This window comes from Pseudomonas sp. FDAARGOS_380 (assembly GCF_002591235.1).
GTDB lineage: Bacteria > Pseudomonadota > Gammaproteobacteria > Pseudomonadales > Pseudomonadaceae > Aquipseudomonas > Aquipseudomonas salmasensis.
The window spans coordinates 338,987-396,657 of sequence record NZ_CP023969.1 but is presented as its reverse complement, the minus strand read 5'-3'; the positions used below and the strand labels follow the sequence as shown (position 1 = coordinate 396,657).

The following is a 57,671-nucleotide window of genomic DNA, read 5'->3' as shown; positions in this document are numbered from 1 at the left end:
CGCCGGCGTTCATGCGCAGGGCGTCGTCCATCAAGGCGCTGATATTGACCGGCTCCAACAACGTAGACGCACCCGCATAGGATTGCTGGGTCGAGACGATGTCCTTGATGTGGTCCACGCTTTTGCTCAACTGCGCCAGCTCATCGCTCATGCCTTGCTGTTCGATGGCAATCGCTTCGACCAACTGGTTCAGATAGCCCGGCAGCAATTTGCCCTTTTCATCCTCGGTGAGGAAGGTACCCAGGTCGCCTGGGTGGGCGTTGATCAACTGCATGGCCTTGCCCAGGCCGAGCGCTTTGCTGGCGCGCAGTTTGCGGCTGACCAGGTCGGCAGAGATATTCACACTGTTGAGCACGTTACCGACGTTGTGCAGCACGTTGGTGGCGATCTCTGCCATGCCGGCCTGGCGGGCGCTGTCCATCAGCTCGCTCTGGGCATCCTTGAGCTGTTGCGTGCGCCGCTCCACCCGTTGCTCCAGGGTTTCGTTGGCGGCCTGCAACGCGCGGTTGACGCGGTTGATCTCGGCGAAACTGCGTAGCAGACGCACCGCCAGGTAAAGCAGTAGCACCACCAGCAAGGTCGAGAAGATCAGCAGGTAGCGATGGTATTGGTGGTCGATGAGGTCAGCGGCTTGCTGGTCTTGATTAAGGTGGGTGGTCAGGTCATCCAGGTGTTCGGCTACCGGCACGGCGGCAATTCGCTCGAGCAGGCTGTTGACCAGTGGCTGTTCGCGCAGGATCAGCGAAATATGATTGCTGAGAATCTCTACCGGTGCCTGGAACTCACTGGGCAGGCTCTGTTGGTTGATGGCCAGTTTGCCCAGGCCCACCAGGATATCAGCGGCACGTTCGTCGCTGGTGACCTGGGCGAACTCCAGGCTGCTGAGCAGCAGGTCGTAGGTGTCGGTGGCCACGCTTTGCAGTTGCAGCCGGCCTTCATCGGTCATGCTGTTGAATTGGGCCTGTATGTCGTCTTCGGCCGTCGGCAAAAATGCCAATGAGTTACGCAGCACTGCGTTGTGGGATTTGAACTGGTCGACCAACCGGGCTTTTTCTTCGATGGCCTTTAGATACGCGGCATAGCTGGCCTGCCAACCGGGCAGGTCGGCAGCGCTGTGATAGGTGTTGCGGCTCTGCAGTTCAGCCCCGATGCGGGTCATTTCGGTCAGCGGTGTGACCAGTGGGTCGTAGTTGTGGGTGATCGCGATGCGGGCCTTGAGCACTTCGCTGTCCCATTGGGCATTGAGCTGCTGGAGCTGGCGGATCAAGTCGCGCGATTGGGTATACGTGGCCGTCTGGTCGCGCGAAGACTTGAGGTACAAAAACACCAGTGTGGAGGCCAGGAACAGGGTGATAAGGCCTAGCAGGATTTGGCTGGTACGTCGGCGTGACAAGGGTCTCATAGTGGCTTGCCCGCCCATTCGCCAGTCAGGGTCTTGAGAAACTGGATAATCAGGTCCTTGTCTTCCTGGGACGGGTTGCGCCCCAACTGGTACTTGAACATCACGTCAACCGCCTCTTCAAGTGTCTTGGCCGAGGCGTCGTGAAAGTACGGCGCAGTGACGGACACATTACGCAGGCTGGGCACCTTGAACACATGGCGGTCCTCTTCATCCTGGGTCAGCAGGTAGCGCCCCAGGTCCGATTCCAGCGGGTTGCCGCGGGCCTTGAAGTAGTCGCCCATCACGCCGAACTTCTGGAACATATTGCCGCCAATGTTCACCCCCTGGTGGCAGGCGATGCAGCCGTAGTCCTTGAAGCGTTGGTAGCCGTATTTTTCCTGGGTGGTCAGGATATCGGTGTCGCCCAGCAAGTATTGGTCAAACCGCGAGTTGGGTGTCAGCAGCGTGCGCTCGTAGGTGGCCAGGGCGTTTTGCACATTGGAGGCGGTGACGCCATCGGGGTAGGCCTGCTTGAACGCGTTCTGGTAAGCGGGTAGGGCGGAGAGGTTGTGCACCACGGTATTCCAGTCGCTGCCCATTTCCACCGGGCTGATCACTACCTGCTCGACCTGGGCCTCCAGCGTGTCCACCCGACCGTTCCAGAATTGTTTGAAGTTCAGGCTGGCGTTGAACACGGAAGGGGTATTGATCTGCACCGGTTTGCCGTCAAAACCAATGGAGAACGGCTTGTTGTCGGCGCCGCCGCTGGTCAGTAGGTGACAGCTGGCGCAGGACAAGGTGTTGTTGACCGACAAGCGCGGCTCATTGAACAGCTGGCGACCCAACTCAACCTTGGCCGGGTCCAGTACGGGAACCGCCGGCAAGGGCTTGAGCGCTTCGTTCAGCGGCGCGGCTGCGAGCGGTGCGGTGCCCAGGCATAACGCCAACATCAGGCCAGAACGGTAGTTTACGACGTTGCTCAAGCGAGCACTCCTTGCAGGCCTAGGGCTATTTATTTTCTTGATCGGGCATCAGTGTCGCGCTATCCGTTTGCAGCAACTGCACAAAATCTTTCGAAGGCAGCGCCTTGCTGAATAGAAAGCCCTGGCCCTCTTCACACCGCTGGGCTTTGAGGAAATTCAGTTGGTCGATGGTTTCCACGCCTTCGGCAATGATGTTCAGCTCCAGGCTCTTGCCCATGCCGATGATAGCGCTGATCAGCTGTTCGTCCTGGCTATTGATGCGCAGGCCGCGCACGAAGGATTGGTCGATCTTCAGCACGTCGATGGGAAAGCGCCGCAGGTAGCTGAGGCTGGAGTAGCCGGTGCCGAAATCGTCCAGGGCCAGGCGGACGCCCATGGCCTTGATCTTTTGCAGGGTCTCCACGGTTTCATCGACGTTCTGCATCAGCACGCTTTCGGTGATTTCCAGTTCCAGTTGGGTGGGCGGCAGGCCTGTTTCTTTAAGGATGGCGGCCAGGTTGTCGACGAAGTCCCGTTGACGAAAGTCGATCGCCGAGATGTTCACCGACATGCGCAGGGGCGCCAGGCCCATCTCGCGCCAGGCTTGGGCTTGTGCGCAGGCTTGGCGCAGTACCCACTGAGTCAGGCGTACGATCAGGCCGCTGTCTTCGGCCACAGGAATAAAATCCGCCGGGCTGACCCAGCCCGACTGCGGTCGAAACCAGCGTGTCAGCGCTTCCGCGCCGACGATGCGCCCGGACTCCAGCGCCAGCTTGGGCTGGTAATGCAGCACAAACTCATCGCGGTCCAGCGCCTGGCGGATCGCGCTTTCCAGGTTTTGCTGGTGCTGGGCGCGCAGGTTCATGTCTTCGGTGTAAAAGCTGAAATCCCCCGGGCCGCGTTCTTTGCTGGTGCGCATCGCGGTTTCAGCGTGCTTGAGCAAGCCCACGGCGTTGTCGCTGTCATTGGGGTAAATACTGATGCCCAGGCTGGCGCTCACACTCAGGTCATGCCCCGCCACATGGCGAGTCGCGCTGACAGCATTGAGCACCTTTTGCGCAATGTGCTGGGTTTGCTGGGGATGCTGGATGTCGTTGAGCAGCACCACGAACTCGTCGGAGCCATAACGAAACACCGAGTCCGAGGCCCGTATCGCCGCCACCAGGCTCAGGCTCACCTGCGCAAGCACCTCATCGCCTGCCGGATAGCCCAGGGCGTTGTTGATGCGCTTGAAGCGGTCAAGCCCCAGAAACATCACCGCCAGTTGCGTGTCGTGCCGCCGGCTCAAGGCGATCGCCTGGGTCAGGCGGTCGCCGAGCAAGGTGCTGTTGGGCAACTCGGTCAGTGCGTCGTATTGCAATAAATGCGAGACCTTGAGCAGCTCCTGCACGCGTTCCTCGATGGTGCGCTCCAGGCTGATCACCTTGAGGGCCGCGTCCTGGGCCAGTTGCCATTTCCAGGTCAGGGCGCTGGCCATCTGGCGGATTTCCAGGTGGTCGAAGGGCTTTTTCAGGATCAGCAGTTGATCGTTGTATTTCAGGCGCGCTTCGATGGCCTCGAAGGAATAGTCGGAATAGGCCGTGCAGAGGGCGATTTGCAGGTTGGGGTCCACCTCCCACAGCTGTTCGATGGTGTGCAGGCCGTCCCAGCCAGGAGGCATGCGCATGTCGATAAACACCATGGCGTAGGGTGAGTGGGCGTCCAGGGCTTTCTTGACCAGTGCCAAGGCTTCCTGGCCCTGGTAGGCGGAATCCAGGTCAAACGCCTGGCGCACCGGCGCCGTGGTGCCGAACAGGGCGGACTCCAGAGTATCGAGGGAGGGCTCGCCGTGCTCGTCGGCACAGAGGATCTTGCGAAAATCCTGGTGGATCGAAGCGGTGTCGTCGACGATCAGGATGCGCCGGTTGGCCCGGCCCGATTCCGTCTTCATGGCGCACTCGGCACATGCAAAAGGCTTGATGGCATGACAATTCCTTCCCTGGTTCTACAACTGAACGGGGCGCGAGTATGCAATGCAGCATAGTTGAGTTCCCTTGATATCGACGGCCAGTTGGCGTCAAATCAATCGCGCTTTGTATTGCGCGGATTCAATTTAGCTTAACTTCGTTTAATTTGAAGGCAGAGTCGCCATGGATGAACAACTCGCTACGAAGTCCGCTGTTTTGCTGGTCGACGATGAAGAGTCGATCCTAAACAGCCTGCGCCGCCTGTTGCGCGGCCAGCCCTATGACGTAGTATTGGCCACCAGCGGCGCCCAGGCGCTGGAGATCATGGCGACCCGGCCCATCGATCTGGTGATGAGCGATGCGCGCATGCCCGGCATGGACGGCGCCACGCTGCTGGCCGAGGTTCACCGCTTGTATCCCGCCACCAGCCGCATCCTGCTCACCGGCTACGCCGACCTCACCACCATCATCAAGGCGATCAACGACGGGCAGATCCACCGCTACATCAGCAAACCCTGGAATGACGAGGAGTTGCAGCTGGTGTTGCAGCAAACCCTTGAGCACCAACGCCTTGAACGCCTGGCCCGAGACCAGACCGAACAGCTCAAGCTGCTCAACGCCACCCTGGAAAAACGCGTGGCGGCGCGTACCGCCGAATTACAACAAACCGCCGACATGCTCGACCTGGCCTACGACGAGCTCAAGCGCAGCTACGTGACCGGCACCGAAGTGTTTTCGCTGCTGGCCAACCTGCGCTTGCCCAAAGACAAACAGACCAACCGCGCGTTGATCGAGTTGATCCGCGTGTACTGCGCCGCCCAGTCCATGGACGAAGCCAGCACCCGCGACCTGACCATGGCCGCCGCGTTGTACAACATCGGCAAGTTGAGTTGGACCGACAGCATGATGGTTGCACCGTCGGACAAACTGCATAGCACCGACCGTGGCTTGTACCGTGAGTATCCGGGGCAGAGCGAGTCGCTGCTGATGACCCTGGAGCCGATGAAAGACGCGGCGCGGATCATTCGTCATCACCAGGAACGCTGGGACGGCACGGGATTTCCCGACCACCTCAAGGGCGATACCATCCCGCCCGGTTCACGGCTGCTGAAGCTGGCGGTGGACTTTATCGAATTGCAAAAAGGCCTGATCCTGGAGCGCCACCTCAACAGCGACGAAGCGCTGTTGTATATCCGCAAGTACGCCGGGCGCCTGTATGACCCGGCGTTGGTGGAAGATTTTGTGCAAGCCTGCGCCACCTTCCTCACCGACGTGACCCTGGGCGATCCTACGGTCAAAGTCCTCACCACTCGTGAGCTTGAGGCCGGTATGGTGCTGGCCCGCAACCTCAACGCCGATAACGGCATGCTACTGCTCAATGCCGGCAAGGTGCTGAACTTGCCGCTGGTGGACAAATTAATCGCGTTCGAAGCGATGGAAGGCGCCAAGTACAGTGTGTTTATCAAGACGCCCGACGAGGTGTCGCCACTCCTGTAGCTATACGCCCCAGGCTACGTGCTTGCTGCCGTGGTAATCAAAGATGCCCCTGATGATGTAGACATCTTTGCCACCTTCTTTGCCGTTCTGTTCAATTGCCACGCGCCAAAGACCGCGGCCCGAGCCGGCCTGTACTTGGGGTAAATCGACATAGGTGTAGTTGCCTATTCGCTTGCGGCTGAGGCGTCCGGCTTGGATATCCTGGGTGATTTGCTCAAGTTTGGCCGTGGCCGGGGCGGGCATGAGTTTTTTCTGGGTGTGCGCCAGATCATCGAGCTTCACGATGTTGATGTGCGGATCGCGAGTGGGTAAGGGCAGGACATCCGGGGCTGGGGGCACGGACGGCTCTGGCCTTTGGCCTCGGGTTGGAGGGCGGGGTTGCTCAAACTCCAAGGGTGTAGAGAATTTGGGCAGGGCTTTTTCAAATGCTGTGACGTCTTTGCTGTCCACCATGGCTATGCCAGCGTCTGCCCCGTGCTGGCCTCGGGATAGGGCGATATAGGGAACGCCGGATTTTTTGAAATCCTCTGAAAAGGAGGTGACTTGAAGCCTGGTCATTTTCGCCTTGAAGGTATCCTTCATGAAGGCATCCAGGGTGCTTTTTGTCTCAGGCAGCAACGAGAATCGGCGTATCGCCTGCTGGTGTGTAATACCTTGATCGGAGGCGAGTTGATTAATACGTCGTAGGTGTTCGGGCTTGTTTGCAAACACTGTCAGTGCAGCCTCTCGCCAAGTAGAAAGTTCATATTTTGCCGCGAATTTATCCATCGCGGTCTGATGTTTATTCGTGATGGCATACCCGACAAATTGTGCCTCTGTATCGGGGTCGAGAACGGCAATCGATGTTCTGATTTGTTTGTCTAAGTTGTCGTTTTTGCCAATGAGCCTTTTGACTTTCTTAAACAGTTCCTCCTTGTCCAGCGCAGACAGATGTTGCGCAAAATGATGGGTCGACAGGTGTATATGTTCAAGCGTGGCCAGTTCGGACCGCAGGTTTAACACGCTATTGCGCAATCTCTCTTGGTGGGTCCGGCTCAGGCTTTTCGGGTTCGATACCCAGCGGCGAAATTCAGCTTCATCCAGGGGGCCGAGCTGTTGTCGGGCGTGAGTGATCAAGTTGAGTTTCAGGGCCGCGTCGGTTTGTTCTATGACGCGCTCGAAATCGCGCATTTCCCCTTCTGTTGCGAAAAGCCGCATGGCCGCGATCATGTCCGCGTCCACTTGCTGTTCAGGGGTCAGAGAACGCAGGGCGCCCAGAACGGAACCTCCACCTACAGCATTTCGTTCGTAACGGGGCTTCCAGCTCTTTGCGTCTCCTGGCACGACCATAAAATCCACCTGGTTACCTGCCGGGTCTTTTACATAGCGTGCGCCGTCCTCTAAATAGGACTGATACAAATGATAGCGGCCTGTAGCGTCGCGCATCGCGATGAACTGGTTATTGTGTTTATCAAAAAAACACGGTGCGCTGCCCGACCGGCGCAACAGACGGTATCGGTGGGTGCGGGCAAACTCAGCGACGTCAAAGTGCGGTGTTATCTGCTCAGGCAGCCGATACGGGGCCGCATTGACCCAGGCGGGTTCCAGCGGGCGGACTGAAGCACTGGTCTGTACGATGCCGATGTTCCTGCCCGTACCGACTTTACTGGCCAGTCCCGGAATGCGCCGCCCAAGCTGTTTGGCCACGTCTAATCCACGGTTGATACCTCGACGCAAAAACGACAGGGCGGTTTTGCCGGGTATCAGCCCGAGCAGAAAGTCAGCTGCGTCCACTCCAAACATAAAGGCGTTCACCGCCGACTCGCGGAAAATTTGCGCATTGCTCCGTGAACGGTAATCGGCGTGCGCGAGCTGAAAACCCAGTTGCGCCGAATACAGGTAGGCGTGGAAATTACCGGTTATCGGGGTCAAGGTGTAGCGGTACACACTGCGCGTATCGTTGAGGATCCGCGTTATCTCGGTCGTATCCTTTGTGGCCATTTGGGAACTGAAGTAGGTCTGCCATTCGGGTTTTGCTTTCAGCGTGTCCAGCTCTGCCAACCCGTTGACCAGTTCCCTGAAGGGCCCGCCATCTGGCGCATCCGGGGTATACAGCACACTGACCCCATCAGGCTTGGTGCCTTTTCGATGAATGACCAGGACGCGATGCATGACCTGTCCCCCTTGACCCCTTTCCTGCGCGGCACCCAATACCAGTAGGTTGACCTCTATCTCGAACTCGCTGACCCGGGGCCGGGTAGCTGAATCGGGGTGCTCGGTAACTGCCTTTATCCAGTCAAGCCCACTGCCTGGCGTCTTGAATGTAAACAGCTTGGCGGCGTCAGGGTTGAGACGGCTCTCAAGGGCGTCCTTGTTCATTCTTGCCGCGTTGGCGCGCTGCCAGGCTGCCGCAAAGGTGCTTGTCCCGCTGCTCTGCGAGAAGGCTGAGCGCAGGTACGTATCGTATTTTTGCCCAATGTCAGCCTCTGTGGCGAGGGCACGCAAATCGTCGTTCCCGAGTTTTCCGTGATGGTTGCCGGCCGTGTCGACGATGTTGACGGTAGCGCTGATTATTCTGTGTATGCCATGTACCGACCAAGGGTCGACATTACGTTGGGTGTAGTTTCCCAGTGTGCGCAAATCCACCACGGCTTGGGTACGCCAGGTGCCCCACATAAGTTTTTGGCCCGGCAGGCACTGCGGGATATGGATCTTGCGGTCTTCGCTGATGTAGACAAGGGTGGCCGCCTCGTTACGATACCCCGTCACCTCGGCGGACCGGGAGGACGTTGTCACGCGCAGATGAACCAGGCTTCTATAAGGGTCAATGTCCACATTGGCATACGCAGGTTTCTGTTTTTTCAGCACTCGCTCGGTCTCCTGCTGGGAGAACGCTTCCAGTGTCAAGATCCTCTCAAGATGAGGCGCAAGCTCTTCATTGCTGTCAATCAGTTCCTGCTCCAGTTGCCTGTACCGGGCCTGGTCTTGCTCGTTGGAGGCTTTCAACCATGCGGGTTCGGTCGCCAACAAGCGTAGGGTGCGTGCCATAAAGGCATTCGCGACATCCAACTGTGGCGTCAGGTCTGCGGCCAGGTCGAGTTCGCCTGTGGTGGGTAAGGGCTCCCTGTGCAAGCTATTGCGGACAGAGAAATGTTGCCTGACTCGCAATGCGCGAACACTGTCAGCAATCACGTCAGCGTCTATCGGTGACGGGTCTGTCGTCAGTACGGGCAAGCCGTTCAGCGCGGCGCGGGCGGCCGTCGGCAGGCTTGCGATCAATAGCTTGCCTGCCGCTGAGCCGTCTTGTATGCGGGTTGCGACGGTGTGATTCAACCGCGCCAGGTTTTCAAACTCCTCAAACTCCTCGCTTGGGCTATAGAGCATCACGTTGCCCGTCAGAGGGGTCGTGCCCGTGGGGGCCAGAATGAATGCGCCGGCGAATTCACTACCATCCTCCAGTGCCAGCCGATACACCGTGGGCCTGTTGTCGAGGGTAAACACCTGATTACGTGCCGCAGCACTTGGGTACTTGAGCACGTTCTGCGCCAGCGTTTGTGCATGCGCCGACAACGTGCCGTCCACCGAGCGCAATGCCAGTTGATGGGCCAGCACTTGTCGTCGCAGTGCGACCAATTGCCCCTCCGTGTCGGCTTGGGAGGGCTCGCCAGTCCCCCAGAATGTATTCAGGCTCAAGGTGATGGCAATTTCCAGCCTGGCGGCCAGGGTTGTCATCGAGGCAGTGGGAGAGAGGCGTTTATCGGTGTCCAGGGTGTTGCATTCGCGGTAGAAAGCGCCGCTCTCTTCGGTCAGATAAGACGCTGCGCCAGGCGCGCGTAAGGTGGCCAGCAGCGAGCCCAGGGGTTCGCAGGACAGCAGGTGCTTTTGCCCTTTCTGGTCTTCGCGATAGCGAGTGAAAAAAATCTGGTTGGGATTGATGGGCAGATGTACATCGGGAAAGATGTCGGCCAATTGCTGCTGGTACACACGGCCGACACTCGGCTGTCGCCCTATCAGCTCAGAGGTCTGTGCATTGAGTTTGTCGAGTTCACGGGTGAGGTGAGCCAGCTGTTCTTCGGCAGAAAGTGAAGCCGGCGGCACGACCGCAAGCGTCATCGGTTGCACGGTAGTGGTTGACGTGCTGTCGGCCGGCAGCGGTTGCGGTTCGTCAGTGGATGATTCTTTGAGGGCAGGCAATGAATTGTGCATGGGTAAACTCTTATAAAAGGGCACGGCGCACCGAGGTGCAGCGAGCCCTGCTGAATATGAGTTTGCGAGTGTAGGGTGGCCGAAACTGGACCCTGCGGTGTATGTATGTCGGAAAAAATCGCCCTGCGCGCGCGAGTTGCGTGTGCAGAATACGCGTGGGATCCTTGGCCGCTTTTCAATCCCAGAGAGGGCGTTCCATGTCCAAGACTATCCGCATTGCAGCCGCGCTGTTGATCCGTGGCGACGGTCAAACCTTGCTGGTGCGCAAGCGCGATACCCTGGCATTCATGCAACCGGGTGGCAAGATCGACGCCGGCGAGCAACCTGCCGAGGCGCTCGTCCGTGAGCTGCGCGAGGAGCTGAACCTGCGCATTGACCCGAGCGAAGCCGTCTATCTTGGCCAGTTCTCGGCGCCCGCGGCCAACGAGCCGGGCTTTACCGTACAGGCCGAGCTGTTCAAGGTGCAGATCGACGTTGCCGTCACCCCTGCTGCCGAGATTGAAGAGGTGCGCTGGATCGATCCCATGGCCGAAGGTGACTTGCATCTGGCGCCGTTGACACACGATTTGATCCTGCCGTTCTATCGCGATGGGCTGGCTACCGCATGATGATTCGCCCGCTGGGCACCGACGATGCGCAAGCCTATCGCGCGCTGATGCTCGAGGCTTACGGCGCTTATCCCCAGACGTTCACCTCCAGCGTGGCCGAACGTGCCTTGATGCCCTTGAGCTGGTGGGAAAAACGCCTTGGCAGCCCACTGGACCGGCTGTTTGGCGCCTTCGACGGCGATCAGTTGGCAGGTATTGTCGGCCTTGCATTCGAACCACGGGAAAAGGCCCGGCACAAGGTGACCTTGTTCGGCATGTACGTGACCGAGGCTTATCAACAGCAGGGGCTTGGACGGCAACTGGTGCAAGCCGCACTGGAAGAAGCCCGCCGCCACCCGCGCCTCAAACTGATCCAACTGACCGTCACCGCCGGCAATGACGCCGCCTTTGCGCTCTACCAGCGCTGTGGTTTCATTCAATACGGCCTCGAGCCGTTGGCCGTGCGGGTTGGCGTCGAATACTTCGACAAGATCCACATGTGGCGTGAGCTACGTTGATCGCTCAACGCACCGCGCTGACGCCATCCAGCGTGGAAAACGAGGTGTCCTTGGCCGTCAGCAAAAAGTCGCGCATATAAGGCGCATCCAGCATGTCGGCCCGAATGCCCGCATACAACGTTGCAAACAACCCTTTCTCGCCCAACCGCTTGGCCTTCACATACCCGCGTGAGCTGTATTCATGCAGCGCCCAGTGGGGCATGCCGCACACCCCACGGCCGCTGGCCACCAGTTGCATCATCATCACCGTCAGCTCCGAAGTCCGTACCTGGGCCGGTTCGACGTCGGCCGGTTCCAGGAAGCGGGTGAAGATGTCCAGGCGGTCACGTTCCACCGGGTAGGTGATCAGGGTTTCTGTCAGCAGGTCTTCGGGCACGATGTAGGACTTGTTCGCCAGCGCGTGTTGGTTGGCCACCGCCAGCATGGCTTCGTAGGTGAACAGCGGCACGTAGGTGATGCCTGGCAGTTCCAGCGGGTCGGAAGTCACCACCAGGTCCAGATCGCCACGGGCCAGGGCCGGCAGCGGCGCGAAGGCAAAGCCCGAGGCCAGGTCCAACTCGACTTCCGGCCAGGCATCGCGGAACTGGTCGATGGTCGGCATCAGCCACTGGAAGCAACTGTGGCATTCGATTGCCATGTGCAAGCGCCCGGCGGTGCCGCCGGCCAGCCGCGCAATATCGCGCTCGGCACCGCGCAGCAACGGCAGGGTGGCGTCGGCCAATTGCAGCAGGCGCAGGCCGGCGCTGGTGAAACGCACCGGTTTGGTCTTGCGCACGAACAGCGGCATGCCCAGGCGCTCTTCCAGCTCTTTGAACTGGTGGGAGAGGGCGGACTGGGTCAAGTGCAGGCGCTCGGCGGCTTCCACCAGGCTGTCGGCTTCGCGCAAGGCGTGCAGGGTTTTCAAGTGACGGATTTCGAGCACAGGCGCTCCATGAAGAAAATTTGCGACGAAAACGGATTGCGTGATTTTGTCTCATGTTGTGGGGCGTGTCGACCACGACCACTGGGCACTCTTCATCAAACTGTCATCGAACTGTGGCAGCGCGCTTGAACAAACTTCATCAGACTCGCGCTCTACTGGGGTTCTGCGTTTTGGTGTTTTTCATGCGTGCGTTGTTTTTAGTGGCCGCTCTCCTGTTCGGCCTGCCGTCCTTTGCGGCTTCTCGATGTGATGTCAATGTCCCGACCCAAACGGTCGACCTGGCTCAGGTGAGCATCGCCTATCAAAGTATCGGCCGTGCCTCCGACCCTGCGTTGCTGCTGGTGATGGGCCTGGGCGGGCAGCTGATTCACTGGCCGGATGAAGTGGTGGTGGCTTTGTGTGAGCAAGGCTTTCGGGTGATTCGCTACGACAACCGTGACGTCGGCCTGTCCACCTGGCGGCAGGCGCCGGCGAGCGCCAACCTGACCTTCGAAGTGCTGCGCTACAAGCTCGGCCTGCCGGTGGCCGCGCCTTATACCTTGACCGACATGGCCGACGACGCCCTGGGGTTGATGGATGCGTTGCAGGTGCAGCAGTTTCACGTACTCGGCGCGAGCATGGGCGGCATGATCGCCCAACACCTGGCGGCCATGGCGCCGCAGCGCGTGGAAAGCCTGACCCTGATCATGACCAGCTCCGGCGCCGAGGGCCTGCCCGCGCCGAACGCGGCGCTGGTGCAATTGCTGTCGCGGCGCAGCGCGCCCAACCGTGAGGTGGCGCTGGAGCAACAGGCGGATTTGCTCGCGGCATTGGGCAGCCCGGATATCAAGGACGATCGCCAGGCGTTGCTGCACCAGGCGGCGCTGTCCTATGACCGCGCCTTCAACCCCGAAGGCGTGAAGCGTCAGATCATGGCGATCCTGGCCGAGCCAAGCCGTGTGCCCTTGCTCAACCAACTGCGCGTGCCTGCGCTAGTGGTGCATGGCACCGCCGACCCTTTGCTGCCGGTGATGCACGGCGTGCACTTGGCCGCGCATATCCAGGGCAGCCAGTTGAAATTGATTCCCGGCCTGGCCCACCGTTTTCAGGAAGCGTTCAAGGCGCCTTTGCTGGCGGCGGTGTTGCCCTACCTGCAAGCCCATCGCCAGGATGCCGCGCATTGGGCGCAGATCGATTTGAGCGAGCCTTCGAAGGTGCTGTGAAGGTGGTGTATCGTGCAACCTTTATGCGCATGACTGCCTGCGAGGTTGCCCACCATGAGTACTCCCCTGAAAATCGATTTCGTCAGCGACGTATCCTGCCCCTGGTGCATCATCGGCCTGCGCGGCTTGACCGAAGCCCTCGACCAGCTCGGCAGCGAGGTGCAGGCCGAGATTCATTTTCAACCGTTCGAACTGAACCCGAACATGCCCGCCGAAGGTCAAAACATCGTCGAGCACATCACCGAAAAGTACGGCTCCACCGCTGAAGAGTCCCAGGCCAACCGTGCGCGTATCCGTGACATGGGCGCCGCATTGGGCTTTGCTTTTCGCACCGACGGCCAGAGCCGTATCTACAACACCTTCGACGCGCATCGTCTGTTGCATTGGGCCGGGTTGGAAGGTTTGCAGTACAACCTCAAGGAAGCGCTGTTCAAGGCTTATTTCAGCGACGGCCAGGATCCTTCCGACCATGCAACCCTGGCGATCATCGCCGAAAGCGTCGGGCTGGACATTGCGCGCGCCGCCGAGATTCTTGCCAGCGATGAATACGCCGCCGAGGTCCGCGAGCAGGAGCAGCTGTGGGTTTCCCGGGGGGTGAGTTCGGTGCCGACCATTGTCTTCAATGACCAATATGCGGTGAGCGGTGGGCAGCCGGCTGAAGCCTTCGTCGGTGCGATTCGCCAGATCATCAACGAATCGAGATCCTGAGGCCGAGCACGGAGCAAAATGTGGGAGCTGGCTGTCAGTTGCAAATGAGGTGGCTGACACACCGCCATCGCAGCATAGGTATCTACACAGCTTTGGTGTGACGCTGGGCCTGAGGCGAGGGAGCTTGCTCCCGTGACGACCTGACAGCCAACGCCTATCTACCTGACACCCCGCGATTCAAATGTGGGAGCTGGCTTGCCTGCGAAGGCGGCCTAACAGTCAACACAGTTGGACCGGGTATATATCCGTTATTTAGGTAACGGCCACCTAGGGTTCCGCTCTGACAGCGGCTCACTTTTGAAAAGCGCAAAAGTAAGCAAAACGCTCTTGCCCCACCACTCGGCACCTCGCTTGGGCTCGGTGTGCCCGAACACAGTCTTGAATCCGTGGGCCGCCGCCACGCGCCATCCATGGCGCGGGGCGGCTAACCCGGCGTCCTGCCGGGTTACCCACGAATTCAAGCCTGCGTTCGGCCAGCGTGGTTTAACGGGGCGCCTGAGATCAAAAGCAGATCAAGATCAAGAGCGGCTCGCTTCGCATCGTGGTTAGCGTCTGCTGTTACAACGCGCAAAGTTGTGTAGATACCCATGGCCATCAGGCAAGCCAGCTCCCACATTTGATCTGTGTGGGCATTAAGAGAAGCGCTGGCCCATCCCTTGCATTACCCCCCTAAAGCCCAACCGGCCTGCGGTTGGGCGCTGCCATTAGGGGTGTAACTTACCTTGAATATTCTTGACCTTGACCACAGCCTCACCGGCCAGGCACCGATTGCCCGGCGGTTGGCCAGCGGTCGGGCCACGCGCCTGGACCTGCTGGACCTGGGCCCGAAATTGCGTTTGTGGTCCACCGAAAAAACCTGGAAGCGTTTCGTCGAGCGCCTGGCCCAACGGCCACGGCCCCGTGACGCGCGCCCGGAAATCCTGTTTGTCGGCTCCGGTGATTATCACCACCTCACGCCTGGGTTTTTGGCCGACCTCAAAGAGCCTGTCAGCCTGATCCACTTTGACAACCACCCCGACTGGGTGCGCTTTGCGCCCAAGCGGCACTGCGGTTCGTGGGTCAACCGGGCGTTGAAGATGCCGGCGATCCAACGCATCGTCACCCTCGGCCCGTGCAGCGATGACCTGCATAACCCGCAACTGCGCGGCGGCAACCTTGGTGCGCTCAAGCGTGGGCGTTTGCAGCTGTTTCCCTGGCAGCATCCGCCCTCCAAGGTCTGGGGCCGGGTGGGTGACGGCGCCGGCCACCAGCAACAGGAAAACCACCTGCACTGGCGCAACCTGGCGGACCTGGATTGGGCAGCCTTCCTCGACCAGATGATTGCCAGCCTGCCCACCGAGGCGATCTGGATCACCATCGACAAAGATGTGCTGGCCAGTGAAGACGCCGCCACCAACTGGGACCAGGGCGGCATGCGCCTGACCCATTTGCTCCAGGCCCTGCGGGCATTGGCGGCGGGTAAACGCATCATTGGCATCGACGTTTGCGGGGAGTTCGCTACGCCGGCATTCAGCAACGCGTTCAAGCGCTGGGAGGCCAAGTCCGACCAGCCGCCACCGGAACGCTGGAGCCCGCAAGACTTGCAGCGTAACGCCGCAACCAACGAAGCCTTGATCGACCTGTTTGAGGAGTTGTTCCCGTGACCCTGACCGTGGTGTTGTTACTGGCGTTTTCCATCGTCCTCGATGTGATTGGCCAGCTGTGTTTCAAACTGGGCGTGGACCGTTTGCCGCAACTCGATGGCGGTTTCCGCCTGCGCGCGTTCTGGGGCCAGGTGTTCAATGCGCCGCTGCTGTGGGCCGGCGTCGGCGCCTATGTGATTGAGTTTTTTGTCTGGCTCGAAGCGCTGTCCCGTGCGCCCTTGAGTCTGCTGTTTCCGCTGGCGGCGTTGGCCTATTGCCTGGTGGTGCTGGCGGGCAGGGTGGTGCTCAAGGAAACCGTCAGCCGACGCCGTTGGCTCGGCACGTTGGTGATCACTTTGGGTGTGATGTTGGTAGCAATCGCGGGGAACCAGGCATGACAACGCAAACAATCCATACCGGCTGGCTGCATGGGCGGCTTGGCACCCTGGTGCTGTGGGCACTGCTGATCGCCACCGAAAGCGCTGGGCAGCTATTCACCAAGGTAGCCGGCGATCAATTGGGGCCGATGGACTTCAGTTGGCAATGGCTGGCCGACGTGGCGCGCAACCCGGGAATTCTGGCGGCGATTGCCAGCTATCTGGGGGCGTTTTTTGTGTGGATGCTGATTTTGCGGCGTAGCAGTTTGTCCCTGGCGTTTCCGCTGAGTTCGCTGGTGTTTGTGGCCGTATTGCTGGGTTCTTGGCTGGGGCTGGGGGAGCACATCAGCGTGTTGCATTGGGTGGGTGTGGTGGTGATTATCGGTGGTATCGCGCTGTTGGCTGAAGGCGAAGAACACTGAACATAGTGCTATGAGCACAGACCCAATGTGGGAGCGGGCTTGCTCGCGAATGCGGTGGATCAGTTAAGTATTAGCTGACTGACACACTGCTTTCGCGAGCAAGCCCGCTCCCACATTTTGCTCCCGGTTTTGCTCACGGGTGTTTCAGTCGAAGGTGTAGCTGATTGCCGTCTGTACCTGGCCCTGATTCACCTGGCCAGCCTCTTTGACGATGCTGCTCTTGGCCGCCGACCCCACCAGGTGTACCCAGCTGGCGCTGGTCAGCAGCGACCAATGGGGCGCCAGGGGGAAGGAAAAACTTTGGCTCAGCGTCACGTTCTGGAAGCCGCCACTCGCGTTATAAGGCCGCAGGCCTGAAGCGACGGCTTCGTTGTTGTCCACGCCGAAGAAGGTATTGGTCTGGCGCGCATCGGCAAAATGCGCAACCAGGCCACTGCTGCCGATAATCCCGCCACCCAAGGGGTAACCCAGTTCGCCGCCGATTTTACCTAGGGCGCCGCTCTGGGAATGCCCGCCGCCCACGGCCTGGCCCAATTGCGCGTAGACCCGCCAAAAATTGGCCGGGGCGTATTGGACGAAACCGCCCACTTCCGCCATGTCCGACACGTTGCGCAGGCCTTGCAACTCGCCGTTGGAGGTACGCCCCGAAAGGTAGTTGATATAGGGGCCAGCGGTGAGGCCGTGGGTATCCAGGGCGCTCCAGGTCAGGCCGTCATCGGTGCTCAGGCTGACGTTGCCCCAATCCAGGTCCAGATACGGCACAGGTCGGGTTTCGTAGCGGCTGCCAGTGGGGTCGTGGGGCTGATAGCTGAGGCCCGCGCCCACATCGCCCGTAATGCCCTCTGCCCATGCGGCCCCGCAAAGGCCCCACCCTCCAAGTAAACCGGTGAATACAGCAGCAGCAAGCTTGGACATGGGGACGTTTCCTGAAGGTGGGCAGGCGCGCATGAACGCGCAAACCGACGCGCCTGCGCAAGCACTCATGTTGTTTGTAGCAAGCTACAAAAATTGTAGCTCCTGCGACATATATCGCTGCGCATTTCGCCCAAACCCCCAGCCCTGCGGGCTTTTGGCCAGTTGGCACAGTCCCTGCTCTATCCCTTGGCAAGCGCAGACAGCGCGCTCCTCCAAGGCCCTTTACCTAAAGGAAAGGCAGATGATCAACTGGCATATCGTGTGTGACTTCGACGGGACCATTACCCCCACCGATGTCATCGACAACGTCCTCCAACGCTTCGCCGGCCCCGAGTGGGAAACCATTGAGCAGGAATGGCTGGATGGGCATATCGGTTCACGCGAATGCCTGAGCCGCCAACTGGCGCTGATCAAGGCCACCCCCGCTGAACTGCTGGCGTACTTCGACAGCGTCGAGATCGACCCGGACTTCCCGGACTTTGTCGATCACGTCATGGGCCTGGGTGCCTCCATCGAAGTGGTCAGCGACGGCATCGAGCAGGGCATTGCCCGCATCCTTTCGCGCAACTACGTGACTTTGTTGCCGATCCTCGCCAACCGCCTGCGCCAGGTCGACCAGGACAGCTGGCGCATCGACTTCCCGTATGCCAGCGATGCCTGCCGCGCCGCGTCCGGCAACTGCAAGTGCAAATCCACGCCGCGCAACAAGCGCGTGCTGGTGATCGGCGACGGCAAGTCCGACATGTGCGTGGCCTCCACCGCCGACTTCGTGTTTGCCAAGGGCAGCCTCGCCGACTACTGCGTCGCCCACCAGATCCCTCACGCGCGCTTCGACACCTTTGCGCAAGTGCCGGCGTTGCTGGCCAAGCTGCCACAAGGCCTCGCTGCCAACGCCACCACCTTCAACACCTCTTCTGACAAACAGGAACTCTTCCATCATGTCTGATATCCGTATCGCTACCGCCGAAGACCAGGTGCTTCTGGATAAAGAAGCCAAGTACTGCTCCTACGGCGACACCGTTCACTACATCGAGCCACCGCGTATCTTCAGCCGCTGCGAAGGCTCGTATGTATGGGACACCGAAGACCAGGCCTACCTCGACCTGCAAATGTGGTACTCGGCCGTCAACTTCGGCTATGCCAACCCGCGCCTGAACAACGCGCTGAAAAAGCAGATCGATACGCTGCCGCAAATCGCCAGCCAGTACCTGCACAAAGGCAAGATCGAGCTGTCGGAAATGATCGCGGTCGATGCCAAGAACAAGTTCGGCCTCGATGGTCGCGTGCACTTTAACGTCGGCGGCTCGCAGTCCATCGAGGACTCCCTGAAAGTGGTGCGCAACGCCAGCAACGGCAAAAGCCTGATGTTCGCCTTCGAAGGCGGCTACCACGGCCGCACCCTCGGCGCCTCGTCGATCACCTCCAGCTTCCGCTATCGTCGTCGCTACGGCCACTTTGGCGAACGCGCCAATTTCATCCCATTCCCTTACCACTTCCGTGGCCCGAAGGGCATGACCAAGGAAGAGTACGGCAGCCATTGCGTGCAGCAGTTCGCCCGCTTGTTCGAGACCGAATACAACGGTGTCTGGGACCCTAAAACCAACCAGTGCGAATACGCAGCTTTCTATGTCGAGCCGATCCAGGGCACCGGTGGCTACGTGATCCCGCCGATGAATTTCTACCGCGAGCTCAAGCACGTATTGGATCAGCACGGCATTTTGATGGTGTCGGATGAAATCCAGATGGGCTTCTACCGCACCGGCAAGCTCTGGTCGATCGAGCACTTCGACGTCCAACCGGACGTGATCGTGTTCGGCAAGGCGTTGACCAATGGTCTCAACCCATTGGGCGGTATCTGGGCCCGTGAAGAGTTGATCAACCCGAAGGTGTTCCCGCCAGGTTCGACTCACTCCACCTTCGCCTCCAACCCGTTGGGTACCGCGGTGGGCCTGGAAATGTTCAAGATGACCAGCGAAGTCGACTACGGCGCCATGGTCATGGCCAAGGGCAAATACTTCCTGGAAGGCCTGCAAGACTTGCAAAAACGCTTCCCGATCATCGGCGATGTGGACGGCCTGGGCCTGGCGCTGCGCTGCGAGATCTGCGGCCCGGATGGCTTCACCCCGGACAAGGCGACCCTGGACTACATGGTCGAAGAAGGCATGAAAGGCGACATGGTGGTAGACGGCCAGAAACTCGGGTTGATCCTCGACGTGGGCGGTTACTACAAGAACGTGATCACCCTGGCGCCGTCCCTGGAGATCAGCTACCCGGAAATCGACCTGGGCCTCAAGTTGCTGGAGCAACTGCTGGTGCGAGCGACCACGCGGTGAATGCTCAAGGGATCGACCTCGGTGAAGGCACTGCCGGTTTCGTTCTCGGTGAGGGTCCGGTCGGGATCCTGTTGATCCACGGCCTGACCGGCACGCCGACCGAATTGCGTCAGGTCGCCAAGGGCCTGGCCAAGGCGGGCAACTGCACGGTGTATGTGCCCACGCTGGCCGGGCACTGCGGTGACAACAGCGACTTGCAAGCTACGGGGTGGCAGGACTGGTACGAAGGCGTGCGCAAGACCTTCGTACAGGTCAAGCAGCGCCACGCCCAGGTGTTTGTCGGTGGCTTGTCCATGGGCGCGGTGATGTCGATGTATGTGGCGTCCGAACACCCAGGGCAAGTTGCCGGGTTGCTGATGTATTCCACCACCTTGAAGTACGACGGTTGGAGCATCAACAAACTGGCGTTTCTCACGCCCTTGCTGATGAAGATTCCGTTCGGCGTGCACATTTGTAGCTTTGAGGAGAAGCCGCCCTACGGCATCAAGAACGAGCGCCTGCGGGCCATTGTCGAGCGGCAGATGAAGGAAGGCGAAAGCAGCGAGGCGGGGTTGCTGACCATGGAAGGCATCACCGTGCGCGAGCTGCACCGCATGAACGCCGTGGTCAAGAAACGCATGCCGCAGATCAAGGTGCCGGCGCTGGTGCTGCATTCCATCGAGGACGACATCACCAGCCGCTGGAACGCCGATTACGTAGAGCGCCACCTCGGCGGGCCGGTGACCAAGATCCTGCTGGACAACTGCTACCACATGATCACGGTCGATTTACAGTACCGGCGGGTGATCGAGTTGAGTGCCAGGTTTGTCGAGCAGCACGCAGTGCAACTCAATCGTGTGGCGTGATTAGTTACTTGTAGGAGCGAGCTTGCTCGCGAAGGTCGTTAACGATAACGCGTACTGCCAGGTTGAACGCGGTGTCTGTTCGATTTTCGCGAGCAAGCTCGCTCCTACAGTAGAGCGGTGTTGATAAGGAAAAACTGTGATAACCACCCAAGCCTACCCGACCATCCGGGCTATCCAGCGCGATGCCTGGAACGATTGTTTTCCCGGTGCCCTGGAGGATTGGGACTATTACCTGGCCGTGGAAAGCGCCGCGATCGATGACTTTCAGTGGCGTTACCTGGCGGTCTTTGAGGACCAAACGCTGGTGGCCGTGGCGGCCGCGTTCGTCACCCATTATCGCCTCGACACCACCGTGTCGGGGGCTGGCAAGCGCTTGACCGAGCGCCTGGAGCGGCTGTGGCCGGGGGCTCTGCAACTGGCCTTGTACGCCATCGGTTCGCCGGTGGCTGAACGCTGTGATGCCGGGGTCGCCAGCCATGTGCCCGAATCCCGGCGCGCGTTGCTGTTGCAGCAGTTACTGGCGGCTGCGCGCAGCGATGCCGATGCGCTCGGTATCGGCTTGCTGGCGGTCAAGGACGCGCCCACCAACGATCCGCATTGGGCCCAGAGCTGCCTTGCCGCAGGTTTTCAAAGCATGCCCAGCTTGCCCTCGGGGGTGTTGCCGCTGCCTTATGGCTCGGTGGACGCCTACCTGGGTTCGCTGGGCAAGTCCACGCGTAAGGACCTGCGCCGCAAACTGCGCGCACCGGGGCCGCGGGTCGAGTGGCGGCGTAATATCGACGACGTGCTGCCCGAGGTCATGCGCCTGTATGAAGCCACGCTTGCGCGCGCAGACTTGCAGTTCGAACGCCTGCCCGCCGGTTACTTCACGGGCGTGCTCGAACACCTGCACGAGCGGGCGGTCTGTGTTCTGTACTGGGTGGACGAGCGCCTGGTGGCGTTCAACCTGATCCTGCTGGACGAGCATCGGCTGGTGGACAAGTTCTTTGGCCATGACCTGGAGTTCAGCCGTGAATACAACCTGTACTTCCGCAGCTGGCTGACCAATGTCGACTACTGTATTGAACACCGTATTGCGCTGTACGAGTGCGGCCAGGCCGGGTATGCCAGTAAACTGCGCCTGGGGTGCGAGTTCGAGGGCAACAGCCTGTTCTTCCGTCACCGCAACCGGCTGGTCAACGGCCTGCTCAAGCTTGTAAAACTGTTTATTCGACCGGATCGTTCCGACCCTGCCATGGCTGCTGCGATAAGCGAAACCTGATGATTACCAAGACCCGCCAGAAAGCCCGCCCCTTTGCCATTTCGCGTTGGAGCGTCCAGCGCAAGCTGGTGCTGGCGTTCTGGCTGGTCAGCGTGATTCCCACCATGATCGCGGCTGAACTGGCCGCCACCACGCTGTCGCAGATTTTCGACAGCAACGTGCGGATCTGGCTGCAAGAGTCGACCAAGATCGTCAAGGACGAAATCGGCGACATCCTTCACGACAACGCGCGCATGGCCAAGCTGTTCCTGCGCTACACCAGCCCGCCGTCGTCCAAAAATGCCGAGAAGCATGACCGGCTCACCGCCGACATTGCCGATGCCACCGATATCGACGTGGTGGCGCTGATTCGCGCCAGCGACCGTAAAGTGATGTTCAGCACGGCCGCCGATGACATCGTCAGGCAGATCAACCTCACCAGCAACGCGGTGCTGCAAACCGTGCAAGTCGCCGGGGTGAGCACGGGCCTGGTGGTGTCCACCTTCGAAACCAGCCGTGACGGCGTGGATTACCTGTTGCTGGTCGCCACCTACCTGGACAGCAGTTTCCTCACCAGCGTGGCCGATGTGCATTCCCTCGACCTGCGTTTGTACCTGGCCAACCCTGCCGGTTTCTCCGAGATATTTTCCACCCAGCGCTTCGCCAATCACCCCTCGCGCATTCCCAAGAATGTCGAAGCCTACCTGCGCAGCACCAAGCAGCCCAGCGAGCAGTTCACTAACCAGTACAGCGGGTTGTATTGGCCGATTTTCAATGACGCCGGCGAGTTGCAAGGCGTGATCTTCAGCGGCCTGCTACGCCATACCAGCCTGGTGGGGCTGGTGAACCAGAGCAACCTGTTTGTGCTGATCTTCCTGGTCAGCTCGGCGCTGTCACTGGCGGCCGGGTTGTTGGTGTCGCGGCGCCTGACCAAGCCCCTTCGCGATTTATCCCTGGGCGTGGATGCGGTGATTTCGGGCAGTTATGCGCACCGTGTGGTGGTCAGTGGCGGTGACGAACTGGCGCAATTGAGCAGCACCTTTAACCACATGACCGAACGCCTGGGCGAGTTGCACCACTTGGAAGCCCAACTGCGTCGGCGTGATCGCTTGCATGCCCTGGGTGAAGTCGCCATGGGCCTGGCCCATGAAATTCGCAACCCTTTGGGCATCATCAAGACCGCCACCCAACTGTTGCATCGGCGCGCTGACCTGGCGGAAACCGACAAGCGCCATCTGGAATATGTCATCAGCGAGGTCAGCCGCATCAACGAGCTGATTACTGAGTTCCTCGATTTCGCCAAGCCCAACCCGCCGATACGCGTGCAGCAACCGGCACGCGCCCTGGTGGAAGAAATCCTCGGTTTCTGCGGCCCGGAGCTGAGTAGCCATCGCATTGATGCCCAGATTGACGACCAGGCGCCTGGCGCGACGATCTACGCCGATGCCAAGCAGCTCAAGCAGGCGTGTCTCAACCTGATTCTCAACGCCATCGACGCGATGCCCGACGGCGGGCGCCTGACCCTGGGCATTCGCAGCGTGGGCGACAACACCGTGATCAGCATCGCCGATACCGGCGAGGGCATCCCGGCGGACATGGTGGAGCGTATCTTCACGCCATTCGTCACCACCAAGGCCTCGGGCACGGGCCTGGGCCTGGCCAAAGTCTATTCGATCATGGAAAGTCACGACGGCAGCATCGAATGCGCCAGCGAGAAAGATGCCGGCGCGACCTTCAGCCTGTACATTCCGGCTGACGGTGAAGACGACGGTGAAGATGAGGACGGGCATGACGCATAACGTATTGGTGGTCGACGACGAGCCCAAGCTCTGTGATCTGCTGACCCAGGCCTTGAGCCAGAACGGCATCCAGGTGTTCAGCGCAGGCAATGGCCTGCATGCGCTCAAGGTGTTGGGAGAAGAAGACATCGACCTGGTCATCAGCGACTGGCGCATGCCAGGCATGGACGGGCCGGCGTTGCTGGCCGAGATCAAGGTGCGTTATCCGACCTTGCCGGTGATCGTGATGACGGCCTACAGCACGGTAAAAAATGCCGTGCAGTCGATGCGTAACGGTGCCTATGACTACATTGCCAAGCCGTTCGACATCGACGAGCTGGACATCACCGTGGCCAAGGCCCTGCAATTTCGCGACATCATGCGCGACAACGCGCGCATGCGTGCCGAGCTGGACGAACATGCGCAGTTCGACAGCCTGGTGGGCGACAGCCCGGCGTTTCGCCAGGTGCTCCAGGCGGTGGACTCCGTGCGCGACAGCAACGCCACCATCCTGCTGACCGGCGAAAGCGGCACCGGCAAGGAGATGGTCGCCCGCGCCATCCACAAGCATGGCAGCCGTGCCGACCAACCCTTCGTGGCGGTCAATTGCGCGGCCATCCCTGAAGGCTTGCTGGAAAGCGAAATGTTCGGCCATCGCAAAGGCGCGTTCACCGGGGCTGTGGCTGACCGGGTAGGGCGCTTCATGCAGGCTGACAAGGGCACGCTGTTTCTGGATGAAGTCGGTGATATGCCCTTGGCGTTGCAGGCCAAGATTCTGCGCGCCTTGCAGGAGCGGGTTATCGAGCCGGTAGGCGACCCCCGCGAGCGCAAGGTGGATGTACGTGTCATTGCCGCCACCAACAAGAACCTGCTGGATGCGGTGGCGGCCAAGGAGTTTCGCGAAGACCTGTATTACCGCCTCAATGTCTTCCCGATTCCGTTGCCGTCGTTGCGCGAACGCGTGGAAGACATCGCGCCCCTGGCGCGCCACTTCGCCCATACCCTGAGCGCGACCACCGGCAAACGCATCACCGGTTTCAGCCCCGAGGCCTTGCAGGCCATGGCGGCGTATCACTGGCCGGGCAACATCCGCGAGCTGCAAAACTGCGTGGAGCGCGCGACCATCGTGGCGGCTTCATCGGTGATCGAGGATATTGATTTGCCGGGGTATCTGTTTGCTTCCAGACCGAGCGAGGGCGATGTGACCGCGATCCTCAGCGACGGGCCGGGGGTGCCGCGGGATTTGGATGCGGCGCTGGCCGAGGTGGAGAAAGCCTACATTCTTGCGGCGTTGCAGGAGAGCAATGGGGTGCAGGCGGCAGCGGCGCAGCGGATCGGGATTTCCGAGCGCAGCTTTTGGTATCGGCTGAAGAAGCTGGGCATTCAGGTAGACAAGATCGTGCGCTGATCTGAGTGTGGGAGCTGGCTTGCCTGCGAAGACGGCCTAGCAGTCAACACAGCTGGACCGGGTACATATCCGTTATTTAGGTAACGGCCACTTAGGGTTCCGCCCTGACGGCGGCTCACTTTGCAAAAGCGGCAAAGTAAGCAAAACGCTCTTGCCCCACCACTCGGCACCTCGCTTAGGCTCGGTGTGCCCGTAATCCGCCAGTGATTTGGGGGGCCGCCGCCACGCGCCATCCATGGCGCGGGGCGGCTAAACCGGCATCCCTGCCGGTTTACCCCCCAAATCACTGTCGAATTCCGGCCAGCGTGGTTTGACGGGGCGCCTAAGATCAAAAGCAGATCAAGATCACAAGCAGATCAAGATCAAGAGCGGCTCGCTTCGCATCGTGGTTACCGGTGGCTGCGCGGAACTGCACAGTTGTGTAGATACCTACGGCTATCGCAGGCAAGCCAGCTCCCACCTGTTTAACCGCGTTGTGTCAGGTGTGGAGGCGTACCCATACGCTGACCAACACCGTCGCGGCCATCAACCAGGCTACGGCGGCGACTGCCAGCGATGCCTCCAACCGAAGCCGATCGACCATCACATACAACGTCGCCAAATACACAAAGTACGGAATGATCGACCACATCCCGAACAGGATCGTGGTCTTCAAGTCCGCGACCGTTCGGCCTTTGCCGACGATGTAATGGGCGATCAGCGCAAAAGTGGGAAACAGCGGCACCAAGCCCGCGATGTAATAGTTTCTGGTCTTGGCCAGCGCCGCCAGGATCAGCACCACGGCGGCGCCAAGTGCAGCCTTCAAGAACAGATCCATCAGTGACTCAACCCGTATTTCTTGACCTTGTCGAACAGGGTGGTCTTGGCCATCCCCAGTTCCTGGCTGGCCTGGGTCAGGTTGCCGCCGCTGCGTTGCAGGGCATCGTTGAGCAGGTTGCGTTCAAAGGCTTCCACCGCCTCGGTAAAGGCAACCCCTTGGCTGCCGCTGCCGGCGCCGCTTTTCTTGAAGGCGGGCAGGCCGAGGGCGAAGCGTTCGGCGACGTTGCGCAGTTCGCGCACGTTGCCTGGCCAGTCGTGGCTCATCAGGCTGGACAGGGTCTGGTTGTCCAACTCCGGCACGGCGCGGTCGAAGCGTAGCGACGATTGCTGCAGGAAGTGTTCGAACAGTTGCAGGATGTCTTCACGCCGCTCGCGCAGGGGCGGTAGTTCCAGGGTGACCACGTTGAGGCGGTAGTACAGGTCGCTGCGGAACTGGCTGGCGCGGCTCAATTCGTCGAGGTCGGACTTGGTGGCAGCGATGACCCGGCAATCCACCGCCACGCTCTGGTTCGAACCCAGGCGTTCCAGGGTGCGCTCCTGCAGCACCCGCAGCAGCTTGATCTGCAGGTTGATCGGCATGCTCTCTACTTCATCGAGGAACAGCGTGCCTTGATGGGCATGCTCGATCTTGCCGATGCGACGTTTGCCAGCGCCGGTGAAGGCGTTGGCCTCGTGGCCAAAAATCTCGCTTTCAAACAGGTTTTCCGGCAGGCCACCGCAGTTGAGCGCGACGAACTGGTGGGTGTGGCGCCGGCTGAAATCATGCAGGCAACGCGCGACCAGTTCCTTGCCGGTGCCGGTCTCGCCTTCGATCAGCACGTTGGCCGAAGTGTCGGCGACATTGGCAATCAGTTCGCGCAGGTTCTGCATGGCCGGCGAGCGGCCGATGATGCGGCCTTCCAGCGAGTCGCGCTCGGCCAGTTGCCGGCGTAGCGACCAGACCTCCCGCGCCAGCCCGCGTTGTTCCAGGGCGCGGCGTGCCACGTCCACCAGGCGTTCGGGCGAGAAGGGTTTTTCCATGAAGTCGTAGGCGCCGTTACGCATGGCGCCCACCGCCATGGAGATATCGCCGTGGCCTGTGATCAGCACCACCGGCAGGCTTTTATCCAATGCCTTGAGGCGGGTCAGCAGTTCCAGGCCATCGATGCCCGGCAAGCGGATGTCGCTGATGACGATGCCGGCGAAGTTTTCGCCGATGCGCTTGAGCGCTTCTTCGGCGCTGCCCACGCCGACGCTGGTAATGTCTTCGAGCGCCAGTGCTTGCTGGCAACCGAGCAGTACATGGGGGTCGTCCTCGACGATCAGGACGGTGAGGTCTTGGGCTTGTGTATTCATGTCGACTCAGCTCGTTGAGCGCCCACCAATGGCAGGTTCAGGACAAAGGCGGTACCACCATTGGCCGGATGTTCCACGGCCAGGCTGCCGCCGGTGGCGGCAGCGAGGCTTGCGGAAAGGGTCAGGCCCAGGCCCAGGCCTTGTTCGCCGGGCTTGGTGGTAAAAAAGGGTTCGAACAAATGCTTGCGCGCCTCGGGGTCGATGCCGTGGCCATTATCACGCACCAGCAGGCGATATTTGCCGTCGCTGCTCTGGCCTTCCAGCCACAGCTGCGGCGCCGCTTGGGCCTGCATCGCATCGAGGGCGTTGCCGATCAGGTTGACCAGGATCTGCTCCAGGCGGGTCTGGTCGATCTGCAGTTGGGCATTGGCAAAGTCACGGTGCACGGTCAACGGGAGGCTGTCCAGGCGCGCGCCGAGCACTTGGAACGCGGCGTCCACGGCTTTGCCGAGGCTGGCTTCGCCCTGGTCGTCACCGCGCCGGGCAAAGGAGCGCAGGCTGGCGGTAATGCGGCCCATGCGGTCGATCAGTTCGTTGATGGTCTTGAGGTTGGTGCTGGCGGTGTCCAGGGCGCCGCGCTCAAGGAAGCGGACGGTGTTGCCCGACAGCGTGCGCAACGCTGCCAGCGGCTGGTTCAGTTCGTGGGCGATGCTGGTGGACATCTGGCCAATGGCTGCGAGTTTGCCGGCCTGCACCAGTTCGTCCTGGGCGTGACGCAGGGTTTCTTCGGCCTGGCGTCGTTCGCGAATCTGGCCCTTGAGCCGTTCGTTGCTGGCGCGCAGGTCGGCGGTGCGTTCGGCAATCCGACGCTCAAGCAGGCTGTTGGCTTCCTGCAAGGCTTCCCGTGCGGCGAGGCGGGTGGCGATGACCTTGCGCCGTTCGTTCCAGGCTATCAGCAGGAAGGCGACCAGGCCAAAGGCGACGGCCACCAGGATGCCTTGGTTGATCGCGGCGCGGCGCAGGTCGTTGAGCGGGGTGAGCAGGGTAAAGTTCCACGGCGTGTCGTTGAGGGGGCGGGTCTGCGCCAGGTAGCTGACGGCGTGCTGGTCGTTGACCACTTCGGTGTTGGCCGGGAAGGTCAGTTTCTCGGTGCCTTCGTTCAGGCGCTCACGGGCCAGGGGTTGCAGTTCATTGAGCGTCGCCCAGTAATATTGCAGGCTGTGGGCCAGGCGGTCCTTGGTGTCATCGCTCAAGGGGCGTACGGCCTTGAGGCGACGCGCCGGGTCGCTGGAAAGAATAATGATGCCGTTCTCATCGCTCACGAAGGCTTCGAGGCGCGCACGCTGCCAGCGCTCTTCAAGGGCTTCGAGGCGCACCTTGACCACGGCGACGCCGATGATCTTGCCGTGCTCTTCCAGGCCATGGGCCAGGTAATAGCCGGGTTCGCCGTTGGTGCTGCCGATGCCGTAGAAACGGCCAGGCTGGCCGCGTACGGCATTCTGGAAATAGGCGCGAAAGGACAGGTCTTCACCTTGGTAACTGTCGGCATCGCGCCAGTTACTGGTGGCCAGCACGCGGCCGGTGGTGTCCATCACATAGATGGCGCGGCTGCGACTGCGGCGGTTCAGGCCTTCGAGGTAGTCGTTGACCGTCTTGCGGGTTTCCTGGCTCGGGTCGGCGAGCAATTGGGAAACACTGGACTCCAGCTCCAGCAGGCTGGGCAGGTAAGTGTACTTGCTCAGTTCGCTTTCGACGGTACGGGCGTGCAGCTCCAACTGGCGTTCGCCGTTGTCGCTGAGGGTGCGGATGCCGTAGTAGTCACTGACCCAGAAGCCGATATAACCCAGGCCGACCATCAGGGCGATGATCAACGGCGGCAGGAACAGTTGGCGTATCAGACGAGGCTTCACGGCAAGTGATGGCGGCGCGGCGCGATATTGATTGGGGTCGCATTTCATCACAGATGCCTTGGGTCAGCTACTTCTCGCCTGCCAACTGTAGGAGCGAGCTTGCTCGCGAAAAACTCAAGGGCAGCGCGTTAATTCAGGATACACGCGTTATCGTTGTCGTCTTTCGCGAGCAAGCTCGCTCCTACAGGGCAGGAGCGAGTTGCTTTTAGTGCTGCAGAATTTTCTCAAGGAAGTGCTGCGCACGCTCGGAGCGGGCGCTGATGTCGCCGAAGAACTCTTCTTTGGGGCAGTCTTCGATGATCTTGCCGGCGTCCATGAAGATCACGCGGTCGGCCACTTTGCGCGCAAAGCCCATTTCGTGGGTCACGCACATCATGGTCATGCCTTCGTGGGCCAGTTGCACCATCACGTCGAGCACTTCGTTGACCATTTCCGGGTCCAGCGCCGAGGTCGGTTCGTCGAACAGCATGACGATCGGGTCCATGGCCAGGGCGCGGGCAATCGCCACACGTTGTTGCTGGCCGCCGGAGAGCTGGCCAGGGTGCTTGTGGGCGTGTGCCGACAAGCCCACGCGGTCGAGCAGTTGCAGGCCTTTCTTGGTGGCCTCTTCCTTGCTGCGGCCCAGCACCTTGATCTGCGCGATGGTCAGGTTTTCGGTGATGGTCAAGTGCGGGAAGAGTTCGAAGTGCTGGAACACCATGCCCACGCGCGAACGCAGTTTTGGCAGGTTGGTCTTCGGGTCGGCGATGGAGGTGCCGTCGACCACGATATCGCCCTTCTGGAACGGTTCCAGTGCGTTGACGCACTTGATCAGGGTGGATTTGCCCGAGCCGGATGGCCCGCACACCACGATCACTTCGCCTTTTTTAACCTCGGTGCTGCAATCGGTCAGCACCTGGAAGTCGCCATACCACTTGTTGATGTTCTTGATAGAGATCATACGGCAAACCTTTTTTGCAGACGCTTGACCAGCAGCGAGGCGGAAAAGCTGATGATGAAGTAGACGACACCGGCAAAGATCAGGAACTCGTTGGAGCGGCCGATGATGTCGCCGTTGGAGCGGGCGGAGTTGAGGAAGTCCACCAGGCCCACGGTGTAGACCAGGGAGGTGTCCTGGAACAGGATGATCGACTGTTGCAGCAGCAACGGCGTCATCTTGCGAAACGCCTGGGGCAGGATGATCAGGCGCATGGTCTGGCCGTAGGTCATGCCCATGGCTTGTGCCGCCGCCATCTGGCCCTTGGGAATCGACTGCACACCGGCTCGGACGATTTCGCAGAAGTACGCGGCCTCGAACATCATGAACGCCACGACGCAGGAGGTGAACGCGCCAATAGGGGTGTCTTCACCGGTGATCCAGCGCAACACGAACGGCACCGCCAGGTAGAACCAGGTGATCACCAGCAGCAACGGGATCGAGCGGAAGTAGTTCACGTAGGCGCCGGCCACGCGGGACAGCAGTTTGTTGGACGACAAGCGCATCAGGGCCAGGATAGTCCCGATGATGATGCCGCCGACCACGCCCATGACCATCAGCTTCAAGGTCATGACCATGCCGTTCCACAGGCCTGGAATGGCGGGGATGATGCCGCTGAAATCGAATTCCATTATTTGCCCCCCACGGAGATCAGGCCGGGCACTGCGACTTTCTTCTCGACCACGCGCATCAGCAGCATCAGGCTCATGTTCAGGGTGAAGTAGATCAGCGTGGCCAGGGTGAAGGCTTCAAACAGGTTGGCCGAGAACTCGGCGGTCTGTTTGGTTTGCGCCAGCAGTTCCATCAAGCCGATCAAGGACGCCACGGAGGAGTTCTTGAACACGTTGAGAAATTCCGAGGTAAGCGGCGGAATGATGATGCGGTAAGCCTGGGGCAGCAGCACGTTCCAGTAGATCTGCGGCAGCTTGAAGCCCATGGCGCGCGCCGCGGATTCCTGGCCGCGTGGCAGCGCCTGGATACCGGTACGCACTTGCTCGCACACACGGGCGGCGGTGAACAGGCCCAGGCACACCACGACGCTCAGGTAGGCCGAGGTGGTCGGGTTCAGGTCTTGTTTGTACCAGTCCTGCAGGTTCTGCGGCAGCATGTCCGGTACCAGGAAGTACCAGATGAACAGCTGAACCAGCAGTGGCACGTTACGAAACAGTTCCACGTAGCAGGTCGCGATGCCCGATACGAGGCGGTTTGGCACAGTGCGCATGACCCCCAGAATGGAGCCCAGCAGCAAGGCGATAATCCATGCCACGATAGCGATGGCGATGGTCCAGCCCAGCCCGGAGAGGTACCAGTCGAGATAAGTCTCGCTGCCCACGCCGGTGGACTTGAAGAACACGCCCCAGTCCCAGTTGTAATTCATTAGGGTCTCCCCTCGAGATCGATCGATGTACAAGCACCCGCTTGGGGAAGATCCGTTCCCGCCTGACGTTGAACGCCAGGCACACACGATCGGCTCGAAAACCGCCAGGTCGAGTGTTCCAAGTTAAAGCCAGCAGGTAATTACAGACGCCTGAGGGAGGGTTGGCTCCCTCAGGACATAAGCTTAGTCAGGTATCAGATTTTTACTTCTGGCGCTGGTTTGTCGCTAGGGTTAGCGATCAGCTCCTTGACCTTGTCGCTCATCGGGAAGTTCAGGTTCAGGCCCTTTGGTGGGATCGGGCTTTCGAACCATTTGGCGTAGATCTTGTTGATCTCGCCGGACTTGTACAGGGCGACGATGGCGTCATCCACGGCTTTCTTGAAGTCCGGGTCGCCTTTGCGAACCATGCAAGCGTAGGCTTCGAAGGACTGCGGAGTACCGGTAATGACCCAGTCATCAGGCTTCTTGGCCTTGGCTTCTTCACCGGCCAGCAGGGCGTCGTCCATCATGAATGCAACGGCGCGGCCGCTTTCGAGCATCTGGAAGGATTCGCCGTGGTCTTTGGCGGAGATGACGTTCATGCCCATCTGCTTGTCGGCGTTCATCGCCTTGATGATGCGCTCGGACGTGGTGCCGGCGGTGGTCACCACGTTTTTGCCTTTCAGGTCGGCAAAGTCAGCGTAGGACGGCTTGCCTTCCTTGTCTTTCTTGACCAGCAAACGGGTGCCGATTTCGAAGATGTTGACGGTGAAATCAACTTGCTGGGCGCGTTCGGTGTTGTTGGTGGTGGAGCCGCACTCCAGATCCGCGGTGCCGTTCTGGATCAACGGGATACGGGTTTGCGAGGTCACCAGGTTGTACTTGGCTTTGAGGTCGGGTTTGTTCAGGTCTTTTTTCAGCTGCTCGACGACGGCCAACTGGATGTCGTGGGAGTAGCCCACGGGTTTGCCCGAGCCATCCGCGATGTAGGAAAACGGAATGGAGCTGTCGCGGTGAGCGAGAGTGATGGTGCCGGAGTCGTTGATTTTCTTCAGTGTGCCGGTGAGTTCGGCGGCAAAAACTGGAGTGCTGATCAGAGCAGCAGCGATAGCTGCGCCCAGGATATGGGGAACGATGCGCATCAATACTTCCTCGACATTTGTTTTTTTTATGAAGCCAGCTGAACGGCTCTCTTGTATAGCGACTGCCCGTGACGGCTTCTAAGGCGCCTCAGGCAATCGTTGAAGAGTGTAGAGCATGAGTCGTGCCATACCGAAAACAAAAGGATAACTTCATGATTTATATGGAAATTAACTTTTTGTTTCGGCGATATTTTCGGTCAGGAGTCCGGCAAACCGAATAGGGTGGACGGGCGTGTTCGGAAAACCGAATAGTCTGTAGGTGCGAGCTTGCTCGCGAAAAACGCAAAAGCGCCGCGTTTATGCTGAGTAAACGCGGCGCTCTCAGGTTTTTCGCGAGCAAGCTCGCTCCTACACGGTAGGGCTGTCAGGCGGCTTCGATCTTGCTGCGGCTCTGCTCGACCTTGGACAGGTAGCGTTGCAGGTTTTCCTGTTCCTGCTCGGTGGTGAACAGGCCAAGCTTGGTACGGCGCCACAGCACGTCCTGCGGTTGTGTCACCCACTCTTCGGCGCACAGGTAGTCGACTTCGCGGGTATACAGGCCACCACCCAGATGGTCACCCAGGTCGGCCAGCGATTGCACGCCCTCCAGCAGGCGCCAGGTGCGGCTGCCGTAAGTGGTGGACCAGCGGCGGGCGATCTCGCTCGGTACCCAGTCGAACTTGGCGCGGATGGCGTCGGCCAGGGCTTCAGGGGTGCTCATATTTTCGCCGCCGGGCAGGCTCGCCGTGGCAGTCCAGCTTGGGCGCATCTGGGTGAAGTACGGCGCCAGTTGGGCCATGGCCGACTCGGCCAGTTTGCGATAGGTGGTCAGCTTGCCGCCGAATACCGACAGGATCGGCGCTTCGCCGGTACCGCCGGACAAGGCCAGGGTGTAATCACGCGTGATGGCCGATGGGTTATCCGACTCGTCGTTGCACAGCGGGCGCACGCCGGAGTAGGTGTGGACAATATCGTCACGGCTCAGTTGTTTCTTGAAGTGCGCGTTGACCACCTTGAGCATGTAGTCGGTTTCACCTTCGGTGATCGCCACTGCAGCCGGGTCGCCGGTGTATTCGCGATCGGTGGTGCCGATGATGGTCAAGTGGTTCAGGTACGGAATGGTGAAGACGATGCGCTGGTCTTCGTTCTGCAGGATATGCGCGTGGGCGCCTTCGTACAGGCGCGGCACGATCAGATGGCTGCCCTGGATCAGGCGGATGCCGTAGGGCGAATCCAGCTTCAGGTCGTCCTTGATGAATTTGGCTACCCAAGGGCCGGCAGCATTCACCAGGGCGCGGGCGCGGATCGAGAACAGGCTGCCGTCGGCACGCTCCATGTTCATTTCCCACAGGCCGTTGCTGCGATGGGCGCTGACGCAACGGGTCTGCGTGTGGATGTGCGCGCCTTTCTCGCGGGCTGCCATGGCGTTGAGCACGACCAGGCGGGCGTCATCGACCCAGCAGTCGGAGTATTCGAAGCCTCGGGTGATTTCACTTTTCAGCGGGCTGTCGGCGCCAAACTTGAGGCTTTTGGAGCCTGCCAGTTTCTCGCGCTTGCCCAAGTGGTCATACAGGAACAGGCCAGCACGAATCATCCACGCCGGGCGCAGGTGCGGGCGGTGCGGCAGTACGAAGCGCATTTGCTTGACGATGTGCGGCGCTTTGCCCAGCAGCACTTCCCGTTCTGCCAGGGCTTCACGCACCAGACGGAATTCGTAGTGTTCCAGGTAGCGCAGACCACCATGGATCAGCTTGCTGCTGGCCGAAGAGGTGTGGCTGGCCAAGTCATCCTTTTCGCAAAGGAATACCGACAAACCGCGACCGGCTGCGTCTGCTGCAATCCCGACGCCATTGATCCCGCCACCAATTACGGCAACGTCATAGACTTCGGCAAGCGGTGGAGCAGGCAAGGTGGAAGGGTTCATCGGCTGGCCTCGCGATCTTTTCGTCTTGGAATTCGAACATAAATGTTCATTTGCGAAAATGGTAGCTGATAATTGCGGGCACAGCCACCCGACTTCGATTGAAAAAACTCATCGAAGGGTGGGGAAAGGAAAATTTGTGAACATGAGCCTGTGACAGGCTTGAGGTATGGGCTATTAGATAGATCGCTTTCGCGAGCAAGCCCGCTCCCACATTCGACCGAGTTCCAACACGGGAATGCGGTCAAATGTGGGAGCGGGCTTGCTCGCGAAGGCGGCGGTACAAGCGCTACACGACCTCCAGCCGCACCTTATGCTCATTCAACACCTGCACCAACGCCGGTACCGGCTGTTGGTCAGTCACCAGGCAATCCACCAGGCTGATCGGCCCCAGGCGAATCATGGCATTGCGCCCGAATTTGCTGGAGTCTGCCGCCAGAATCACTTGTCGCGCATTGGCGATAATGGCCTGGGAAACCCGCACTTCCTGGTAATCGAAGTCCAGCAGGCTGCCGTCCTCGTCGATACCACTGATGCCCACCAGGGCAAAGTCGACCTTGAACTGGTTGATGAAGTCGACACTGGCCTGGCCCACCACACCACCGTCACGGCGCACATTGCCGCCGGTGAGCAACACATCGAAGTCGTCCTTGGCACTGAGCATGGTGGCGACGTTGAGGTTGTTGGTGATGATTTTCAGGTGGCTGTGATTGAGCAGCGCACGGGCGATGGATTCGGTGGTGGTGCCGATGTTGATAAACAGCGAGGCGTGATCGGGAATCTGTGCGGCAATGGCTTCGCCGATGCGTTGCTTCTCGTCGCGCATCTGGTCGGCACGCATGGCGTACGCGGTGTTCTCGACACTGGAGTCATAGGCTGCGCCGCCGTGGTAGCGGCGCAACAGGTTGGCGTCCGCCAGCTGGTTGATATCGCGGCGGATGGTTTGCGGGGTGACAACGAATAGCTGCGCCATTTCCTCGATACTGACGTAGCCGCGTTCGCGGACCAGTTCGAGGATTTGTTGTTGGCGGGGAGGCAGATTCATGGGGCGTCCTTTGGGCTGCCATACAAAAGTGGCCCATGATGACGCAGGAATCCGCTCCCTGCCAGTTACAACCTTATTCAGCGCCCTCGTGCGGTTCCCAGTCACGGGTGCGGCTCACGGCTTTTTGCCAGCCGGCATAGAGTTTCTCTTTGGCCGCTTCATCCAGCTGTGGCTCGAACTCGCGCTCGATTACTGCCTTGCCACGCAGCTCGTCCAGGCTGCCCCAGAAGCCACACGCCAGGCCGGCCAGGTAGGCCGCGCCGAGGGCAGTGGTTTCGCGCATTTGCGGGCGTTCTACCTGGGTGCCGAGGATGTCGGCCTGGAACTGCATCAGGAAGTTGTTGGCGACCGCGCCGCCGTCCACGCGCAGGGCCTTGAGGCGTTCGCCGGAGTCCTGTTGCATGGCGTCGAGGACGTCGCGGGTCTGGTAGGCAATCGACTCCAGGGCTGCGCGAATAATGTGGTCGACGCGTACGCCACGGGTCAGGCCGAACAGTGCGCCACGGGCATACGGGTCCCAGTAGGGCGCGCCGAGGCCGGTGAAGGCGGGTACCAGGTACACGCCGTTGCTGTCCTTGACCTTGCCGGCAAAGTATTCGGTGTCGTGGGCATCGTTGATGATTTTCAGCTCGTCACGCAGCCATTGCACGGTGGAGCCGCCATTGAAGACTGCGCCTTCCAGGGCGTAGGCCACCTCGCCGCGCGGGCCGCAGGCGATAGTGGTGAGCATGCCGTGCTTGGATTTGACCGCCTTGTCGCCTGTGTTCATCAGCAGGAAGCAGCCGGTGCCGTAGGTGTTCTTGGCCTGGCCCGCTTCCACGCACATCTGGCCGAACAGGGCGGCTTGCTGGTCACCGGCAATACCGCCGATGGCGATACCGCTCTTGGTGCGGCCATAGATTTCCGATGACGACTTCACTTCCGGCAGCATTTCCCGCGGAATGTCGAGAATCTCCAGCATCTTCGCATCCCACTCCAGCGTGTGAATGTTGAAGAGCATGGTGCGCGAGGCGTTGGTGTAGTCGGTGACGTGGGTCTTGCCGCCGGTAAACTTCCAGATCAGCCAGCTGTCGACGGTGCCGAACAGCAGTTCGCCGTTGCGCGCACGTTCGCGGCTGCCTTCGACGTTGTCGAGGATCCATTTGAGCTTGGTGCCGGAAAAGTACGGGTCGGTCACCAGGCCCGTGGTGTCGCTGATGTATTGCTCATGGCCGTCGCGCTTGAGCTGCTGGCAGATCTCGGTGCTGCGGCGGCACTGCCAGACAATGGCGTTGTAGATCGGGCGGCCGGTGATCTTGTCCCAGACCACGGTGGTTTCACGCTGGTTGGTGATGCCGATGGCGGCCACTTGGTCATGGTGCAGGCCGGCCTGGGCCAGCGCTTCGACCATCACCGCGCTCTGGGTGGCGAAGATTTCCATCGGGTCATGTTCGACCCAGCCAGCCTGCGGGTAATGCTGGACGAATTCACGCTGGGCGGTACACACCACGTTGGCGTCACGATCGAAGATGATCGCCCGGGAACTGGTAGTGCCCTGATCAAGGGCAATGATGTAGTTCTTATTCTGAAGGTCGGTCATGTCAATTGCCTTGGACGAAATAAGGAAGTCAGAAATCAGCCTGGGCCGCGAAGGGGCAGGGGACCAGGCTGGCGCTTTCAGGAAATACGAGTCTTGCCGTTGACAGCCGTGTCAGGGGTTTCTTCAGCGATAGCCGGTGCGGCGCTCGGCAGGTGGCGAGCAATCAGCCCGCGGTAGGCCGCAGCACCGAGGCATGCGCCGACAATCGGGGCGAAAATCGGCACCAGGAAATAAGGAATATCGCGACCGCCAGTAAAGGCCATTTCACCCCAACCGGCGAAAAAGGTCATCAGCTTGGGCCCGAAATCCCGTGCCGGGTTCATCGCAAAGCCGGTCAGCGGACCCATGGCGCTACCAATCACTGCGATCAGCAAGCCGATCAGCAGGGGCGCCAGCGGGCCGCGTGGCAGGCCGTTGTTGTCATCGGTAAGGGCCATGATCACGCCCATCAGGATGGCGGTGATGACCATCTCCACCAGGAATGCCTGGGCCGTGCTCAGCAGTGCATGGGGGTAGGTTGAGAACACCGAGGCCAATTCGAGGCTGGCTTGGGAGCCGCGGACCATGTGGTGGGTTTGTTCGTAATCGAAAAACAGGTTGCTGTAGAGCGTGTACACCAGGGCGGCGGAGCAGAAGGCGCCGGCGACCTGGGCGAGAATATAGAAGGGCAGTTTGCGCTTTTCAAAATCGGCAAAGATGCACAGGGCGATACTGACCGCCGGGTTGAGGTGAGCCCCGGAAATACCGGCACTCAGGTAGATCGCCATGCTCACGCCGACCCCCCAGATGATACTGATTTCCCACAAGCCAAAGCTCGCACCCGCGACCTTGAGCGCGGCGACGCATCCTGTACCGAAGAAGATCAGCAGCGCGGTGCCCAGGAATTCGGCCATGCATTGGCTCGAAAGTGAAGGCTGTTGAAGAGCAGTTGTCATGGAAAACCTCAATTGTTGTTCTTGTCTTGCGCACCGCCTCAACGGGCAATTGCGCGATATTCACCGCGAGAAGGATCCCCATCCTGGATCGCGGCTTACTGCGGAGTACCAGAGGATTATTCCTACGGTATTCGGAAACGAAAAAATATAGACAAGAATGACCGCTGTCAAAGGTCGAAAGTGAACCGTTGGTCATTTCCGAACTATTGGTGTGGTGAATGATCATGGGCAGGGCGAGTCGCTTTAGCGGTAATAGGGCTGTGCTAGAGCGTTTCAGGCGGTCTTGGCCTAGAATTGGCCATCAGTTTGCCCGCCAGGAGCCGCTATGACCCCCGCATTGGACTTGTTGAAAAAAGTTCGCGCCGAACATCGTATCCATAGTTATGAACATGATCCCAAGGCGGCATCCTATGGGCTGGAGGCCGCGGAAAAATTGAGCCTCGACCCGGCCCAGGTGTTCAAGACGCTGCTGGCGAGCAGTGAGAAGGGTGAATTGTTGGTGGCGGTGGTGCCGGTCGTCGGAAGTCTGGACTTGAAAGCCCTGGCTCATGCTGCGGGGGTGAAGAAAGTCGAAATGGCTGACCCGGCAGCAGCGCAGCGTTCCACGGGTTATCTGTTGGGCGGCATCAGCCCGTTGGGGCAGAAGAAGCGGCTGCGCACGTTTATTGATGAAACGGCGCAACCCTTTGCAACGATTTTTGTCAGCGCGGGTAGGAGGGGTTTGGAAGTTGAATTGCCGGCGTCGGTGTTGGCGGAACACACCCAGGCCAAATTTGCACCGATCGGCCGGGCCTGATAAGCATTTTTTGAAGGCCATGGCTCTCAAATGTGTGGCTTGACAGAGATAGGCATAGGTATCTACATAACTTTGGAGTGACGCTGAACCTGTGGCGAGGGAGCTTGCTCCCGTGACGGCCTGCCAACCTACGCTGAACTACCTGGCACACTGCTATCCAATTGTGGGAGCTGGCTTGCCTGCGATGACGGCCTCCCAGCCGACACTTCTCTACCTGACACTCAGAGATCAAACTGTGGGAGCGGGCTTGCTCGCGAAGGCGGCCTGACAGCTAACACAGTTATACAGCGTACATATCCATTTCTGCGGTAACGGCCACCTGGGGTTCCGCCCTGACGGCGGCTCACTTTTGAAAAGAGCGCAAAAGTAAGCAAAACGCTCTTGCCCCACCACTCGGCACCTCGCTTAGGCTCGGTGTGCCCGAACACAGGCTTGAATCCGTGGGCCGCCGCCACGCGCCATCCATGGCGCGGGGCGGCTAACCCGGCGTCCTGCCGGGTTACCCACGAATTCAAGCCTGCGTTCGGCCAGCGTGGTTTAACGGGGCGCCTGAGATCAAGATCAAAAGCAGATCAAGATCAAGAGCGGCTCGCTTCGCATCGTGGTTACCGTCGGCTGCTATCGCAGGCAAGCCTGCTCCCACAGTTTGATCCGGCTTTATCAGTGAGCGACGCTGTGGCGGCGCACGCCTGACTCAACGGCGGGAATCTGCGCCGCTGTGCTGCCGGATGCCTGGAACAACACCAGGTGTTCAGCCGCCACACGAATCCCCACCTCTGCGCCCACTTGGTGATCGGCATGGCTGGGGAAAATCGATTCCAATTGCGCGCCGGTCGGCAGTTGCAATCGGTACAAGGTCGAGGCGCCGAGGAAAGTCTTGCCGACGATCCGGGCTTTCAGCGCGCTGTCCGGCGCATACACGATGTCATCCGGGCGCAGCAGTACATCCACCGCAGCACCGGTTGGCAAGGTATAGGCTCGGTTGCCGCGCAGGTCGCCCAGTTCAGTGCTGACCGATTCCGGCGAGTTCAGCCGGCCACGGATGAAATACCCCTGGCCGATGAAACTGGCGACGTAAGGCGTTTGCGGTTCGTGATAGAGGTTGTAGGGCGTGTCCCACTGCTCTAGTCGGCCTTCCTTGAAGACCCCCACGTGATCGCTGACGGCGAAGGCCTCTTCCTGGTCATGGGTCACCAGGATCGCGCTGGTGCCCCGCGCCTTGAGGATGTCGCGCACTTCATGGCTGAGCTTGCGGCGCAGTTCGCCATCGAGGTTGGAAAAGGGTTCATCCAGCAACAGCAGTTGCGGCTCCGGCGCCAGGGCGCGGGCGAGGGCGACACGTTGTTGCTGGCCTCCGGAAAGCTCATGGGCAAAGCGCTTGCCCAGGTTCTTCAGGTTGACCAGTTCGAGCAACTCGGCGACCACGCGCTCTTTTTGCGGGTGTTTGCGAATGCCGAAGGCGATGTTGTCAGCCACGCTCAGGTGCGGAAACAACGCGTAGTCCTGGAACACCATGCCGATGCGACGTTTCTCCGGTGCCAGAGTGAAACCGGCACGGGAGATGACGTCGCCCGCCAGGCTGATTTCGCCTTCATGCACCGGCTCAAAGCCGGCAATGGCGCGCAGGGTGGTGGTCTTGCCGCAGCCCGAAGAGCCGAGCAGGCAACCGATATCGCCGGCGTTGAGGTGCAGGTTGAGGTTCTGCACCACGCGTTGGTCTTGATAGCCGCATGCCAGATTGCGCAGGTTCAGCAGTAATGGCTGGCTCATGCGTGGTGGTACGACGGTGGTACGAGGAATTCGAGCAAGGCTTTTTGCGCATGCAGGCGGTTCTCGGCCTGATCCCACGCGACTGAGCGCGGATCGTCGAGCAGGTCTTGGCTGATTTCTTCGCCCCGGTGGGCGGGCAGGCAGTGCATGAACAGCACGTCCGGCGCGGCCAGGTCGAGCAACGCGCGAGTCACCTGGAACGGCGCGAATTGGGCCAGGCGCTTGGCGGTTTCGTCTTCCTGGCCCATGGAGGTCCAGACGTCGGTGCTGACCAGGTGTGCGCCGATCACTGCGTCTTTTGGATCGCGCAGCAGTTGCACACGACCGTCGGCCTTGGCCATGAACTCGGCGCTGGGCTCGTAGCCTTCAGGGCAGGCGATACGCAGGTGGAAGTCAAACTGAATCGCCGCTTCTATATAGCTGTTGCACATGTTGTTGCCATCGCCGATCCAGGCCACGGTCTTGCCTTGGATCGAGCCACGGTGTTCGAGGAAGGTTTGCATGTCAGCCAGCAACTGGCAGGGGTGCAGGTCATCGGACAGGCCGTTGATCACGGGCACACGGGAGTTGGCAGCAAATTCGGTCAAGGTGCTGTGGGCGAAGGTACGGATCATCACGGCATCGAGCATGCGCGACATCACGATGGCGCAATCGCTGATCGGCTCACCACGGCCCAATTGGGTGTCGCGCGGTGACAGGAAGATCGCCTGGCCACCCAGCTGGATCATGCCGGCCTCGAACGACAGGCGTGTGCGGGTCGAGGACTTTTCGAAAATCATCCCCAGTACACGGTTTTTCAAAGGCTCAAACAGTACGCCGCGGTTACGCAGGTCTTTAAGCTCAATGCCTCGACGGATCACGCTGACCAGCTCTTCGGGCGTGCAATCCATCAGGGAGAGAAAGTGCCTTGCGCTCATCATTAACTACCTTTTGCAACAGACCGCAGATACTCAAAGCCTTGTTTATTGCGACAACGGGCGAGACCTGCGGCGAAAGCCGCACGGGGCGACGAAATAGGGGAAGACGCGATATTGACATTAAATGTCGCGTTTTACCAATAGGGCTACGGTTTTAGGGGTGTTCAAGCAGGGCGCTGGCGCGCGTTTGAAGACGATTTCCTGACTGCAGCGAGCCATTTGTACACTGGCGTCCAGGCCTTTTGCAATGCGCGGGGGCGGGCTTGGGCCAGGTCGCGTCGGTTTCAGCGCCTGTGGGCAAGGTTTCTGAAACATTTGCTCATGCTTAGCCATGCCCTGGCCTATGCCCGTCGATTCACAACGCGAAGGTTGCTGGCGCCCCACGGGCGTGCGGCCCATAGTTGAGCCAAAGCCCCTATAAAAGAGACTGGCCATGACCAAGACTCTCCACCACCGTGCCTGCCACCTGTGCGAAGCCATCTGCGGCCTCACCTTGGAAACCACCCAAGCCGAAGACGGCAGCTTGGCGATCACCTCGATCAAGGGCGACCCTCTGGACAGTTTCAGTCGCGGCCACATCTGCCCCAAGGCCGTGGCCCTGCAGGACATCCAGAACGACCCGGACCGTCTGCACCAACCCATGCTGCGGGTGGGCAGCCAATGGCAGCCGATTGCCTGGGATGACGCCTTTGCCCTGGTGGCCGAGCGGCTGGCGGGCATCCAGGCGCGGCATGGCCAGAACGCGGTGGCGGTGTATCAGGGCAACCCCAGCGTGCATAACTATGGGTTGATGACCCACAGCAACTACTTTCTAGGGCTGTTGAAGACGCGCAATCGTTTCTCCGCGACCTCGGTAGACCAGTTGCCTCATCACCTCACCAGTCACCTGATGTACGGCCACGGCCTATTGCTGCCCATCCCAGACATCGACCAGACCGATTTTATGTTGATCCTCGGCGGCAACCCGCTGGCCTCCAATGGCAGCATCATGACCGTGCCCGATGTGGAGAAACGCCTCAAGGCCATCCAAGCACGGGGCGGTAAAGTGGTGGTGGTCGACCCTCGGCGCAGTGAAACGGCGGCCATCGCCGACCAGCACCTGTTCGTACGCCCCGGCGGCGATGCGGCGTTGTTGTTTGGGGTGCTCAACACTTTGTTCTCCGAAGGGCTGACACGCGACAGCCATTTGCCGGTGCAAGGCCTGGATGATGTACGCAAGGCGATTGCCGGCTTCGATGCTGAGGCCATGAGCCGCCAGTGTGCGGTGCCTGCCGAACAGATTCGCCAGTTGGCCAGGGACTTCGCCGGCGCTGATAAGGCTGTCTGTTATGGCCGCATGGGCGTCTCGACCCAGGCGTTCGGTACGCTGTGCCATTGGCTGGTGCAACTGATCAACCTGGTGACCGGCAATCTGGATCGCGTCGGCGGCGCGCTCTGCACCAGCCCAGCGGTGGACCTGGTGGCCTCCACCAGCGGCGGCCATTTCAACCGCTGGCAGAGCCGCGTGTCCGGGCTCCCGGAGTACGGCGGAGAACTGCCGGTGTCGGCGCTGGCAGAAGAAATGCTCACTGAGGGTGAAGGCCAGATCCGCGCCCTGGTGACGGTGGCCGGCAACCCGGTGCTGTCCACGCCTAACGGTCGCCAATTGGAGCAAGCCCTGGACGGGTTGGAGTTCATGGTCAGCATCGATCTGTATATCAACGAGACCACGCGTTATGCCGACCTGATCCTGCCTTCCACCTCGGCGCTGGAAAACGATCACTACGACACCACTTTCAATCTGTTCGCGGTGCGCAATGTCACGCGCTTCAATCGTGCCATCCTGCCCAAGCCTGAGGGCGCGTTGCATGACTGGGAGATCTTTGTCGGCCTGGCCAAGGCATTTGCGGCGCACACTGGTGCGGTGCTCAAGCCCACCGTGCCACCGGCGCAGATGATCGACTTCGGGCTGCGAGCGGGTGCCTATGGCGACGCATCCAGTCATAAACTCTCGGTGGCCATGCTGGCGGATCATCCCCATGGCGTGGACCTGGGGCCGCTCAAGCCCAACCTCGCGGCACGTTTGAAAACCGCGGATGGCAAGGTGCAAGCAGCACCGGCCGTGATCCTCGCAGACCTGGCGCGTTTCGCCGCGCAGCCGGTGCCGCTGGCCGACGAACTGTTGCTGATTGGCCGACGGCATGTGCGCAGCAATAATTCCTGGATGCATAACTATCACCGGCTGGTGAAGGGCAAGCCACGCCATCAACTGTTGATGCACCCCGACGACCTGACCCGTCGGCAGTTGAGCGATGGCCAGCGGGTGCGAGTGAGTTCGCGCACCGGCATGATCGAAGTGGAAGTCGTGGCCAGTGCGGACATGATGCCGGGCGTGGTCAGCCTGCCTCACGGCTGGGGCCACGGTCGCCCGGGCGTGCAGATGAGCATCGCGAACAGCCAGCCGGGCGCGAGTGCCAATGACTTGACCGACGAGCGGCAATTGGATGAGTTGTCGGGTAATGCGGCGCTCAACGGCGTACCGGTGAAGGTGGCGGCGGCCTGAGCATCCTGCTGGATTTTTGCGTTACAATGCGCCACCGTGCCGACCCGTGAGTCGCAAAGTTCCTGCAGAGGTGTTCCATGGATATCATCGAAACGATCAAAGAGCAGATTGCCAACAACACCATTCTGCTTTACATGAAGGGCGCACCTAACGCGCCTCAGTGCGGTTTCTCCGCAAAAGCGTCCCAGGCCGTCATGCAATGCGGCGAGAAGTTCGCTTACGTGGATATCCTGCAAAACCCTGAAATCCGCGCCAACCTGCCAAAATACGCCAACTGGCCGACTTTCCCGCAACTGTGGGTAGCCGGTGAGCTGGTTGGCGGTAGCGACATCATCACTGAAATGGCAGCTGATGGTTCCCTGCAAGCGCTGATCAAAGACGCAGCGGAAAAAGCAGCGGCCAAGACTGACGCCTGATTGGCGAGCAATAAAAAGCCCCGCTTCTCACAAGAGAGCGGGGCTTTTTTTGAGCTTTTCTGTAGGAGCGAGCTTGCTCGCGAAGGTCGCCCAGGCAACGCGTTAAATCAGATGCGCTGCGTGATCGTTGACGTTCTTCGCGAGCAAGCTCGCTCCTACAGTGATAACAAACGCAGTTATTCGCCCATCTGCGATTGCAGGTAGTTCTCCAGGCTGACCTTGTCGATCAGGCCCAGTTGAGTTTCCAGCCAGTCGATATGCTCTTCCTGGTCTTCCAGGATATCTTCCAGCAGTTCACGGCTGCCGAAATCGCCCTTGGTTTCGCAGTGGGCAATCGCGGCTTTCAGGTCGCTGTGGCTCTTGCGCTCAAAGCCCAGGTCGCTGCTGATCATTTCCTGGGTGTGCTCGCCGATGTTCAGCTTGCCCAAGTCTTGCACGTTCGGCAGGCCTTCCAGGAACAGGATGCGCTTGATCAGCGCGTCGGCGTCCTTCATGGCTTTGATCGATTCTTTGTATTCACGCTTGCCGAGCTTTTCCAGGCCCCAATCGTCGTACATGCGTGCATGCAGAAAGTACTGATTGATCGCGACCAGTTCATTGGCAAGGATTTTGTTGAGTTGCTGGATGACTGAGATGTCGCCTTTCATGACTGGGGTCCTGCCCTGTAATAGCTGTGTATAGGGCAGAGTCTGAGCGGTGAAAATCCTAGTGTCAAACCTAAGTTATTGAATAATAAATGAAAATTAATCGGAATAAGAATGTTTGTGTTCCGCGTCTAAGCGCTAACTAGTTGAATTAATGGCATAAAAAAACCGGACACTAGGTCCGGTTCTTCAAAACATGCCTATTCAGGCGTGTTTAAATTCTGCTGGGTAGGGGAGCGCGGCCTGGGCTGTCTGCAGCTGCGTCAGGGTTTCCCGTACCACTTGCTTGGCCAGGCAAGCACATTTGCCACACTGGCTGGCAACGCCGGTGGTCTCACGTACTTCCTTATAGCTGCAGCAACCTTCGTAGATTGCTTCGCGGATTTGTCCGTCGGTGACGCCAGTGCAGAGGCAGACATACATAAGTGAGAACCGTCGCGGGTTTATGGCTTAAGTGCGATGGATCTTAATGTTAACGAGAATGATTGTCAAAATAGTTTCATCGACAATCCAGCGCGCATCGCCCATGCGCTGACGAACGGTTTTTTCGGTGTATGATGGTCGGTCTTTACGAAGCGTGATTGCGTCATGTTTCTGTCGATTTTGACCGGCAGACTCGACCTGTCCTTTTACTTCAATCGTCACCCCCTACATCAGGAGATATCCAATGAGCGTACTCGTCGGTAAACAAGCCCCGGATTTCGACGTACCAGCCGTCCTCGGCAATGGCGAAATCGTTGACAGCTTCAAACTGTCTGAAGCCATCAAAGGCAAATACGGCCTGGTGTTCTTCTACCCGCTGGACTTCACCTTCGTCTGCCCTTCGGAGCTGATCGCCCTGGACCACCGCATGGACGATTTCAAGGCGCGCAACGTTGAAGTGGTCGCGGTTTCCATCGACTCCCATTTCACCCACAACGCCTGGCGCAACACCGCCATCAATGATGGCGGCATCGGCAAAGTCAAATACACCATGGCTGCCGACATGAAGCACGACATCGCCAAGGCCTACGACGTTGAGTCCGAAGGCGGCGTGGCGTTCCGTGGCGCGTTCCTGATCGATGACAAGGGCGTTGTGCGCTCGCAGATCATCAACGACCTGCCGCTGGGCCGTAACATGGAAGAACTGATCCGCCTGGTCGACGCGCTGCAATTCCACGAAGAGCACGGCGAAGTCTGCCCTGCCAACTGGAAAAAAGGCGACAAAGGCATGAACGCTTCGCCAGAAGGCGTTGCGGCTTACCTGACCGAGAACGCTGGCAAGCTGTAAGCCAACGTCACGGTATAAAAAAACCGGCCTGAAAAGGCCGGTTTTTTTGTGGGTGGGGACTTGCTCCCATGACGGCCTGACAGCCGACGCTGGTCTACCTGACACCCCACAATCCAACTGTGGGAGCTGGCTTGCCTGCGATGACGGCCTACCAGCCAACGCATCTCTATCTGACACCCTGCGATCAAACTGTGGGAGCGGGCTTGCTCGCGAAGGCGGCCTGGCAGGCGACACAGTTGGATTGTGTGCATATCCATTGCTGCGGTAACGGCCACTTAGGGTTCCGCTCTGACAGCGGGTCACTTTTGGAAAAGAGCCCCAAAAGTAACCAAAAGGGCTCTTGCCCCACCACTCGGCACCTCGCTTAGGCTCGGTGTGCCCGAACGCAGGCTTGAATCCGTGGGCCGCCGCCACGCGCCATCCATGGCGCGGGGCGGCTAACCCGGCGTCCTGCCGGGTTACCCACAAATTCAAGCCTGCGTTCGGCCAGCGTGGTTTAACGGGGCGCCTGAGATCAAGATCACAAGCAGATCAAGATCAAGAGCGGCTCGCTTCGCATCGTGGTTACCGTGGGCTGCGACAACCTACAAAATTGTGTAGGTACCTATGCTCATCGGGGGCTCAGTCGTTGAAGTCTTCCCAGCCACCCATCTGTTTCCAGCGATTGACGATGCCGCAGAACAGCTCGGCAGTCTTCTCGGTGTCGTAGCGGGCCGAGTGGGCTTCACGCCCGTCAAAGTCGATACCGGCGGCCTGGCAGGCTTTGGCCAGAACGGTCTGACCGTAGGCCAGGCCGGCAAGGGTGGCGGTGTCGAAGCTGGAGAACGGGTGAAATGGGTTGCGCTTCATGTCCAGTCGCGCCACGGCGGCGTTCAGGAAACCCAGGTCGAAACTGCTGTTGTGGCCGACCAGGATTGCGCGTTTGCAGCCATTGGCCTTCAACGCCTTGCGCACGCCACGGAAGATATCGGTCAGCGCCGCCTCTTCACTCACCGCCATACGCAGGGGGTGGTCGAGCTTGATCCCGGTGAACTCCAGGGCAGCGGCTTCGATATTGGCGCCTTCGAAGGGCTCTACGCGAAAGAAATGCGTGTGCTCCGGGTACACAAAGCCTTGTTCGTCCATGCCGATGGTGGTTGCGGCAATTTCCAGCAAGGCATCGGTGGCGCAGTTGAAACCACCGGTTTCTACGTCGATGACGACCGGCAGATAGCCGCGAAAACGCTCGGCCATCGGATGGCGCGAGCCGCCACCGCCGTGCTCTTGTTCGTCGTCGTAATGGTCTTCACTCACTTGCTTTCCTCCAGCAGGCGCCAGCGCAGTGTTTCACCGGCGCGCAGCGGGATAACGGTCAGCTCGCCAAACGGCAGGCTGGCAGGGGCGGTCCAGTCTTCACGAACCAGGGTAATGCGGTCGGTATTCGCCGGCAGGCCGTAGAAACGCGGGCCGTTGAGGCTGGCGAAACCTTCGAGCTTGTCCAGCGCGTTACGCTGTTCAAACGCTTCGGCGTACAACTCGATGGCGGCAAACGCGGTGTAGCAGCCGGCGCAGCCGCATGCGGCTTCCTTGGCGTGCTGGGCGTGGGGCGCCGAGTCGGTACCGAGGAAGAACTTCGGGCTGCCGCTGGTGGCGGCATCCAGCAGGGCTACCTGATGGGTGTTGCGCTTGAGGATCGGCAGGCAGTAGAAGTGCGGCCTAATCCCGCCCACCAGCATGTGGTTGCGATTGTAGAGCAGGTGATGGGCGGTGATGGTCGCGCCAACGTTGGCCGACGCCTCGCTGACGAACTGCACGGCATCGGCGGTGGTGATGTGTTCAAACACCACTTTGAGCGTGGGGAACAGCTCGACCACACGACGCATGTGTTCATCAATGAAGATTTTTTCGCGATCGAACACGTCCACATCGCCACGGGTGACTTCCCCGTGGATCAGCAACGGCATGCCGACTTCCGCCATGGCTTCGATTGCCGGCAGGATCTTGTCGATACTGGTTACACCGGAATCGGAGTTGGTGGTCGCGCCTGCCGGGTACAGCTTGGCGGCGTGCACATAACCGCTGGCCTTGGCTTCGCGGATTTCTTCAGGCTGGGTGCGGTCGGTGAGGTAGAGCACCATCAACGGTTCGAAGCGGCTGCCGGCCGGTCGTGCAGCGAGGATGCGCTGGCGATAGGCGTCGGCCTCTGCGGCATTGCGCACCGGAGGTACCAGGTTAGGCATGATGATGGCACGGCCAAACGTGCGGGCCACGTCGGCCACGGTTTGGGGTAACGCAGCACCATCGCGAAGATGAATATGCCAGTCGTCGGGACGCAGCAGGGTCAGGCGGTCGGACATTGGGGATTCCAGGCGGGTCAATCTGGTGGGAATGCTACCGGAAAAGACTCTTGCAGGCACTCGCTATCAAGTTTTGCCGGATGCTACCGATATCTCCGGGTATGCCTTAACGATGTATGACGCTGTGAAGTGTTGTAGAAACCCATGGAGCCTCCCGTGCGCCAGTATTATCTAGCCCTGCTCAGTGTGTTCGCCAGCCTGCCTGCGGCGGCCCTCACGTTCCAGACACGTCTGGAGAATATTGAGTGGAAGGTAGAGGGCGATCAGTTCGAGTGCCGCTTGACCCAGCCGATCACCGATTTCGGTTCCGGTGAATTCGTACGCCGGGCCGGCGAACAGGCGACGTTTCGTCTGAAAACCTATGGCAGCAGCCTCGGCGCCGGCTCGGCAACCCTGTTGGCCGCTGCTGCGCCGTGGCAGCCGGGCCGAGGTGATATCAACCTGGGGGCCGTGCGTGTCGGCAGCGGCGACGTGCTGTTCAATAGCTCCCAGGCCCAGGCCGGTCGCCTGTTCACCGGCTTGCTCGAAGGGCGCAGCCCGACCGTGCGGCATTACGGGCGTGAAGGCGGTTACTCGGAAATTCGCCTGTTGCCGGTGAAGTTCAGCAAGGCCTATAACGATTATCAGCTGTGCACCACCAAGCTGCTGCCCATGAATTACGACCAGGTCAAACAGACCGAAGTGGGCTTTCCTGGTGGTGGCATTGAGCTGGACGCTGCGGCCAAGAAGAAGTTGTCTGTGATTCTGGCCTTCATGAAGGCCGACCCGACGGTCAATCATGTCGAGTTGAACGGCCATTCCGACAACAGTGGCAACCGCCTGACCAACCGCGACGTGTCGCGCCGCCGTGCCCTGGCGGTGATGGACTACTTCAAGGCCAACGGCATTCAGGAATCGCAGATCACCATGCGTTTTCATGGTGAAAGCTATCCCTTGGCGCCCAACACCAATGCTGCCAACCGTGCGCGTAACCGCCGTGTGAATATTCAGCTTGAGCGCGTGGCCGCGCCTGAGAAACCTGCGCCTCAGGCCACTGCGCCGAGCAATCCGGCGGCTACCTCATAAGCATGGGTAACCGCACAACTTCGGTATGACGCCGAAACCGTGGCGAGGGAGCTTGCTCCCGTGACGACCGGATAGCCGACGCCTATCTATCTGACACCCTACGATCCAATTGTGGGAGCTGGCTTGCCTGCGAAGGCGGCCTAATAGTCAACACAGTTGGACCGGGTACATATCCGTTATTTAGGTAATGGCCACTTAGGGTTCCGCCCTGACGGCGGCTCACTTTCGAAAAGCGCGAAAGTAAGCAAAGCGCTCTTGCCCCACCACTCGGCACCTCGCCTAGGCTCGGTGTGCCCGAACACAGTCTTGAATCCGTGGGCCGCCGCCACGCGCCATCCATGGCGCGGGGCGGCTAACCCGGCGTCCTGCCGGGTTACCCACGAATTCAAGCCTGCGTTCGGCCAGCGTGGTTTAACGGGGCGCCTGAGATCAAGATCAAAAGCAGATCAAGAGCGACTCGCTTCGCATCGTGGTTACCGTTGAACGCTACCAGGGTGTGTAGATACCTATGCTTATAAGAGGCTACCATCGGTCGCCCACTCGACATAATCTGTCGCTTTATCTTCATTTGCTGTCGCGCCCCTGTAATTTCACGGTTTTGATCGGTAGAATCGTCGCCTTTCCGTACAACCCCGTGGAGTGATGGCATGGCCGACGTAAACAAGGTCGTTCTCGCGTATTCCGGCGGCCTGGACACTTCGGTGATCCTCAAGTGGCTGCAGGATACTTATAACTGTGAAGTGGTGACCTTCACCGCTGACCTGGGTCAGGGTGAAGAGGTCGAACCTGCACGTGCCAAGGCGCAAGCCATGGGCGTGAAAGAGATCTACATTGACGACCTGCGCGAAGAGTTCGTCCGCGATTTCGTCTTCCCGATGTTTCGCGCCAACACTGTCTATGAAGGTGAGTACCTGCTGGGTACCTCCATCGCACGTCCATTGATCGCCAAGCGTCTGATCGAGATCGCCAACGAAACCGGCGCCGACGCCATTTCCCATGGCGCCACCGGCAAGGGCAACGACCAGGTCCGTTTCGAACTGGGTGCCTACGCACTCAAGCCAGGCGTGAAAGTCATTGCGCCGTGGCGTGAATGGGACCTGCTGTCCCGTGAAAAACTGATGGATTACGCTGAAAAGCACGCCATCCCGATCGAGCGTCATGGCAAGAAGAAGTCGCCGTACTCGATGGACGCCAACCTGCTGCACATTTCCTATGAAGGCGGCGTGCTGGAAGACACCTGGACCGAGCACGAAGAAGACATGTGGAAATGGACCGTCTCCCCGGAGAACGCTCCAGACAAGGCGCAGTACCTGGAACTGACTTACCGCAACGGCGATATCGTCGCGCTGGACGGCGTTGAAATGACCCCGGCCACCGTACTGGCGACCTTGAACCGTATCGGCGGCCAGCATGGTATCGGCCGTCTCGACATCGTCGAGAACCGTTACGTGGGCATGAAGTCCCGTGGCTGCTACGAAACCCCAGGCGGCACCATCATGTTGCGCGCGCACCGCGCCATCGAATCCATCACCCTGGACCGCGAAGTCGCTCACCTCAAAGACGAGCTGATGCCCAAGTATGCCAGCCTGATCTACACAGGTTACTGGTGGAGCCCAGAGCGTCTGATGCTGCAACAGATGATCGACGCCTCCCAGGCTCACGTGAACGGTGTCGTACGCCTGAAGCTGTACAAGGGCAACGTGATCGTCACCGGCCGCAAGTCCGATGAGTCGCTGTTCGACTCCAACATCGCCACCTTCGAAGAAGACGGCGGGGCCTACAATCAGGCGGACGCGGCAGGCTTCATCAAGTTGAACGCACTGCGCATGCGCATTGCTGCCAACAAGGGCCGCTCGTTGTTCTGAGTCGTGCGCCTGTTGTGAAAATGGCCCCTTGCGCAAGGGGCCATTTTTTTTGCCTGGGTTTTTATGGGCGCTTTAAAAGCAGAGCTGTTTATTAATGTTTAGCCTGTGTTTAAGGATTTTTTTCGTAACTTGCGCAATTATTTTCCGTTTTTGTCATTTGTTTTTAAGTTTGAATGATTTTTTACATCTGGGGAGGAACTATGTCTGACAGAAAATTCACTCATGTAGTTGCAACGGATATGTGAATTGTTGAATTTTCTGTAGGAATTATGGAAGTGCTGAAATATGTTAAATGGAACTAATGGGAACGGTTGTTCCGGGTTGGTTTGTGCGCGTCATGGCGACAAGCAAGGGGCATTTCCTGAAAGTCTTGTGCGGCACGTTTACTTTCAGGGGCTGATGGGCACGATATTTCACTCAAAATATGTGCGCGCCGAGAAAGGTCTGAAAGCAACCATAAAGCTCCAAGCATCTAAGTTGGCGATTTTTTGTAGGTTAATTCCTATCTTCTTGTGGGTTGGGTCTCTGCCTGCTCTTGCTCGGGGTGGAATGCTATGCCAACTAGTAATCGACTAGGCTATTGTGTTTGCTCTAAATAATTCGAACAGCGAAATTGGACTTTCTCATGAATAAAGTGCTGATCGTGGATGATCATCCCGTCATTCGTCTTGCTGTGCGCATGCTAATGGAGCGTCATGGTTATGAGGTCGTTGCCGAGACCGATAACGGTGTCGATGCGTTGCAACTTGCACGGGAACATATGCCGGATATCGTGATACTGGATATCGGAATCCCCAAGCTCGACGGCCTGGAAGTTATTTGCCGGCTGGCTTCAACCAAGCAAGCCGTCTCGTTCAAGGTGCTGGTACTGACGTCCCAGGCGCCCGGCCATTTTTCCATGCGCTGCATGCAGGCGGGCGCCGCCGGCTATGTGTGCAAGCAGCAGGATCTGACAGAGTTGCTCAGTGCCATCAAGGCAGTGCTTTCCGGCTATAGCTATTTCCCGAACCAGGCGCTCAATTCGGTGCGCTCAACCATGGGCAATGCCAGTGAAGCCGACATGGTCGAACGCTTATCGGGGCGGGAGATGATGGTGCTGCAGCAACTGGCCCGTGGCAAAACCAACAAGGAGATTGCCGATGGCATGTTCCTCAGCAACAAAACCGTCAGTACCTACAAGACGCGCTTGCTGCTCAAGCTCAATGCCCGATCCCTTGTGGACCTGATCGAACTGGCCCAACGCAACGGCCTGGTCTAGGGAGGATATTGCACCCTTTGAATACCCGTGTAACCGGCAGAAAAAAGCCTCCGTCAGGGAGGCTTCCGGCCGTCAACGGCTCGATCAGAAATCGAAGTCGTAATCGGCCAGCTGTTTTTGCAAGCGTCGCTCTTCCAGAAGATTGTCGATAGTGCGGCGTTTGCTCAAATTGGTCTTGGCCACCTCTGGTGCAGGTGCCTCTAGATCATCGTCCTCCGACTCAACGAGGTCGTCTTCCACTACCAGGTCTTCTTTGCTGCCAGCGCTCATAAGGTCAACTCCAGGCTAAGACTGCCGTTGGGGCCCCTTATAGCGATAATCCGCGAACGGGTAAAAAAGATTTTTTCAATCGCCTGATCATAAAAACCAATGATCGCTCAATCGTCGGAGGTCTTGTCCTTGTATTCGCACAAATCTTCGATGCGGCAGCTGCCACAGCGCGGCTTGCGGGCCTGGCAAACGTAGCGTCCGTGCAGGATCAGCCAATGGTGGGAGTCGAGCAAATAGGGCTTGGGCACGAACTTCATCAACTGCTTTTCCACCTCAACCACATTCTTGCCCCGTGCAATGCCGGTTCGGTTGCTGACGCGGAAAATGTGCGTGTCCACTGCCATGGTCAACTGCCGGAAGGCCGTATTGAGCACCACGTTCGCCGTTTTGCGGCCCACGCCTGGCAAGGCTTCCAGGGCTTCGCGGGTTTGTGGCACCTCACCCCCATGCAGCTCCAGCAACAGGCGGCACGTCTCGATCACGTTCTTGGCCTTGCTGTTATACAGGCCGATGGTCTTGATGTATTCGGACAGGCCTTCCACACCCAGGGCGTAAATCGCGGCGGGTGTATTGGCTACGGGATACAGCTTGGCCGTGGCCTTGTTGACGCCAACGTCCGTGGATTGAGCCGAGAGGATCACCGCAATCAGTAACTCGAACGGTGAGGAGTAGGCCAATTCGGTTTTCGGTTCCGGGTTGTCTTCGTGAAACCTGCGGAAAATTTCCAGGCGTTTTGCGGCATTCATAGGGGCAGGGGTTTCCTTGCAGGCGGTCGGCGTGATGTTGGCAATACACAGTGCAATGGGTCAGCCGTTGGCCTCGGCATCCTGCAGCGTTTGCTCGGCGGCGTTCAAGGCGGTTTTCAAGGTTGCGATTTCATGCGCGTCAGCTTGCTGATCCTGAGCCTTTTTCAACGCAGCCCGGCGCATGGCCAACTGGATCTTTGCGCGCTTGAACTCGGCGCTTTTAGCGGCCGTCTTTGGTGGCTGTGGTGAGCTGTTGGCCTCCAGTGCGGCAAGCGCCTGCTCGGATGCCTCGAACTGTCGCTGCAGCATAATCAATTGCGACTGCTGCTCAAAGGTCGGCGGATGCCCAAACGCTTTCAAGGATTTGTGCAACTGAGCGCGACTCATGGCGACGTTGGTTTTGGCCTGCTTGATCGCGGCGTCCAGAGCAGCCTGAGGGTTATCGACCGGTGCCACTGCCATCGGCGCTGTGCGCTTGGCTCGTGCCACGCGCTCGGCGAGCTTGCAAGCCTCTTCACGTTGCAGGCGGGCGTTACGTTGCTCGAAGCGCCGCCGCGCCCGGTCGCGTTTGAGGTCGCGTGCACGCCGTTCGTCATCATTGCTGGCCAAGTCACCGACGATAGGCAAAACCTCAGCGAGCGGACGCATCTCGATGCAGTCAACAGGGCAGGGCGCAACACACAGGTCGCAACCGGTGCACTCATCGACAATCACGGTGTGCATCAGCTTGGCGGCGCCCACAATGGCGTCCACCGGGCAAGCCTGGATGCATTTGGTACAACCGATGCATTCGGCCTCGCGGATATAGGCGACTTGCGCAGGCGCATCTCCACGACTGGTGTCCAGGTCCAGTACCGGCAGGCGCAGCAGTTGCGCAAGCCCGGCAATGGTTTCCTGCCCACCGGGCGGGCACTTGTTGATGGCTTCGCCTTTAGCGATGCCTTCTGCGTAGGGCTTGCAACCCGGGTGCCCGCACTTGCCGCATTGAGTCTGCGGCAGCAGCGCGTCGATACGTTGAATGAGGTTCATGCTGTGATCATAGCGTTGACGCCCGGCCCAGGGAGAAGGGCAAGCTGAGAGGCCCCGCCGTAGCGACAGCGGGGCATTTTGCAGAGGTTACTTGATGCGTTGACCCGGCTTGGCGCCGCTGTCCGGGCTCAGCAGGTAGATTTCTTCGCCGCCAGGGCCGGCCGCCATCACCATGCCTTCGGAAATGCCGAACTTCATTTTCCGTGGCTTGAGGTTGGCGATCATCATGGTCAGGCGGCCATCGAGCTTGGACGGGTCCGGGTAAGCGCTCTTGATGCCGGAAAACACGTTGCGCTGTTCGTCGCCGATATCCAGCGTCAGGCGCAGCAGCTTGTCGGCACCTTCCACGGCTTCGGCTTTGATGATCAGTGCCACGCGCAAATCCACGGCGGCAAAGGCGTCGAAATCGATTTCCGGGGAAATCGGGTCCTTGGCCAGCTCGCCATTACCCGCCGGCGCAGATTGGCCGGTATCGGTCTGGCTGGCGACCAGGTCTTCTTTCGAAGCGTCGGTCATGGCCTGGACTTTCACCGGGTCAATACGGGTCATCAGGGGCTTGAACGCGTTCAACTGATGATTACCGAGCAAGGTGGTGTGATCGTTCCAGCTCAACGGCGCCACATTGAGGAACGCCTCAGCATCGGCGGCCAGCAACGGCAGCACCGGCTTGAGGAAGATCACCAACTGACGGAACAGGTTGACGCCGGTGGCGCAGATAGCCTCGACTTCAGCTTCCTTGCCTTCCTGCTTGTTCAGCGACCACGGTGCCTTGTCGGCGATCCAGGCGTTGGCACGGTCGGCCAGGCCCATGATCTCGCGCATGGCGCGGGCAAAGTCGCGGGCTTCATAAGCGTCGGCGATGCTCGGTGCGGCGGCCAGGAAGGCGTCGGTCAACTCCGGTGCGGCGTTCTCGGCTACCAGTACACCGGCGTTGCCCTTGTGGATAAAGCCGGCACAACGGCTGGCGATGTTGACGACTTTGCCCACCAGATCCGAGTTGACCTTCTGTACGAAGTCTTCCAGGTTCAGGTCCAGGTCGTCGACGCCACGGCCCAGCTTGGACGCGTAGTAATAGCGCAGGTATTCCGGCGACAGGTGGTCCAGGTAGGTGCGCGCCTTGATAAAGGTGCCACGGGACTTGGACATTTTCTGGCCGTTGACCGTCAGGTAGCCGTGCACGGCGATGCCGGTCGGCTTGCGGTAGCCCGAGCCTTCAAGCATCGCCGGCCAGAACAGCGCGTGGAAGTTGACGATGTCCTTGCCGATGAAGTGGTACAGCTCGGCGGTGGAGTCCTTGCCCCAGAACGCGTCGAAGTCCAACTCCGGGGTGCGGTCGCACAGGTTCTTGAAGCTGGCCATGTAGCCGATCGGCGCGTCCAGCCACACATAGAAGTACTTGCCCGGCTCGCCCGGAATTTCGAAGCCGAAGTACGGCGCGTCGCGGGAGATGTCCCACTGCTGCAGGCCACTGTCGAGCCATTCGGAGAGTTTGTTGGCCACGGCGTCCTGCAAGGTGCCGCTGCGCGTCCAGGTTTGCAGCATTTGCTGGAAATCCGGGAGCTTGAAGAAGAAGTGCTGCGAGTCCTTGAGTACCGGCGTGGCACCGGAGATGGCTGACTTGGGATCCTTCAAGTCGGTGGGTGCGTAGGTCGCGCCGCATTTTTCGCAGTTGTCGCCGTACTGGTCTTCGGTGCCGCATTTCGGGCAGGTGCCCTTGATGAAGCGGTCGGCCAGGAACATTTTCTTTTCCGGGTCGAAATACTGGGTCACCGAACGTTGGTCGATGTGCCCGGCTTCCTTCAACCGCAGGTAGATCTGGCTCGACAGCTCGCGGTTTTCGTCGGAGTGAGTCGAGTGGAAATTGTCGAAGTCCACCAGGAACTCGGCAAAGTCGGCGCTGTGTTCAGCCTGCACATTGGCGATCAGTTGTTCCGGGGTGATGCCTTCCTTTTCGGCGCGCAACATGATGGCCGAACCGTGGGCGTCGTCCGCGCAGACATAAATGCATTGATTGCCGCGATGCTTCTGGAAGCGCACCCACATATCGGTCTGGATGTACTCAAGCATATGGCCAAGATGGATGGAACCATTGGCATAGGGCAGGGCGCTGGTGACGAGGATCTTGCGTGGCTCGGACATGGGGCTCGGCTACTTGATGAAACGGAGGTCGGCCACTATAAAGCGCCGGGAAATTTATTTCACCCCGTGACGCTGTTTCAGTATCTTGCGCGCCTTCGAAAGCATGCCGTTCAGCGGCTGGAACGGTTAGGATAGCCGCCTGTTTCAGTCAGTCTTTTTTCGGGAGTAGCCCATGAGCGCCGTCAATCGCGCAGCGGTGGAAGCCGTTCTTCGCCAGTACACCGACCCTTATTTGAACCAGGACCCGGTCAGTGCCGGCTGCGTGCGCAACATCGAGGTCCAGGGCGACCAGGTGTCGGTGCAGTTGCAACTGGGTTATGCCGCGGGCCTGTTCAAAAGCGGTTGGGCACAGATGCTGCAAATGGCCATCGAGGGCCTCGACGGTGTGGGTTCGGCCAAGGTCGACATCCAATGCGTGATCGCGCCGCACAAGGCCCAGGCGCAGATCCCGGGCCTGGCCAACGTCAAGAATGTGGTGGCGGTGGCTTCCGGCAAGGGCGGCGTGGGTAAATCCACCACCGCGGCCAACCTGGCCCTGGCCCTGGCCCGTGAAGGTGCGCGCGTGGGCATTCTCGATGCCGACATCTACGGGCCGAGCCAGGGCGTGATGTTCGGCATCCCCGAAGGCACACGGCCGAAGGTCAAGGATCAGAAATGGTTTGTGCCCATCGAGTCGCTGGGTGTGGAAGTGATGTCCATGGCCTTCCTTACCGATGACAACACGCCGATGGTCTGGCGCGGGCCGATGGTCTCGGGTGCGTTGCTGCAACTGGTCACACAAACGGCGTGGGGCGACCTTGACTACCTGGTGATCGACATGCC

General features: G+C 59.7%; 50 protein-coding genes (2 of these 50 running past the window's edge). 22 read left to right on the top strand and 28 right to left on the bottom strand.

Annotated elements, in window-relative coordinates; translation table 11 throughout:
- The 3 genes in view from CRN80_RS02035 to CRN80_RS02025 are tightly spaced (at most 25 nt apart) and all read right to left on the bottom strand, a layout consistent with a single transcriptional unit that may run on beyond the window.
- Nucleotides 1-1,402 carry the 5' portion of a DAHL domain-containing protein gene (locus tag CRN80_RS02035; protein ID WP_098952563.1) on the bottom strand. The gene continues 416 nt to the left of window position 1, outside the view, so only the first 1,402 of its 1,818 coding nucleotides appear in the window; the start codon lies at nt 1,400-1,402; its stop codon lies off the left edge, out of view.
- Nucleotides 1,399-2,364 (bottom strand): cytochrome-c peroxidase, encoded by a 966-nt coding sequence (locus CRN80_RS02030; protein WP_098949458.1) that lies wholly within the window; start codon nt 2,362-2,364, stop codon nt 1,399-1,401. The genes CRN80_RS02035 and CRN80_RS02030 overlap by 4 nt, the downstream gene beginning before the upstream one ends.
- 25 nt (nt 2,365-2,389) lie before the next feature.
- The gene (locus CRN80_RS02025; protein WP_032893349.1) at nt 2,390-4,273 is read right to left on the bottom strand and encodes a bifunctional diguanylate cyclase/phosphodiesterase; all 1,884 of its coding nucleotides are present in this window, start codon (nt 4,271-4,273) and stop codon (nt 2,390-2,392) included.
- A 199-nt stretch (nt 4,274-4,472) separates the two neighbouring features.
- Here CRN80_RS02025 and CRN80_RS02020 point away from each other — a divergent pair, with 199 nt between their 5' ends.
- Nucleotides 4,473-5,786: an HD domain-containing phosphohydrolase gene (locus CRN80_RS02020; RefSeq protein ID WP_098949457.1), complete on the top strand. Its 1,314-nt coding sequence runs from the start codon at nt 4,473-4,475 to the stop codon at nt 5,784-5,786.
- Here the strand turns inward: CRN80_RS02020 and CRN80_RS02015 are convergent, their stop codons facing one another.
- Complete coding sequence (locus tag CRN80_RS02015) at nt 5,787-9,971, bottom strand: dermonecrotic toxin domain-containing protein (RefSeq protein ID WP_098949456.1); 4,185 nt, start codon at nt 9,969-9,971, stop codon at nt 5,787-5,789.
- A gap of 197 nt (nt 9,972-10,168) precedes the next feature.
- Between CRN80_RS02015 and CRN80_RS02010 the strand changes: the two genes are divergently transcribed.
- Nucleotides 10,169-10,579 carry an NUDIX domain-containing protein gene (locus CRN80_RS02010; protein WP_044274720.1) on the top strand — a complete coding sequence of 137 codons (411 nt, stop codon included), beginning with the start codon at nt 10,169-10,171 and terminating at the stop codon, nt 10,577-10,579.
- Nucleotides 10,576-11,076 carry a GNAT family N-acetyltransferase gene (locus tag CRN80_RS02005; protein WP_098949455.1) on the top strand — a complete coding sequence of 167 codons (501 nt, stop codon included), beginning with the start codon at nt 10,576-10,578 and terminating at the stop codon, nt 11,074-11,076. Before CRN80_RS02010 ends, CRN80_RS02005 begins: the two co-directional genes overlap by 4 nt.
- Nucleotides 11,077-11,080: 4 nt before the next feature.
- Here the strand turns inward: CRN80_RS02005 and metR are convergent, their stop codons facing one another.
- Nucleotides 11,081-11,998 (bottom strand): transcriptional regulator MetR, encoded by a 918-nt coding sequence (gene metR / locus CRN80_RS02000; RefSeq protein ID WP_003188924.1) that lies wholly within the window; start codon nt 11,996-11,998, stop codon nt 11,081-11,083.
- Nucleotides 11,999-12,180: 182 nt separating this feature from the next.
- On the opposite strand from metR, the gene CRN80_RS01995 reads away from it, so the two are divergent.
- From CRN80_RS01995 to CRN80_RS01970, 5 genes are all read left to right on the top strand, one after another.
- Nucleotides 12,181-13,200, top strand: a complete 1,020-nt coding sequence (locus CRN80_RS01995; protein WP_034126527.1) for an alpha/beta fold hydrolase — start codon at nt 12,181-12,183, stop codon at nt 13,198-13,200.
- A gap of 54 nt (nt 13,201-13,254) precedes the next feature.
- Nucleotides 13,255-13,908 (top strand): DsbA family oxidoreductase, encoded by a 654-nt coding sequence (locus CRN80_RS01990; RefSeq protein WP_098949454.1) that lies wholly within the window; start codon nt 13,255-13,257, stop codon nt 13,906-13,908.
- Between the two features lie 722 nt (nt 13,909-14,630).
- Nucleotides 14,631-15,551, top strand: a complete 921-nt coding sequence (locus CRN80_RS01980; RefSeq protein ID WP_098949453.1) for an arginase — start codon at nt 14,631-14,633, stop codon at nt 15,549-15,551.
- Nucleotides 15,548-15,928 (top strand): EamA family transporter, encoded by a 381-nt coding sequence (locus tag CRN80_RS01975; RefSeq protein ID WP_003188930.1) that lies wholly within the window; start codon nt 15,548-15,550, stop codon nt 15,926-15,928. The genes CRN80_RS01980 and CRN80_RS01975 overlap by 4 nt, the downstream gene beginning before the upstream one ends.
- Complete coding sequence (locus tag CRN80_RS01970) at nt 15,925-16,329, top strand: EamA family transporter (protein ID WP_098949452.1); 405 nt, start codon at nt 15,925-15,927, stop codon at nt 16,327-16,329. Before CRN80_RS01975 ends, CRN80_RS01970 begins: the two co-directional genes overlap by 4 nt.
- A 144-nt stretch (nt 16,330-16,473) precedes the next feature.
- Here CRN80_RS01970 and CRN80_RS01965 read toward each other — a convergent pair whose 3' ends face one another.
- A complete protein-coding gene (locus tag CRN80_RS01965) occupies nt 16,474-17,244 on the bottom strand; it encodes a MipA/OmpV family protein (RefSeq protein WP_003188933.1) in 771 nt (256 codons plus the stop codon).
- A gap of 241 nt (nt 17,245-17,485) precedes the next feature.
- Here CRN80_RS01965 and CRN80_RS01960 point away from each other — a divergent pair, with 241 nt between their 5' ends.
- From CRN80_RS01960 to CRN80_RS01935, 6 genes are all read left to right on the top strand, one after another.
- A complete protein-coding gene (locus CRN80_RS01960; RefSeq protein WP_032893338.1) occupies nt 17,486-18,190 on the top strand; it encodes an MtnX-like HAD-IB family phosphatase in 705 nt (234 codons plus the stop codon).
- Complete coding sequence (locus CRN80_RS01955) at nt 18,183-19,577, top strand: aspartate aminotransferase family protein (protein WP_032893337.1); 1,395 nt, start codon at nt 18,183-18,185, stop codon at nt 19,575-19,577. Before CRN80_RS01960 ends, CRN80_RS01955 begins: the two co-directional genes overlap by 8 nt.
- Nucleotides 19,574-20,422, top strand: a complete 849-nt coding sequence (locus tag CRN80_RS01950; protein WP_098949451.1) for a carboxylesterase — start codon at nt 19,574-19,576, stop codon at nt 20,420-20,422. Before CRN80_RS01955 ends, CRN80_RS01950 begins: the two co-directional genes overlap by 4 nt.
- 136 nt (nt 20,423-20,558) lie before the next feature.
- Complete coding sequence (locus CRN80_RS01945; RefSeq protein WP_098949450.1) at nt 20,559-21,683, top strand: GNAT family N-acetyltransferase; 1,125 nt, start codon at nt 20,559-20,561, stop codon at nt 21,681-21,683.
- Nucleotides 21,683-23,461, top strand: a complete 1,779-nt coding sequence (locus CRN80_RS01940) for a HAMP domain-containing sensor histidine kinase (RefSeq protein ID WP_098949449.1) — start codon at nt 21,683-21,685, stop codon at nt 23,459-23,461. Before CRN80_RS01945 ends, CRN80_RS01940 begins: the two co-directional genes overlap by 1 nt.
- Nucleotides 23,451-24,848, top strand: a complete 1,398-nt coding sequence (locus CRN80_RS01935; protein WP_098949448.1) for a sigma-54 dependent transcriptional regulator — start codon at nt 23,451-23,453, stop codon at nt 24,846-24,848. The genes CRN80_RS01940 and CRN80_RS01935 overlap by 11 nt, the downstream gene beginning before the upstream one ends.
- A 478-nt stretch (nt 24,849-25,326) precedes the next feature.
- Here the strand turns inward: CRN80_RS01935 and CRN80_RS01930 are convergent, their stop codons facing one another.
- The 11 genes from CRN80_RS01930 to CRN80_RS01880 all read right to left on the bottom strand — a co-directional run bounded on the left by CRN80_RS01930 (nt 25,327) and on the right by CRN80_RS01880 (nt 37,786).
- Nucleotides 25,327-25,665 (bottom strand): GlpM family protein, encoded by a 339-nt coding sequence (locus CRN80_RS01930; RefSeq protein ID WP_014717129.1) that lies wholly within the window; start codon nt 25,663-25,665, stop codon nt 25,327-25,329.
- Nucleotides 25,665-26,945 carry a sigma-54 dependent transcriptional regulator gene (locus tag CRN80_RS01925; RefSeq protein ID WP_230962057.1) on the bottom strand — a complete coding sequence of 427 codons (1,281 nt, stop codon included), beginning with the start codon at nt 26,943-26,945 and terminating at the stop codon, nt 25,665-25,667. Before CRN80_RS01925 ends, CRN80_RS01930 begins: the two co-directional genes overlap by 1 nt.
- 53 nt (nt 26,946-26,998) lie before the next feature.
- Nucleotides 26,999-28,900, bottom strand: a complete 1,902-nt coding sequence (locus CRN80_RS01920) for an ATP-binding protein (RefSeq protein ID WP_098949447.1) — start codon at nt 28,898-28,900, stop codon at nt 26,999-27,001.
- Between the two features lie 157 nt (nt 28,901-29,057).
- Nucleotides 29,058-29,792 (bottom strand): amino acid ABC transporter ATP-binding protein, encoded by a 735-nt coding sequence (locus tag CRN80_RS01915; RefSeq protein ID WP_003188952.1) that lies wholly within the window; start codon nt 29,790-29,792, stop codon nt 29,058-29,060.
- Entirely contained in the window at nt 29,789-30,460 is a 672-nt protein-coding gene (locus tag CRN80_RS01910) for an amino acid ABC transporter permease (protein ID WP_032893330.1), read from the bottom strand. Before CRN80_RS01910 ends, CRN80_RS01915 begins: the two co-directional genes overlap by 4 nt.
- Complete coding sequence (locus CRN80_RS01905) at nt 30,460-31,206, bottom strand: amino acid ABC transporter permease (protein WP_003188956.1); 747 nt, start codon at nt 31,204-31,206, stop codon at nt 30,460-30,462. The genes CRN80_RS01910 and CRN80_RS01905 overlap by 1 nt, the downstream gene beginning before the upstream one ends.
- Before the next feature lie 194 nt (nt 31,207-31,400).
- Nucleotides 31,401-32,327, bottom strand: coding sequence for a glutamate/aspartate ABC transporter substrate-binding protein (locus tag CRN80_RS01900; protein ID WP_003188957.1), 927 nt, complete (start codon nt 32,325-32,327; stop codon nt 31,401-31,403).
- A gap of 364 nt (nt 32,328-32,691) precedes the next feature.
- A complete protein-coding gene (gene glpD, locus CRN80_RS01895) occupies nt 32,692-34,230 on the bottom strand; it encodes a glycerol-3-phosphate dehydrogenase (protein WP_098949446.1) in 1,539 nt (512 codons plus the stop codon).
- A gap of 286 nt (nt 34,231-34,516) precedes the next feature.
- Nucleotides 34,517-35,272 (bottom strand): DeoR/GlpR family transcriptional regulator, encoded by a 756-nt coding sequence (locus CRN80_RS01890; protein WP_003188962.1) that lies wholly within the window; start codon nt 35,270-35,272, stop codon nt 34,517-34,519.
- 73 nt (nt 35,273-35,345) lie between these two features.
- Nucleotides 35,346-36,851, bottom strand: coding sequence for a glycerol kinase GlpK (glpK, locus tag CRN80_RS01885; RefSeq protein ID WP_032893327.1), 1,506 nt, complete (start codon nt 36,849-36,851; stop codon nt 35,346-35,348).
- 77 nt (nt 36,852-36,928) lie between these two features.
- On the bottom strand, nt 36,929-37,786 hold the full coding sequence (locus tag CRN80_RS01880; RefSeq protein WP_014717136.1) for an MIP/aquaporin family protein: 858 nt from the start codon (nt 37,784-37,786) through the stop codon (nt 36,929-36,931).
- A 325-nt stretch (nt 37,787-38,111) separates the two neighbouring features.
- On the opposite strand from CRN80_RS01880, the gene ybaK reads away from it, so the two are divergent.
- Complete coding sequence (gene ybaK / locus CRN80_RS01875; RefSeq protein ID WP_098949445.1) at nt 38,112-38,582, top strand: Cys-tRNA(Pro) deacylase; 471 nt, start codon at nt 38,112-38,114, stop codon at nt 38,580-38,582.
- 660 nt (nt 38,583-39,242) lie between these two features.
- Here ybaK and CRN80_RS01860 read toward each other — a convergent pair.
- A complete protein-coding gene (locus tag CRN80_RS01860; protein WP_032893324.1) occupies nt 39,243-40,352 on the bottom strand; it encodes an ABC transporter ATP-binding protein in 1,110 nt (369 codons plus the stop codon).
- Nucleotides 40,349-41,269 carry an ornithine carbamoyltransferase gene (gene argF, locus CRN80_RS01855; protein ID WP_032893323.1) on the bottom strand — a complete coding sequence of 307 codons (921 nt, stop codon included), beginning with the start codon at nt 41,267-41,269 and terminating at the stop codon, nt 40,349-40,351. Before argF ends, CRN80_RS01860 begins: the two co-directional genes overlap by 4 nt.
- A 433-nt stretch (nt 41,270-41,702) precedes the next feature.
- Between argF and CRN80_RS01845 the strand changes: the two genes are divergently transcribed.
- Together CRN80_RS01845 and grxD are read left to right on the top strand one after the other, a co-directional pair.
- Complete coding sequence (locus CRN80_RS01845) at nt 41,703-43,811, top strand: molybdopterin oxidoreductase family protein (RefSeq protein ID WP_032893322.1); 2,109 nt, start codon at nt 41,703-41,705, stop codon at nt 43,809-43,811.
- Nucleotides 43,812-43,888: 77 nt separating this feature from the next.
- Complete coding sequence (grxD, locus tag CRN80_RS01840) at nt 43,889-44,227, top strand: Grx4 family monothiol glutaredoxin (protein WP_032893320.1); 339 nt, start codon at nt 43,889-43,891, stop codon at nt 44,225-44,227.
- Between the two features lie 176 nt (nt 44,228-44,403).
- On the opposite strand, the gene bfr is transcribed toward grxD, so the two are convergent.
- The 3 genes from bfr to CRN80_RS30355 form a co-directional block, all read right to left on the bottom strand.
- Nucleotides 44,404-44,874 carry a bacterioferritin gene (gene bfr, locus CRN80_RS01835; protein WP_012722487.1) on the bottom strand — a complete coding sequence of 157 codons (471 nt, stop codon included), beginning with the start codon at nt 44,872-44,874 and terminating at the stop codon, nt 44,404-44,406.
- 201 nt (nt 44,875-45,075) lie between these two features.
- Complete coding sequence (locus CRN80_RS01830; protein WP_003188977.1) at nt 45,076-45,294, bottom strand: bacterioferritin-associated ferredoxin; 219 nt, start codon at nt 45,292-45,294, stop codon at nt 45,076-45,078.
- Between the two features lie 27 nt (nt 45,295-45,321).
- On the bottom strand, nt 45,322-45,516 hold the full coding sequence (locus CRN80_RS30355) for a hypothetical protein (RefSeq protein ID WP_138183488.1): 195 nt from the start codon (nt 45,514-45,516) through the stop codon (nt 45,322-45,324).
- A gap of 22 nt (nt 45,517-45,538) precedes the next feature.
- On the opposite strand from CRN80_RS30355, the gene CRN80_RS01825 reads away from it, so the two are divergent.
- A complete protein-coding gene (locus tag CRN80_RS01825) occupies nt 45,539-46,141 on the top strand; it encodes a peroxiredoxin (protein ID WP_003172097.1) in 603 nt (200 codons plus the stop codon).
- Nucleotides 46,142-46,762: 621 nt separating this feature from the next.
- On the opposite strand, the gene rnt is transcribed toward CRN80_RS01825, so the two are convergent.
- Complete coding sequence (rnt, locus tag CRN80_RS01815) at nt 46,763-47,434, bottom strand: ribonuclease T (protein ID WP_003188980.1); 672 nt, start codon at nt 47,432-47,434, stop codon at nt 46,763-46,765.
- Complete coding sequence (gene pyrC / locus CRN80_RS01810) at nt 47,431-48,477, bottom strand: dihydroorotase (protein ID WP_032893318.1); 1,047 nt, start codon at nt 48,475-48,477, stop codon at nt 47,431-47,433. The genes rnt and pyrC overlap by 4 nt, the downstream gene beginning before the upstream one ends.
- 156 nt (nt 48,478-48,633) lie before the next feature.
- Here pyrC and CRN80_RS01805 point away from each other — a divergent pair, with 156 nt between their 5' ends.
- The 3 genes from CRN80_RS01805 to CRN80_RS01785 all read left to right on the top strand — a co-directional run bounded on the left by CRN80_RS01805 (nt 48,634) and on the right by CRN80_RS01785 (nt 52,665).
- Entirely contained in the window at nt 48,634-49,542 is a 909-nt protein-coding gene (locus tag CRN80_RS01805) for an OmpA family protein (protein WP_032893317.1), read from the top strand.
- Nucleotides 49,543-50,189: 647 nt separating this feature from the next.
- Complete coding sequence (locus CRN80_RS01790) at nt 50,190-51,407, top strand: argininosuccinate synthase (protein WP_003188984.1); 1,218 nt, start codon at nt 50,190-50,192, stop codon at nt 51,405-51,407.
- A gap of 625 nt (nt 51,408-52,032) precedes the next feature.
- Nucleotides 52,033-52,665 carry a response regulator transcription factor gene (locus CRN80_RS01785; protein ID WP_003188986.1) on the top strand — a complete coding sequence of 211 codons (633 nt, stop codon included), beginning with the start codon at nt 52,033-52,035 and terminating at the stop codon, nt 52,663-52,665.
- A gap of 84 nt (nt 52,666-52,749) precedes the next feature.
- Here CRN80_RS01785 and CRN80_RS01780 read toward each other — a convergent pair whose 3' ends face one another.
- From CRN80_RS01780 to metG, 4 genes are all read right to left on the bottom strand, one after another.
- Complete coding sequence (locus tag CRN80_RS01780) at nt 52,750-52,935, bottom strand: PA3496 family putative envelope integrity protein (protein ID WP_032893316.1); 186 nt, start codon at nt 52,933-52,935, stop codon at nt 52,750-52,752.
- Nucleotides 52,936-53,042: 107 nt separating this feature from the next.
- Nucleotides 53,043-53,681 carry an endonuclease III gene (nth, locus tag CRN80_RS01775; RefSeq protein ID WP_003188989.1) on the bottom strand — a complete coding sequence of 213 codons (639 nt, stop codon included), beginning with the start codon at nt 53,679-53,681 and terminating at the stop codon, nt 53,043-53,045.
- Between the two features lie 60 nt (nt 53,682-53,741).
- A complete protein-coding gene (gene rsxB, locus CRN80_RS01770) occupies nt 53,742-54,710 on the bottom strand; it encodes an electron transport complex subunit RsxB (RefSeq protein ID WP_032893314.1) in 969 nt (322 codons plus the stop codon).
- Nucleotides 54,711-54,797: 87 nt separating this feature from the next.
- The gene (metG, locus tag CRN80_RS01765) at nt 54,798-56,849 is read right to left on the bottom strand and encodes a methionine--tRNA ligase (protein WP_098949443.1); all 2,052 of its coding nucleotides are present in this window, start codon (nt 56,847-56,849) and stop codon (nt 54,798-54,800) included.
- Nucleotides 56,850-57,021: 172 nt separating this feature from the next.
- Between metG and apbC the strand changes: the two genes are divergently transcribed.
- On the top strand, nt 57,022-57,671 hold the 5' portion of the coding sequence (gene apbC, locus CRN80_RS01760; protein WP_032893310.1) for an iron-sulfur cluster carrier protein ApbC. The gene runs 445 nt beyond the window's last position; 650 of the gene's 1,095 nt are visible here — the first part of the coding sequence; the start codon lies at nt 57,022-57,024; its stop codon lies off the right edge, out of view.

Excerpts from the sequence above, each read along its gene's own strand:
- CRN80_RS02025 (WP_032893349.1), bottom strand. The coding sequence starts at position 4,273 with ATGAAGACGGAATCGGGCCGGGCCAACCGGCGCATCCTGATCGTCGAC.
- CRN80_RS02020 (WP_098949457.1), top strand. The coding sequence starts at position 4,473 with ATGGATGAACAACTCGCTACGAAGTCCGCTGTTTTGCTGGTCGACGAT.
- CRN80_RS02015 (WP_098949456.1), bottom strand. The coding sequence starts at position 9,971 with ATGCACAATTCATTGCCTGCCCTCAAAGAATCATCCACTGACGAACCG.
- CRN80_RS02010 (WP_044274720.1), top strand. The coding sequence starts at position 10,169 with ATGTCCAAGACTATCCGCATTGCAGCCGCGCTGTTGATCCGTGGCGAC.
- CRN80_RS02005 (WP_098949455.1), top strand. The coding sequence starts at position 10,576 with ATGATGATTCGCCCGCTGGGCACCGACGATGCGCAAGCCTATCGCGCG.
- CRN80_RS01995 (WP_034126527.1), top strand. The coding sequence starts at position 12,181 with ATGCGTGCGTTGTTTTTAGTGGCCGCTCTCCTGTTCGGCCTGCCGTCC.
- CRN80_RS01990 (WP_098949454.1), top strand. The coding sequence starts at position 13,255 with ATGAGTACTCCCCTGAAAATCGATTTCGTCAGCGACGTATCCTGCCCC.
- CRN80_RS01970 (WP_098949452.1), top strand. The coding sequence starts at position 15,925 with ATGACAACGCAAACAATCCATACCGGCTGGCTGCATGGGCGGCTTGGC.
- CRN80_RS01965 (WP_003188933.1), bottom strand. The coding sequence starts at position 17,244 with ATGTCCAAGCTTGCTGCTGCTGTATTCACCGGTTTACTTGGAGGGTGG.
- CRN80_RS01960 (WP_032893338.1), top strand. The coding sequence starts at position 17,486 with ATGATCAACTGGCATATCGTGTGTGACTTCGACGGGACCATTACCCCC.
- CRN80_RS01955 (WP_032893337.1), top strand. The coding sequence starts at position 18,183 with ATGTCTGATATCCGTATCGCTACCGCCGAAGACCAGGTGCTTCTGGAT.
- CRN80_RS01940 (WP_098949449.1), top strand. The coding sequence starts at position 21,683 with ATGATTACCAAGACCCGCCAGAAAGCCCGCCCCTTTGCCATTTCGCGT.
- CRN80_RS01935 (WP_098949448.1), top strand. The coding sequence starts at position 23,451 with ATGACGCATAACGTATTGGTGGTCGACGACGAGCCCAAGCTCTGTGAT.
- CRN80_RS01930 (WP_014717129.1), bottom strand. The coding sequence starts at position 25,665 with ATGGATCTGTTCTTGAAGGCTGCACTTGGCGCCGCCGTGGTGCTGATC.
- CRN80_RS01920 (WP_098949447.1), bottom strand. The coding sequence starts at position 28,900 with ATGAAATGCGACCCCAATCAATATCGCGCCGCGCCGCCATCACTTGCC.
- CRN80_RS01915 (WP_003188952.1), bottom strand. The coding sequence starts at position 29,792 with ATGATCTCTATCAAGAACATCAACAAGTGGTATGGCGACTTCCAGGTG.
- CRN80_RS01910 (WP_032893330.1), bottom strand. The coding sequence starts at position 30,460 with ATGGAATTCGATTTCAGCGGCATCATCCCCGCCATTCCAGGCCTGTGG.
- CRN80_RS01905 (WP_003188956.1), bottom strand. The coding sequence starts at position 31,206 with ATGAATTACAACTGGGACTGGGGCGTGTTCTTCAAGTCCACCGGCGTG.
- CRN80_RS01900 (WP_003188957.1), bottom strand. The coding sequence starts at position 32,327 with ATGCGCATCGTTCCCCATATCCTGGGCGCAGCTATCGCTGCTGCTCTG.
- glpD (WP_098949446.1), bottom strand. The coding sequence starts at position 34,230 with ATGAACCCTTCCACCTTGCCTGCTCCACCGCTTGCCGAAGTCTATGAC.
- CRN80_RS01890 (WP_003188962.1), bottom strand. The coding sequence starts at position 35,272 with ATGAATCTGCCTCCCCGCCAACAACAAATCCTCGAACTGGTCCGCGAA.
- glpK (WP_032893327.1), bottom strand. The coding sequence starts at position 36,851 with ATGACCGACCTTCAGAATAAGAACTACATCATTGCCCTTGATCAGGGC.
- CRN80_RS01880 (WP_014717136.1), bottom strand. The coding sequence starts at position 37,786 with ATGACAACTGCTCTTCAACAGCCTTCACTTTCGAGCCAATGCATGGCC.
- ybaK (WP_098949445.1), top strand. The coding sequence starts at position 38,112 with ATGACCCCCGCATTGGACTTGTTGAAAAAAGTTCGCGCCGAACATCGT.
- CRN80_RS01860 (WP_032893324.1), bottom strand. The coding sequence starts at position 40,352 with ATGAGCCAGCCATTACTGCTGAACCTGCGCAATCTGGCATGCGGCTAT.
- argF (WP_032893323.1), bottom strand. The coding sequence starts at position 41,269 with ATGAGCGCAAGGCACTTTCTCTCCCTGATGGATTGCACGCCCGAAGAG.
- CRN80_RS01845 (WP_032893322.1), top strand. The coding sequence starts at position 41,703 with ATGACCAAGACTCTCCACCACCGTGCCTGCCACCTGTGCGAAGCCATC.
- grxD (WP_032893320.1), top strand. The coding sequence starts at position 43,889 with ATGGATATCATCGAAACGATCAAAGAGCAGATTGCCAACAACACCATT.
- bfr (WP_012722487.1), bottom strand. The coding sequence starts at position 44,874 with ATGAAAGGCGACATCTCAGTCATCCAGCAACTCAACAAAATCCTTGCC.
- CRN80_RS01830 (WP_003188977.1), bottom strand. The coding sequence starts at position 45,294 with ATGTATGTCTGCCTCTGCACTGGCGTCACCGACGGACAAATCCGCGAA.
- CRN80_RS01825 (WP_003172097.1), top strand. The coding sequence starts at position 45,539 with ATGAGCGTACTCGTCGGTAAACAAGCCCCGGATTTCGACGTACCAGCC.
- pyrC (WP_032893318.1), bottom strand. The coding sequence starts at position 48,477 with ATGTCCGACCGCCTGACCCTGCTGCGTCCCGACGACTGGCATATTCAT.
- CRN80_RS01790 (WP_003188984.1), top strand. The coding sequence starts at position 50,190 with ATGGCCGACGTAAACAAGGTCGTTCTCGCGTATTCCGGCGGCCTGGAC.
- CRN80_RS01785 (WP_003188986.1), top strand. The coding sequence starts at position 52,033 with ATGAATAAAGTGCTGATCGTGGATGATCATCCCGTCATTCGTCTTGCT.
- CRN80_RS01780 (WP_032893316.1), bottom strand. The coding sequence starts at position 52,935 with ATGAGCGCTGGCAGCAAAGAAGACCTGGTAGTGGAAGACGACCTCGTT.
- nth (WP_003188989.1), bottom strand. The coding sequence starts at position 53,681 with ATGAATGCCGCAAAACGCCTGGAAATTTTCCGCAGGTTTCACGAAGAC.
- rsxB (WP_032893314.1), bottom strand. The coding sequence starts at position 54,710 with ATGAACCTCATTCAACGTATCGACGCGCTGCTGCCGCAGACTCAATGC.
- metG (WP_098949443.1), bottom strand. The coding sequence starts at position 56,849 with ATGTCCGAGCCACGCAAGATCCTCGTCACCAGCGCCCTGCCCTATGCC.